The organism is Granulicatella sp. zg-ZJ, from assembly GCF_010892355.1.
GTDB lineage: Bacteria > Bacillota > Bacilli > Lactobacillales > Aerococcaceae > WM01.
This window is the reverse complement of record NZ_WNJY01000001.1, coordinates 1-57,671: the sequence shown is the minus strand read 5'-3', so window position 1 is coordinate 57,671 and position 57,671 is coordinate 1. Positions and strand designations below refer to the sequence as shown.

Here is a 57,671-nt window from a genome sequence, read left to right as displayed (position 1 = left end):
TATCCAGACGTTTATTTAATTGTCTTATTGATTGACGAACGTCCAGAAGAAGTAACTGATTTAGAACGCAGTATTAACGGAGAAGTGGTTTATTCGACATTTGATCAACAACCTGAAAACCATGTACGCTTAGTTGAGTTAGTTCATGAACGAGCATTACGCTTAGTTGAAGAAAAAAAAGATGTTGTCATTTTAATGGATAGCATTACCCGTTTAGCTAGAGCATATAATCTTGTTATTCCTCCGTCTGGTCGAACATTGAGTGGAGGGATTGATCCAGCCGCTTTTTATAAACCAAAACGTTTTTTTGGAGCTGCACGTAATATTGAGGACGGCGGTAGTTTAACAATTCTTGCAACGGCATTGATTGATACAGGTAGTCGCATGGACGATGTGATTTATGAAGAATTTAAAGGAACTGGTAATATGGAATTACATTTATCCAGAGAACTAGCAGAAAGACGTATTTTTCCTGCAATTGATATAAAAAAATCAGGCACACGTCGTGAAGAATTATTGATAGATAAAAAACGTTTAGACTTAATTTTTAAAATGCGTAACAGTATGAAAGGAGATTCACTCGAGTATACAGAGGCTATTTTAAAAGGAATGCGTAGTACAACAAGCAATAAAAAATATTTTGATTTATTAAAATAAGAAGGTAGAGAGAATATGACAAGAAAAGTATATTTAAACCATGACGGTGGTGTAGATGATTTAGTATCTTTATATTTATTATTGAAAATGGACGATGTTGAAGTTGTTGGTGTTGGTGTCATTGAAGCAGATTGTTATTTAGAACCTGCCGTATCTGCAAGTAAAAAAATTATTGAAAAATTCGGATCAGAAAAAGATAAAAAACATATCAAAGTTGCATCTTCTAATTCAAGACCGGTTCATCCATTTCCTAAAGAATGGCGCATGCACGCTTTTACAGTAGATGCCTTACCTATTTTAAATGAACATAAACCAGTAAGTGTTCAAGATAGTTCTTTGAAAGCACATGAAGATTTAGTGCATGTCTTAAAAAATAGTGATGAAAAAATTGATTTAGTTTTTGTTGGTCCATTAACCGATTTGGCAAGAGCGTTAGAAATGGATGCAAGCATTGAAGAAAAAATCAATAAATTATATTGGATGGGTGGAACATTTTTAGAGCATGGTAATATTGAAGAACCGGAGCATGATGGAACAGCAGAGTGGAATGTATTTTGGGATCCATTTGCTGCAAAACGTGTTTGGGATTCTTCAATCAAAATTGAATTAGTTGCTTTAGAAAGTACAAGAAAAGTACCTTTAACATTAGATGTACGTGATATGTGGGCAAGTCAACGTCGTTTTGAGGGAGTTGACTTTTTAGGACAATGTTATGCTATCGTGCCACCATTGACTCATTTTGTAACGAACTCAACATATTTCTTATGGGATGTATTAACGACAGCTTCATTTGGACAAGAAGCTTTAGTCAAACGTGACATTGTATACAGTGATGTGGTCACAACAGGAGCAAGTAAAGGACGCACGATAAAAGTAGAAAATGGACGACCAGTTGACTTAGTATATGATGTCAATCCAACAGCATTTTTTGATTATATTACCGATTTAGCTAAAAAATAGAAAGGAGTAGGGATGATGTTATCAATTATAATTCCTTGTTACAACGAAGAAGGAGCCATTCCTTTGCTATATAAGCACGTGATTGATGTGTTAAAAGAGATTGGTATGTCTTATGAATTGATTTTTGTCAATGACGGCAGTAAAGATAACACGTTATTGCAATTAAAATTATTGGCAAAAAAAGACAATCATGTAAAATACATTAGCTTTAGTCGTAATTTTGGAAAAGAAAGTTCAATGCTTGCAGGATTGAGTTACGCAAGTGGACAAGCTGTGATTATTATGGACGCTGATTTACAACATCCTCCTCTACTTATTAAAGAAATGATCAATGCTTTTCATGCTGGATATGATCAAGTAATTGCCAAAAGAACACGAACGGGAGATTCTGTATCTAAAACGTTTTTTGCCAAGATGTATTATAAAATTGTCAATCATTTAACAGATGTTGAAATGGTTGACGGTGTTGGCGATTTTCGTTTATTAAGCAGAAAAGCAGTCGATGCTTTATTGTCATTAAAAGAGAGCAATCGTTTTTCAAAAGGTCTTTTTTCTTGGATTGGCTTTAAACAAAAAATTATCGAATATGAAAATCAAGAACGTCAAGTTGGAGAAACAAAATGGTCGTTGAAAAAATTATTTAACTATGGTGTGCAAGGTATTTTATCATTTAACGACAAACCTTTACGCATCACCTTTCAATTAGGATTAGTATGTGTGCTCATGTCATTTTTATATATTTTATGGACATTTATCACAATATTAAAAGAGGGTGTGACGGTGGGTGGGTATTTTACGACAATTTCTGCCATTTTAGTGATTGGTGGTGTGCAACTCATCTCGATTGGTGTTTTGGGAGAGTACATTGGTAAAATTTATTACGAAGTAAAAAAACGTCCACCATATCTGATTGATGATACAAATATAAACGTAAAGGAGAACGAGCATGACATCGTTTAAACCAACATGGATGTTAAATAGTGTTTATGGTTTAACGCCAGAAGCATTACAAAAACATGATATTCATACTGTTTTAGTTGATTTAGACAATACGATTGTTGCTTGGTGTGATCCATTAGGGACCCCTGCTTTAAAAGAATGGTTACAAACCTTAAAAGAGGCACATATTCAAGTAGCCATTGTATCGAATAATCGACAAAATCGTGTTGCCAAAGTAGCGAATGCTTTAGATATCCCTTATATTGCCAGTGCTAAAAAGCCACTGTCTAGTGGTCTGAAAAAAGCAATGGAGAATTTACAAAGTACACCAGATAAAACAATTATGGTGGGAGATCAATTATTGACTGATATTGTAGCCGGTACTTTATCAAAAATGAGAACGGTTATGGTAAAACCACTTGTAAACAGTGATTATTTTATGACAAAAATCAATCGTTTTTTTGAAAGACGGATTTTAGCAAAATGGCAAAAAAAATATCATTTAGAATGGAGAGAAACACTTGACTGAAACACTTTTTTGTATAGGTTGTGGATTAGCTATACAAACAGAAAATCCAAAAGAAAAAGGGTATACGCCGAAATCTGCGTATGAAAAAGGTATTGAAACAGGACAACTTTACTGTCAACGTTGTTTTAAATTAAGACACTATAATCAATTAGAAAAAGTATCCGTATCCGATGATGATTTTTTAGCCATGTTGCATGAGATAGGCTCACGTGATGCCTTGATTGTGAATGTGATTGATATTTTTGATGTTTATGGTTCTATGATTTCTGGTTTGCATCGTTTTGCAGGCAAAAACGATATTTTGATTGTTGCTAATAAAGTTGATTTATTGCCAAAATCCGTTAATTTAAATCGTGTGAAACACTGGTTAAAAGAACAATTACACACACAAGGCATTAAGCCTATTGATATTGTCATGGCAAGTGGTAAAAAGAAAAAAGAGATTGATGCCTTATTAGATGTCATTGAACATCGTAGGCAGGGTAAAGATGTCTATGTTGTAGGTGTAACAAATGTTGGAAAATCAACTTTAATCAATGCCATCATTTCTAGTTTAGGTGGTACACAAGAATTGATAACAACATCTCAATTTCCAGGAACAACATTAGATCAAATTCGTATTCCTTTTGAGGATGGTGCCGATTTAATTGATACGCCAGGAATTATTCATCGTCATCAAATGGCACATTATTTAGATGAAAAATCATTGAAACTAGTATCTCCACAAAAAGAATTAAAGCCGGTGACATTCCAATTAAATGAAGAACAAACATTATTTCTTGGAGGATTAGCTCGTTTTGATTATTTATCGGGAGAAAAAAATGCTATGACATTTTATTTTGCTCAAGAATTGTTGTTACATCGCACAAAATTAAATGGAGCAACAGCTTTTTATGACAAACATAAAGGTGGTTTATTATCGCCTGTCCCGCAAGAAGATGTGGCATTTGTACGTAGTGAATTTTTTATCAAAAAACAAATGGATATTGTGATTTCCGGATTGGGTTGGATTACAATGCATCATAAAGGTAAAGTAGCTGTTTATGTTCCAAAAGGTGTGGACGTAACAATAAGGGAGGCAATTATTTAATGTTGACAACAAAACAAGTCAAATTTTTGAAAAAAGAAGCACACCATTTAAAACCAATTTTTCAAATTGGAAAAGGTGGGTTAAACGAAGATATGCTTAGACAAATAGGTGAAGCTATCGAAAAAAGAGAATTGATAAAAATAAATTTATTACAAAATACAATGGAAGATGAAGAACATGTTGCAAGTGTTCTAACAGAAATGTTACACGTTCATATTGTTCAAATTATCGGGCATACACTTGTTTTATACAAAGTATCCTCAAAAGAAAAATATAGACGTATCTCTGTGCGTGTGAAAGAAGTATAAATACCTTATTATCTTCTATGTATTGCAACAATGATTAAGGAAAACAAAAATAGAGAAAAACGAGTCTTTATCGCTTTTCTCTATTTTTAATTCGTCGTTAAATCATGTTGGTGTAAATGGAGCATGATTAAAATACAATGTCTTATGAAAAAGGTATCTAAACAGTTGTAGAGATACTTTTTATATGAATAAAATGTTCATGTTGACACAAAGCTCGTTTTTCTATATGCTAATCGTGTTAAACAAATGTTTTTGAAATGCTATAGGTATATAAGAAAAGGAGGATACTATGAAGTTTGCAATTTTTGGTGCAGGTGCTTTAGGGTGTCGTATTGGTTATCAGTTAATGAAAGCAGGGGAGAATGTCACACTTGTCGATACATGGAAAGACCATGTTGAGAAAATTAAAAAAAGTGGCTTATATGTCGATTATAATGGTATTGAAGAATGTGTACCAATTCCCATTTATTATCCTGAAGAAGTAACCAATACTTTTGATGTCATTATCCCATTAACAAAATCAATGGCATTAGAGAATGTCTTAAAAGATGTAAAAACATATTGTCATCAAAATACCCGTGTTATCTCTTTATTAAATGGGTTAGGACATCATACTATTTTTGAAAAGTATATACCAAAAGAAAATATCGTGTTAGGAACAACCATTTGGACGGCACAATTAAAAGAAGCAGGGCATGTATTGTTACATGGTGTTGGTAATATTACTTTGCAAAATGCTGTACTAGATGACACATTAAAAGAAAGCGTTGAACAGATTGTACACATTTTTAATCAAGCAAATTTAAATGCACAATATAGTGATAATGTGATGCATGCCATTTGGAAAAAAGCATGTGTGAATTGTTGCTCTAATGCAGCTACAGCTCTTTTAGAATGTAATTTAGGAGAATATTTATTACAAGAAAATGGTAAAGAGGTTGTTAGACATCTAACCGAAGAATTTGTCGAAGTCGCTCGCACACAAAATATTGATTTTGATTCAGAAGAATTGCTTGCGTTTGTCTTGCAGGCAACATTAAAAGTAAAAGACCATTATACATCTATGTACCAAGATTTAGTGAAAAACCGTCGCTTAACAGAAATTGATTATTTGAATGGCTATATTGCAAAACTTGGGAAACAAAACAATATTTCTGTTCCATATAATGACTTTATCACAAAACTGATGCATCTAAAAGAGGTTGTTTTAGATGCTAAATAAAAAACTTTGTTAAATTGTATTAGTAAGTTGTCCCAAAAGTCAAAAAGCGAAGTCAACACGGTAATATGTTGACTTCGCTTTTCCTGTTTTTAGGTGTTAGAATGAATTTTATAATAAAAATGAGGTACTTTTATTTATAAACTCATCTTCAAAATGGCAAGTGCATCATCATAGCCTAATGGTTCTAAACGACCAAAAGTACCATAAATCATGCAATGCTCTGTCATTTCTTTTAATTTTGTATCATCAATCTCAACTTGAGCTAAAGTACTTGGTGCATTTAAACTTGTCCAAAAAGCACGAAGTGCATCAATCCCAGCTTTTGCTGTATCAAAGGCTGTTTCTTTTTGAATGCCAAATACATTTTTTGCAAATTTCTCAAAACGATCCACGTGTTTAGGCATGACATATGACATCCAGTTTGGCATGATAATGGCTAAACCTTGTGCATGTGCAATATCATAATAAGCACTAACAGCGTGTTCGATATTATGCGTACTCCAGTCACCACTATATCCCCAACGTAAAGAACCATTTAATGCAACTGTTCCAGCTAGCATAAGTGTTTCTCGTGCATCATAATCTGTTGGATTATCAATCACTTTTGGTGCAGTTTCAATAATGGCACGTAAAACACCTTCAATCATACCGTCTTGAACAGTTGTGTTTGTAGCTTCGTTAAAGTATTGTTCAATTAAGTGACTCATCATGTCTACAATACCATTTACAGTTTGATGTTCAGGTAAAGTGAATGTGTATGTAGGATCTAAAATAGAAAAAGCAGGATAAACAAGAGGATTTCCCCAACCTAATTTTTCATTTGTGTCAATATTTGTAATCACACTACCAGAATTCATTTCTGAACCTGTTGCAGCAAGTGTTAAAATCGTACCAAATGGCACAGCTTGTGTTGGTTTATGTTTACCAATAACAATATCCCAAGCGGGACCGTCATAATAAGCAGCAGCAACAATCAATTTTGTACAATCAATGACACTACCACCACCAACAGCTAAAACCACGTCAATCTTGTGTTCTTTAATCATATCAGCACCTTTTTGAGCTGTTGTAACACGTGGGTTTGGTTCAACACCGCTTAATTCAAAAACATCAAAACCCTCTAATTCTGTCATGATAGAATCGTATAAACCAGTACGTTTAATACTACCACCACCATAGACTAATAATAGACGTTTTCCATATTGTTCAAGTTCTTTTTTTAATTGAGAGATTTTATTTTTTCCAAAAATAAGTTTTGTCGGGTTTTTATAAGCAAATTCAACCATGTGATTACCTTCTTTCATAAATAATGACTATAGTCTACAATATACATATATTACTTTCAACTATTTCGTTTTAAAGGAGGCATTCATGTATTACAGCACAATTTTTTATCGTATGCATACTTATTATATAGTTGTGTCAGAAAAAGGCTTAGTTTCTATTGATATAAGCCCGTTTTATGTACAACTTTATCAAGCTATAAAATGTGATGAAAAAACAAATATATATGTACAACAACTAATGGAATATTTTACAAAGAAACGTACCGTATTTGATGTCGTATTTGATTTACGTGGTACACCATTTCAAATAGAGGTTTGGAAAGCCTTATTATCTGTTCCATTTGGTTCGACGGCAACTTATACGGATATTGCTTGTCTTATCAATAAACCTAAAAGTGTCAGAGCAGTTGCAAATGCGATTGGTAAAAATCCAATTTTAATGATGATTCCTTGTCATCGTATTTTAGGTAAAAACGGTTACTTAGGTGGCTTTCGAGCAGGTATTTCTTTGAAAATAGAATTATTAGAACATGAAAAAGAAAAATATACATACTAAATCGAACATTTTTTTAAAAAATTATATTTTTCTCTGTACTTTTAGAAAAAAGTATGTTACATTAACTATAATGTTTTTTGTTAGACTTTTCGGGTAATTGTAAGTTTAAATCATTTTGTGTTTACGACAGTTGGCACCGGCTACAAAAGATATAATAAACTGTGCACGTGCACAACAGGAGGATTTCCAATGGAAAAAGGAACAGTAAAATGGTTTAATGCAGAAAAAGGATTCGGGTTTATTTCTCGTGAAGGTGGCGAAGATGTATTCGTACACTTTACAGCAATCCAAACAGACGGTTACCGTACATTAGAAGAAGGTCAAGAAGTTGAATTTGAAATCGGTGAAGGCGCTCGTGGCCCTCAAGCAGTAAACGTTGTAAAATTATAATCATAAAAAAGTCACCTTACTTAAAGGTGGCTTTTTTTATTTGATAGAGATAAAATAGAAATATATTTTAAAATAGAAGAGGTTATCTATGAAAATAACAACGTGGAATGTGAACGGTGTTCGTTCCGTTTTAACAAAAGGTGTTTTACAAGACTATTTACAAGAAAGTATGCCAGATATTATGTGCTTACAAGAAGTGAAAGCTCTAATAACAGATGTTGATTATCCATTTTCTGACTTTGGTTATCATGTCTATTGGAATAGTGCTGTAAAAAAAGGTTATTCTGGTACAGCTATTTTAACGAAAATAAAACCATTGTCAGTATTTTATGGTATTGATAAAGAAGAACATGATCAAGAGGGGCGTGTGATTACACTCGAGTTTGATACATATTATCTTGTCACAGTTTATACGCCGAATGCAAAGCGTGATTTGACACGACTAGTTTACCGTCAACAATGGGAAGATGATTTTTTAAATTATATTAACGCACTAAATAAGAAAAAACCTATTGTCTTTTGTGGGGATTTAAATGTGGCGCATCGAGAAATTGATTTGGCAAATCCAAAAACAAATATTGGAAATGCAGGTTTTACAAAAGAAGAACGTGAAAAATTTGATTGTGTACTAAAAGCGAACTATGTTGATAGTTTTCGTGCTTTTTATCCAGGCAAAACAGGTGCTTACACATGGTGGAGCTATATGAATCAAGCTAGAAAAAGAAATATCGGATGGAGAATTGATTATTTTATCGTAGCAAAAGAATTTATGTCACATGTTAAAGATGTGGTGATTCGTGAAGATGTATTAGGCTCGGATCATTGCCCAGTTGAATTATGGCTAGATTGAGTAAATGTATAGAGTGTTCAAAATGATTATGATATAATAGTGCCAATGATTAGGAGGTTATGGAATGACAATAAATTGGACAGAAGAAGTAGCAAAAAGAAAAGATGACTTATTGGCAGATTTAAATGCTTTATTAAGTATTGATAGTGTTCGTAATGACGATTTAGCAACAGAAGATGCACCTGTAGGTCCTGGGCCAAGAAAAGCATTAGAGGCGTTTTTGGCTATTGGTGAACGTGATGGTTTTATCACAAAAAATGTAGATAATTTAGCTGGTCATATTGAGTTTGGACAAGGTGAAGAATTGATGGGTGTTTTTGGACATGTTGATGTAGTACCTGTTGGAACAGGTTGGGATACAGATCCATTTACACCAACAATTAAAGATAATCGTTTATACGCACGTGGTTCAAGTGATGATAAAGGACCAACAGTGGCTGCTTACTATGCTATTAAAATGATTAAAGAATTAGGTTTACCTGTGTCTAAAACATTACGCTTGATTATTGGAACAGATGAAGAGAGTGGTTGGAAATGTATGACCCGCTACTTAGAAGTTGAGAGAACGCCAGATTTTGGTTTTTCTCCTGATGCTGATTTCCCAATTATCAATGGAGAAAAAGGTATTTTAACATTACACGTCAGTGTTAAAAATGCACCAAGCCAAGCGGATACAAAATTAGTGTCTTTTGAAGCAGGTTTACGTGAAAATATGGTACCACAAGATGCTTCAGCTTTATTCGTCACACCTGTATCTATCGAAACATTACAAAAAGATTTAGATGCATTTGTCAACAAATACCCAATTACAGCTACTTTATCTAAAAAAGATAATACAGTAAGAATTGATGTTGTCGGAAAAGCATCTCATGGGATGGCACCGATGAATGGTGTGAATGCAGGTACTTATTTAGCTGTATTCTTAAATCAATATCATTTTGAAGGGCATGATAAAAACTTTTTATCCTTTATTGAACAAACATTACATTTGGAACATTATGGAGAAAAATTAGGTTTAACATATACAGATAAAGTCATGGGTGAATTGACAATGAATCCAGGAGTATTCACATATAATGAAAATGGTGGAAAAGTATTGTTAAACTTCCGTTATCCACAAGGTATTACAGCTGAAGAAATTAAAGCTGGAGCTGAAAAAGCATTGGTTGACTTTAATGTTGTTGTGACAGCCGGTAAATCTCAAATACCTCACTATGTTCCTGCAAGTGATCCACTTGTGAAAACATTACTTGATGTATATGAAAAACATACAGGGCATAAAGGTGTTGAGAAAACAATCGGTGGTGGAACATATGGACGTTTACTAAAACGTGGTGTTGCATATGGAGCGATGTTCCCACACAGCATTGATACAATGCACCAAGCGAATGAATTTATTGATTTAGATGATTTATTCAGAGCATGTGCGATTTATGCAGAAGCAATCTATGAATTAGTAAAATAATCTAAACAACCACTTTGCACGGTGCAAAGTGGTTGTTCAAATTAAAATAAACACGATTATTTCTTGTATTGATTTTATGAGCTTACAAGAAACAAAGTGTTTTAAACGGGAGAATAAAGTTGAAAATAAAAGATAGTTATTTTAGTTACTTCACCATGTATTTTTTCTACTATGCCTCGTATGCATTATTCACAGCGTTTACATCTATTTATGTATTGAATAAAGGCTATACAAGTGTGGATGTATCCATTATTGTGTCATCAGGTTTAATCGCAGGTATGGCAACACAACCTATTATTGGCTATTTAAGTGACCGTTTTAATATTAAATTGTTAAATACGATTTTGTTGAGTTTATCGGCTTTATTTGGATTAGTATTTTCTTTTTTAAATGATGTTTTCTTTATGGCGATAATGTATGCCATTGTTTTTTTATTGATGAATGGTGTGAACCCAGCTATTGAGAAAACAGCCACAACAAGTCGTTTTAGATATGGAACACTACGTATTTGGGGGACGATTGGTTTTGCGATTGGTGCACAATTAGCAGGTTTGGTTAATCAATACATAGGAGCATCGTTTATTTATTTTTTATTCTGTTTAACGATGCTTCTATCAGTATGTGGTATGTTATTTACAAAAAATAATGTAGATACATTAAGTATACAGACAAATCAATCTAATTATAAAGCGACGCTATTTGGTAATAAGCAATATACGATGTATTTGATTATTGCATCTATTTTTTATGGCACATTAAGTGTATCTGGAACGCATATTCCAGCAATGTTACAGCAAAGTGGATTAAATGAAACGGTAAGTATGACTGTTGTTTCATTTGCTGTTCTTTGTGAAATGCCGCTCGTTTTCTTTTCACATTTATTTATGGATAAAATGAAAAATAAACATTTACTTACTTTATTGTATATTTCTCTTATGGTACAGTTTTTAGCTTATGGCTTATTGGCGATTTTACCCATTAAAATTATCGCTACTTTATTGTTTAAACATACCGTTGGAATGACGTTTATTATGACCAATTTAAAAGTAGTACGTACAATTATACCAAATGAATATCAATTTAGTGCTTTATCAATTGTTGCAACATTAGGTAGTTTATCGGCTGTATTATGGCAATTTATTGGTGGATTTCTTATTACATATTATGGATATAGTAGCTTTTATTTAGTGATGTTAGCTTCACTATGTATTGGATTTTTATTATTAGTGAATTTTAAAGTGCAAGATAATAAAGATTTAATTTTGTTTCGATAATAGTCGTCATCTTAGAGCAAGATGACGACTTTATTTTTTGTAAAAATAAATAAAAAACAGTTTACGAAATAAAGATTTCGTATTACAATACGTTCATGGAAAATCAACTATTATTGCATAGCATTCAAATTTTACTTATCTGTTTAATTTTTTGGTTTTTGTTTATTATGTTTTCTTATACAAAAAAACATAAAATATCATTAACAAAAAAGTTTTGGACAGGATTTGGTATTGGTTATTTAACGGATTTATTGGATACATTAGGAATAGGAACTTTTGCAACGACAACAACACTTTTTAAACTAACAAAATTAGTAGAAGATGACCGTAAAATACCAGCCACTATGACAACAGCTCATGTTATTCCTGTTTTAACAGAAGCACTTTTATTTATTACAATTGTTAAAGTCGATTTATGGACACTCATTGTCATGGCTTTATCTGCTTTTTTAGGAGCATTTGTTGGAGTACGCGTAACACAGCATTGGAATACGTCTAAAGTCCAACGCATTTTAGGTTCTTTATTGCTTTTAGCTGCTTTTTTTATGGTATATCGTATGATAACCAATCCGGGTGCCGATTTAAACGATGATATAAGAGGATTGTACGGTATCAATTTATTGATAGGTGCCATTTTTGACTTTGGTATTGGTATGCTCATGAGTATGGGCTTAGGAAATTACGCTCCAGAATTGATTTTCTTCTCACTCATGGGAATTAGTCCTGCCGTTGCTTTACCTGTTATGATGTTAAATGCAGCTATGATTATGACAGCAGGAGCCAAACAATTTATTTTATCAGGACGTGTCAATTGGCCTGGCGTTCCTGGCATTATTATTGGTGGTGTACTCGGGGTATTAACAGCAGGGTTCTTTTTAACGAATATTGATGTAAATCAATTAAAAGTACTCGTTGTGTTTATCGCCTCTTATACAGGTATTACGCTTTTATACGCGTCATATAAAAAACGTGTTGACGGATAAATCCGGAAACACGTTTTATTCTATAAATAAAACTAATTTTATTATTAAATCAATAAAGTCAGAAATTAGTGAGTTTTATAGATGATGAATTTTAGCATGATATAGAATAAAAAGAGGGTTATTTTCATAAGAAAGACCAATGATTTTATTTGACAAATGATATTTCATTACGTAAAATGATAGTGTGTATCTACACGAACCTTATACTTGGTAAATGCGTATCACCAACGATTTACTCGGCATAGGGCAATTTTAAAGAAAGAGGTGTTAGAAATGGCAATTTCTAAAGAACAAAAAACTGAAATCATCAAAGCATACGCAACACACGAAGGAGATACAGGTTCTCCAGAAGTACAAATCGCAGTGTTAACAGCTGAAATTAACGCTTTAAACGAACATGCACGTGTTCACAAAAAAGACTTCCATTCAGCTCGTGGTATGATGAAAAAAATCGGTCATCGTCGTCACTTGTTAGCGTACTTACGTAACAAAGATATTCAACGTTACCGTGAATTGATTCAACGTTTAGGCTTACGTCGTTAATCAGTATTGTTTAGGCGGTATTCCATTTTGGAGTACCGCCTATCCTATGTAAGCTCATTTTAAGTAGCCACTAGACTACTATGCAAAGAAGAGTGAATGATAATTGATTGACTGTTCTTTGTTTAGTAGCGTGGCAGAAAGATAGAGGAATAAATATGACAAAACAAGTTTTTGAAACGATGTGGGCAAATCGTCCATTAAAAGTTGAAGTAGGGCAATTAGCCAAACAAGCAAATGGTGCTGTTTTAGTTCGTTATGGAGATACAGTTGTGTTGACAGCGGTTGTTTGTTCAAAATCAGCCACAACAGGAGATTTTTTCCCGCTAACTGTAAACTATAATGAAAAAATGTATGCCGTTGGTAAAATGCCAGGAGGCTTTATTAAACGTGAAGGTCGTCCAAGTGAGAGTGCAACTTTAACAGCACGTTTAATTGATAGACCGATCCGTCCAATGTTTGCAGACGGATTTAGAAATGAAGTACAAATTACTAATACAGTATTATCTGTAGAACAAGATTGTTCTCCAGAAATGGCAGCAATGTTTGGTTCTTCTTTAGCTTTATGTATTTCTGATATTCCATTTGACGGGCCAATTGCAGGAGTTGATGTTGGACGTGTCAATGGTGAATATGTTATTAACCCAACAGTTGCTCAAAAAGAAAATAGTGATATTGAACTATCTGTTGCAGGAACAAAGACGGCTATCAATATGGTAGAGAGTAGTGCAAAAGAAGTTTCAGAAGAAGACATGTTACATGCCTTACTGTATGGACATGAAGCTATTAAAGCACTTGTTCAATTCCAAGAAGAAATCACACAAGCTGTTGGTAAAGAAAAAATGGATATTGACTTGTTGACATTAGATGAAGACCTTGTTAAAGAAGCACAAGACTTATTTAAAGATAAAATGTTAACAGCTATTCAAACCGAAGAAAAATTAGCACGTGAAGCAAATATTGAAGCAGTTAAAGAAGAAGCTATTTTATTCTTTGAAGAAAAATATGCAGAACATGAAGAAATTGAGCGTATTGCTAAAGAAATTCGTCAAATTGTTTATGATTTAGAAAAAGATGAAGTACGTCGCTTAATTACAGAAGATAAAGTAAGACCAGACGGTCGTAAAATTGATGAAATTCGTCCACTATCTTCAGAAGTTGCTTTATTACCACGTGTCCATGGTTCAGGTTTATTTACACGTGGACAAACACAAGCATTAACGGCAGCAACTTTAGCACCATTAGGCGAGCATCAAGTCATTGATGGATTGGGTATTGAAGAAGGAAAAAGATTTATTCATCATTATAATTTCCCACAATTTTCTGTTGGTTCAACAGGACGTGCAGGAAGTCCAGGACGCCGTGAAATAGGACATGGTGCATTAGGAGAACGAGCATTAAAACAAATTATTCCAACACCAGAGGAATTTCCATATACGATTCGTTTAGTATCTGAAGTACTAGAATCAAATGGATCAAGTTCACAAGCAAGTATTTGTGCCGGTACATTGGCGTTAATGGATGCAGGTGTTCCTATTAAAGCACCAGTTGCCGGAATTGCTATGGGATTGGTGATGAATGAGGATAATGGACAGTATACCGTTTTAACAGATATTCAAGGTTTAGAAGATCACTTAGGTGATATGGACTTTAAAGTAGCTGGAACAAGTGAAGGTATCACAGCTTTACAAATGGATATTAAAATTAAAGGTATTACTGAACAAATTTTAACAGAAGCATTAACACAAGCCAAAAAAGCACGTTTGGAAATTTTAGAAGAATTAACAAGCACGATTGCACAACCTAGACCAGAATTAAGCCCATATGCACCGAAAATCGAAATGATACAAATTCATCCAGATCAAATCAAGGTTGTCATTGGGCGTGGTGGAGAAACCATTAATGCCATTATTGATGAAACAGGAGTTAAAATAGATATTGACCAAGAGGGTAATGTGAGTATTGCTTCTTCTGATACGGATATGATTAAGCGTGCTATCCAAATTATTGAAGAATTAACACATGTTGTTGAAGTAGGCAATATTTATGAAGGTACAGTTAAACGTATTGAAAAATTCGGGGCCTTTGTTGAAATTGTAAAAGGAAAAGACGGTCTAGTTCATATTTCTGAAATATCTCATGAAAGAACGAAATCCGTTGAAGATGTTTTAAAAATAGGACAAATGGTACGTGTCAAAGTTATTGAAATTGATAAACAAGGTAGAATTAACTTATCAATGAAAGCTCTTATTGAAAAACCAGTTTTAGACCAAGAATAAATAAAAAACGAAGTAACGCAATACGGTTACTTCGTTTTTTATTGTCGGTTTAAAAGTGACATTTACTTTTATTGAATTGAATAAAAAATAAATTTTATTCTTATGATTTTACCAACTAACACTAAAAAATTAACTATACCTAATTTTTTATATAAGTTAACTTGATTTATTGGAAATATCCTGATACAATAAATCGTAAACATAACTTTTTAAAAAGGAGAGAGATATGAGAAAAAAACATTTCTTAGGAGCAATGGCATTAAGTGCCATATTATGTATATGTTCGAGTAATCATATATTGCACGCAGAAGAGCCATTTGGTACATCAATGATATCAAGTGATGCCGTCAATCATTTATCTAGAGTGATTGTTTCTTTCGATGAAGAAAATAGAAAGAAAATTATCGAACAGATTCATGCCATATCTGGTGCTGAGATAAAGTATCAATATAAAAAAATATTTAGTGGTTTATCATTAGATATTCCAAAAGATAAAATCACATTATTATCAGAAATAGCTGATATTCACAAAATCGAAGATTGTGCGCCGGTTATTCCAAATATGATAACAGCAGGACAACTTACACAAGCATTACAAGCCAATGCACGCTATCGTGTGGATGGTAGGGGAATGGTTATTGCAACGATTGATTCGGGTATCGACACAAAACATAAAGATATGCGATTAGATGAGGGGGTTGTCCCTAAAATTTTAGATATAAAAAAATCTGATAATAATGAATATTCTGCAAAAATTCCTTATGGATATAATTATGTGGACGGAAATGATAATTTATTAGATGATGTTGATGAACCACATGGCATGCATATTGCCGGAATATTGGCGGCAAATGCAACAGATGAAGATGTGAAAGCTAAAAGAGGGATTGACGGGATTGCACCAAATGCTCAATTACTTGTTTATAAAGTATTTACAGGAAAACATAGAGCTGTTCGTGAAGATGCTGCGTATGCGGCTATGGAAGATGCCATAGACAAAGGTGCAGATGTGATTAGTTTAAGTATTGGTTTGAGAGGAACTGGAAAAAAAGGAGATACGTTTTATACAGCAATTGAAAATGCTAAAAAACATGGCGTCATTGTTGTAGCAGCATTAGGAAATTCTGGTGCTTCAGCAGCAACAACGACTTATGACGAGAAAACAAATAATGATTTAAATGCAGTAGATACAGCATCCACTGTATCAGTTGCTGCTAATATAGATGTGATAGGTGTTGGATCTAGCAAAAATACACATTTAACATATAGTGCAATGACGATTGGTGATAAACCATATCCATATATACAAATTGGTAAAACAAAAGTTGTTGATAATACCTATGATTTTGTTGATGTTGGATTTGCGACAGAGGAAGAATTAAGAGGAAAGGAACTAGAGAATAAAGTAGTTATTGTAAGAAGAGGAAAATATTCCATTCGTGAAAAAATGAGTTTATTATCTAGCAAAAAACCAGCAGGTATTATTTTAATTAGTTATAATGTTGGGCATAATCGAGATAATTATATGGATAAAGTGCCAGTAGAATTAGCACCATTTGAATTAGCAAGCGGCTGTTGGGCGATTGGGGTATCTGGTTCAGACGGTGCTGATTTACAAGAACGTATTAAAACATCACCTAATATGGCATTAAAACTATCAACGGATGTCTTTCATAAAAAATATCGTGATGTTTCAATTCCTTCAGGATTCTCAAGTTGGGGACCAACAGTTGATTTAGAATTAAAACCAGATGTACTTGCACCGGGAGAAGATATTTATTCCACAGCAAATAAAAATAGCTATATGCTAATGTCGGGGACATCAATGGCAGCACCTCATGTTGCGGGTGCGACAACATTGTTACTACAGTACTTAAAAGAAAAAACATTACCAGAAAACTGGTCTAAAATGGATTTGGTAAAAGTATTGTTCATGAATACAGCACGTGTCTTAATGGACGATAATGCTATTGGTGAACGATTAGAGTTTTCACCTAGACAACAAGGTGCAGGCATTATTCAAATTCAAAATGCTTTAGAAACAAATGTCATTGTATCATCAAATGGTAAAGGGGCAGCAGCACTAAAAGAAATAGGAAAAACGACAACTTTTACGGTTAAACTAGAAAATATAGGGAAAACACCTCAAACATTCCATGTTCAAAAAGGAAATGTCTTAACAAGTGGAACTGTATCAGTTGATAAAATGCAAGAAGAAACACCAGTTAAAATCAATGAAGTACATGCTAAAAAAGTAGACGGAGCATCTATTCAAACAAGTGTACAGAGCATTACTTTACAACCAGGAGAAACAAAAGAAATTACAGCGACATTAAATACAGGAAATGCAAAAGATCAATTTGTTGAAGGGTATTTATATTTCATCTCTGAAACTGAAGAACAACCATCATTAAGTATTCCTTATATGGGATTTGTTGGTGATTGGGGGAAAGAGCCTTTAATTGATGCTCCTGCTTGGGAAGCCAATTCAAAAGTAAAATTAACCACTGTTATGGGAAATACTAATTTGAATTCAGAAGAATATGAAGAAATTGGCAAATCTGATTTTGAAGAAGGTATCAATCCTAAAAATATTGCTTTCACAACAAATTCAGATGCAGATACAGTGAAACAAATCGCACCACGTGTTGCTGTTTTGCGTGATATTTTAGATTATGAAGTAGCTATCGTGACAAGTAAAGATGATCAAGCAGAGCCTTTAAGACAAATAAAAGTTGGGAAATATTTACAAAGACTTATTTATGCAGATTATTTATTTGAAGATTGGTATAAAAAAGAAATGCAGTCACCGTTGCTTCAATTTAAATGGGACGGAAAAATTTATAATACTAAAACAGGTGAATTTGAACGTGCTCCAGAGGGACAATATTATTATCGCCTAAGAGCTAGAAATAAAGAAAACGGAAATTGGCAAACGACATATTTACCAGTAAAAATTGACAATACAAAACCAACGATGGACGTTGATATTGTTGATAAAGAAGATGATAAAAAAGATATTGTGATTCGTCTAAAAGACAATGTGGCTATTGGAAAAATAAAAGCAAGTATTGATTATGCAGATGTAGATGTTACAAAAATAAGTGAAGCGGAATATATGATTAAAGATATATCCATGAATTTAGAAACAGTGAATTTATTGCAAATACATGCCACAGATACAGCAGGAAATGCGGCAGATTATGAAAAAGAATTGCACGTTAAAGACGTTCACTTAGATAATATTAAAGATTTATCATTGAAAAAAGGAAATACAACATTAACGGGTCGCATCTCTGAACATGTGAAAGACATTAGTATGACTTTAAATGAACAAGCAGTAGAATTAACAAAAAATGACAAACAATTTTCTGCTGAATTAAAAGAACAGTTAAAAGACGGAGAAAATACATTGAAAGTCACGATTACTATGACTGACGGTAAACAACGTACATCAACATTATCAATTTTGCGTGACTTTGAAAAACCAACTTTAGACATCCGACCAGAATGGGAAGATGAAGATGAACAACTAATTAAAACAGCTGAAGATGGTACCATTACACTTTCAGGAAAAGTGAGTGATAATTTAACAGCTGCTAAAGATATTAAAGTGTATTACTATACAGGCGATAACTTTAGTAAACCTGAAAATAAAAAAGAAGCAAAAGTTGATGAAAAAGGGAATTTTACAATTACAGCAAACAAACGTGATTTCCCAGAAGATATTTATGTGGAAGCTGTCGATAAAGCCGGAAGAAAAGCGCAGCAATTTTTCTACACTTCTTTAACAGATGCAGATGATGATGAAAAATTATTCTATGTGTCCATGCACGACTATTTGATTTTAAATGTTGAATCTATTGTCCATGCAAAACTATACAGCTTATCAGACGGTACATATACATATGAAATTCCTATCAAAACAAATGAAGGTTTTTCCGCAAGTATCAATGGTGGTGAACGTGTTTATGCAAAAGGATCAGATATTTTGGCAAAAGCTATTGTAAAAGACGGATATAATACTATTAATATCAAAGGGTATGATGCAGAAGGTAATCTCATTTTTGACAGAGGTTATTCAATGTTCATTGATAAAACTGCACCAAATGTCATGTTTAAAGACTTGCATTTTGTCGAAGAAAAAGATTCAGAAAAAGATATTGAAGGTGTGTTATACGTCAAAGAACCTATTTTAAAATTACAAGGAACAATACAAGACAATGGTACAGGGTGGAGTTTATATGTAAACGGACATTCAGTTGCATCAACGTCTATTGAAGGAGAATTAGGAAATAATAAAAGTACTTTCTCTTATCAAGTACCTGTTCAAGACGGAGATATTGTAAACATTAAAGCTGTCGATGTAAACAATAATTCAAACGATGAACATGGCTTGAATTATTTAGTGAAACTAGATGACCAAGCACCTGTGATTGAATCAACTGTCCAATCAGGTGATGTCTTTGAGCATTCAGTCACACCAATGATTAACACAACAGATAATATAAAAGTGACACGTACCACTATAACATTGGACGGTAAACCATATACACTAAATACAGAAATTTCTGATAAAGGTAGACACGTATTAGATATTGAAGTAGAGGATATTGCTGGAAATATTACTAAGAAAAAAATAACTTTTAGAATTGGTAAAGATGATGAAAAACCAGCAGAACCAACACCGATACCTGATGTCACAACAAGTACATTGACTACCTTACCAACACCGACACACAGTGCCACAGATACGACAACAACGGTATCACAAATTTTTGAAGCACATACAGATAATCGTTTGTTTAGTGTTATGTTTAAAGAGCATGTTGATGCTGATATGCTCCATGTTGAAAAAGTAGATCATTCTGTTATAGCAGAAAAATTAAAACCAAAACATGCAACAGTTTACGATATTTATTTAACAAAAAATGGACAAAAAGTTGACATTAAAGAAAACCGCATTGTGTCTATTGATTTACATAAACATGAAAAAAATGCTGTACTATACCATGTACTATCGAATGGGCAATTAGAAAAAATACAGACGAAAGTTGAAAATGGTAAACTTATTTTTGAAACAAATCATTTTAGTCATTTTGTTTTAGGTGTAGATGTTGAGGTATCAAATACATTACCAAATACGGGAACACAAGAAATACATCTCTTTATTTATTTCGGAATTTTATTTTGCGGAATGGCAATATTTGTATACAAGAGAAGAGAACGTAAATAAATGATGTTTAAACAAGCACTCTAGATATTAAGGGTGCTTGTTTTTTGAATTAGAATTTAAAAATATTTATAAAATAGTAGACGTATCTTTTTTTTTTTGATATGATGATGTATATTCAATGAAAAAGAGAGTACATATTGCAAGATTTAATCTAGCGAGTCGGGAGGGTGAAAGCCGACGTAAACGCAATGTGGAAGCGCACTTTGGAGAAGACGTAAATGTCCGTTTATCAAACGTTACATGATAAAAGAGTGGGAATATATATTCCAACTAGAGTGGTACCACGGATTTAATTCGTCTCTATTAAACAGTAATGTTTAATAGAGATTTTTTGTTTATGTACTCAGTTTAACAGTAAAGGAGAAAAATATGTTAGATTATAAATTAATTATTGCACAAGTATTACAAACAGCATTAAATGAACAATTATCTCAAGATGATATTTATCAATTATTAGAAACCCCTAAATATGCACATTTAGGAGATATTGCTTTTCCGTGTTTTACTTTGGCAAAAGTATTAAGAAAAGCACCTCAACAAATTGCACAAGATATTGCAGGAAATGTAAAAAATGATTACATTGAAAAATGTGAAGCCGTGGGGCCTTATGTTAATATCTTCTTATCGAAAAGTTTAGTGTCTAAAGAAATTTTAAGTGATATTCAAGAAAAGAAAGAACACTTTGGCGATTTGAATTTAGGACACAAAGAAAATGTTATAGTAGATATGTCTTCACCAAATATTGCAAAACCAATGTCTATGGGACATTTACGTTCTACGGTAATTGGAGCATCTTTATCCAATATTTATAAAAAAATTGGTTATAATGTTATTAATATCAATCACTTAGGTGACTGGGGAACACAATTTGGAAAATTGATTGTAGCCTATAAATTATGGGGGAACGAAGAAACAGTTAAAAAAGATCCTGTAAATGAATTAGTAAAATTATATGTAGAGTTTCACACTCAAGCAGAGGAGCATCCTGAATTAGAAGATGAAGCACGTGCGGTCTTTAAAAAACTTGAAGATGGCGATGCAGAAATGATTGCATTATGGCAATGGTTCAAAGATGAGTCCATTAAAGAATTTGAAAAAGTATATGATATGTTAGGTGTTCATTTTGATCATTATATGGGTGAGGCTTTTTATAATGATAAAATGGATGAACATATTGCATTTTTAGAAAATAATGGTATTTCTGAAACAGATAATGGTGCAACAATCGTTCGTTTAGATGATGAAGAGCTGCCGCCAGCTTTAATCAAAAAATCAGACGGTGCAACATTGTACTTAACACGTGATATTGCCACAGCATACTACCGTAAACGTACATTTGATTTTGTAAAAAATATTTATGTTGTAGGAAATGAACAATCAAATCACTTCAAACAATTAAAAGCTGTTTTGAAAAAAATGGGTAATGAGTGGTCTGATGATATGATTCACGTTGCATTTGGATTGATTACGATAAATGGACGTAAAATGTCAACGCGTAAAGGTGAAATTATCTTATTAGAAGATGTATTAAAAGATGCTTCAGCATTAGCTTTAGAACAAATTAAATTAAAAAATCCAAACTTAGAAAATAAAGAAAAAGTTGCTACTCAAGTAGGTGTGGGTGCAGTTGTATTCCATGACTTGAAAGCTGACCGTATGAATAGTTTTAATTTTAATCTTGATGAAATTGTTCAATTTGAAGGTGAAACAGGTCCTTATGTACAATATTCTCGTGTACGTGCATTAAGTATTTTGAGAAAATCGAAAATGGAAACTGTGGATAAAACAGATATTTCACTAACAGACGATTATGCATGGGATGTCATTAAAATATTAAGAGAATTTCCAAATGTTATCGAGCGTGCTGCAAAAGTATTCGAACCATCTGTCATTTCAAAATATGTCATTCATTTAGCGCAAAGCTTTAATAAATACTATGCAAATAGTACTGTATTAGCTAATGATGCACAAAAATATTCAAGATTAGTTTTAGTACAAGCTGTTGCAGATGTTTTAAAAGAAGGTTTAAGACTATTAGGTATTGAATCTCCTGATGAAATGTAATTTTTACTTGCTATATCACACGCAAATCGTTATGATAAGCGTGTGATATTTTGTTTGATGATATAACGGAAAAGGAGATAAAAAATGACAACAATTCAAATTGCAAATGGAAAACAAGCGCCATTGATGCATTTATCTATGTTAAATCGTCATGGACTAATTGCAGGAGCGACAGGTACAGGGAAAACGGTTACATTAAAAGTGTTGGCAGAACAACTTAGTTTATCAGGTGTTCCAGTCTTTTTAGCAGATATAAAAGGTGATTTATCTAGCTTAGCACAAGCAGGAGAAGTCACAGAAAAATTACAGAAACGATTAGAATTATTAGGCATTACAGATTATGAACCATCTGCATTTCCAGTACGATTATGGGATGTATTTGGCGAACAAGGACATCCAGTACGTGCTACGATTTCTGAAATGGGACCATTGATGCTTGCTCGTTTGTTAAGTTTAAATGATACACAAACAGGTATTTTAAATATCGTTTTTAAAATTGCTGATGATAATGGTTTATTATTAGTTGATTTAAAAGATTTACAAGCGATGTTGAAAGATGTTGCAGATCATGCGTCGGACTACACATCACAATATGGAAATATTACAAAACAATCCGTTGGAGCTATCCAAAGAAGTTTACTTGTTTTAGAACAGCAGGGTGGTAATTTATTTTTTGGTGAACCTGCTCTATCCTTATCTGATTTTATGCAAACAGATGAGCAAGGTAGAGGTATTATCAATATATTATCAGCTAATAAATTATTCCAATCACCAACTCTATATGCCACATTTTTATTATGGTTATTATCTGAATTATATGAAACATTGCCAGAAGTTGGTGACTTAGAAAAACCTAAATTTGTCTTTTTCTTTGATGAAGCGCATTTATTATTTGAAGATGCACCAAAAGTATTTGTTGATAAAATTGAACAAGTAGTTAGACTTATTCGTTCAAAAGGTGTGGGTATTTATTTTATTACACAAAATCCTATTGATTTGCCAGAAACAGTACTAGCACAATTAGGAAATAGAGTACAGCATGCATTGCGTGCCTATACACCAAAAGAATTAAAAGCTGTTAAAGTTGCAGCAGATACATTTAGACAAAATCCTGAACTAAATGTGTCAGAAGTCATTACACAACTCGAAGTTGGGGAAGCACTTGTGTCATTTTTAAATGAAAATGCACAACCAAGTATTGTCGAAAGAGCGTATATTTGTCCACCGAAAAGTAGTTTTCAAACACTTGATCCAATGAAACAGCAAGCCATTATCAATCAATCACCAATGGAGTATAGATATAGAGATGCTGTTGATAGAGAATCTGCCTATGAAGTACTTGCTGCTAAATATGAACAAGAACAAGCTGAACAAGAACGACTAGAACAAGAAAAACAAGCAGAAAAAGAAAGAATAGCTGCTGAAAAAGAGCGAATTGCTTATGAAAAAGAACAGGCAAAACTGGCGAAAAGTCAACCTAAATCTGTTTTTGATAAAGCAACAGATTCTTTCATCAATACAGCAGTTAGAACAGTTGGTCGTGAATTGGCAAGAGGTATTTTTGGTAGCTTGCTTGGTGGTAGTGGTAAAGGAAAACGTCGATAAATTTATGCTGTCATAAAAGATAAAAAGAGAGAGCGAGGACGTTCTCTCTTTTTTGTAATGATATTGGTAGAAAGAATATTCCAACCTTAAGAAATATTATTATATGTTTAAAGACATTATCTAAAGAAAACTTTTCATATTTTATTGTAATAAAATATGGTAAACACAATTAAAAAGATATCGAGATTTTCTCTACCAACAAACGCAAATCATTTTTTAAGTAAATAAATAAGCAAAAAAAAAAAAAATATTGTATAATGTACTGTAATTGGGGTGAAAAAAATGAAAAAAATTGGAAAAATACTAGCTGCTTTACAAGTTGTTGCAGTTGCATTACCTATTATGGCATGGCTTGCACAATTTATCGCAGATGGTTTAGAGGAGACGGAAAGTGATGAATAAGCAACCAATAGGTTTCATTGATTCAGGTGTTGGTGGATTAACCGTTGTAAAAGAATCTTTAAATCAACTACCTAATGAAACCATTTATTATTTAGGTGATTCTGCTAGATGTCCATACGGTCCTCGTACTCCAGAGGAAGTACGCCAATTCACTTGGGAAATGGTTCATTTTTTACTAGAAAAAAATATTAAATTGCTTGTCATTGCCTGTAATACAGCGACAGCAGCCGTATTGCCAGAGATAAAACAGAAGCTCTCCATTCCGGTTATTGGCGTGATTGACCCAGGCAGCCGTGCAGCTATTTCTAAAAGTAAAAATAAACGAATTGGGGTTATTGGAACAACAGGTACTATTCAATCCGGTGTGTATGAACGCACATTAAAAAATAAAAAACAATCTATTCATGTGTTTAATTTACCCTGTCCAAAATTTGTTGGATTAGTTGAAGAGAACAAAATGAACACAACAGATGCACAAGAAACGGTTTTGGAGACATTAAGCACTTTAAAGGAGCATCATTTGGACACACTTATTTTAGGTTGTACCCATTACCCGCTTTTAAAAGAGCATATACAAAATGCTATGGGTGAGCACGTCACACTCATTGATTCTGGTGTTGAAACAATTACGGATGTGAGTATGTTGTTGGATTATTTTGATATTGCTTCTACACATGAAGGTGAAAAGCATCATCGTTTCTTTACAACCGGAAATAAAGAACAATTTGAAAAAGTAGCAAAACAATGGCTAAATATGCCCGAATTAGATGTAGAGGTTATCTCTTTAGAAAAGTATCAGAAGGTGACACAAATGGAAAAAGTTTTACTGATTGCCACTAAAAATAAAGGAAAGGCTAGAGAGTTTGAACAAATTTTTGGTGAAAAAGGTTATTCTGTCAAAACGCTTTTAGACTATCCAGATATTGAGGATATTGAAGAAACGGGGACAACCTTTGAAGAAAATGCACGTTTAAAAGCAGAAAGTATTGCACAACGTCTAAATGTTATGGTCATTGCAGATGATTCTGGACTAATGGTGGATGCTTTGCATGGTGAACCAGGGGTTTATTCAGCAAGATATGCCGGAGAGCCAAAAAGTGATACAGCCAATAATGCAAAATTATTGTCAGAATTAGCAGGTGTTCCTAAAGAACAAAGAACAGCAACATTTCACTGCACCTTGGTTCTTGCAAGACCGAATGAACAATCTATTGTCGCATCAGGAAATGTGCGAGGAGAAATTTTAACAGTGCCAAAAGGCGAAAATGGGTTTGGATACGATCCATTATTTTATATAGAAGAATATGGCAAAACAACAGCTGAGATGACACCAGAAGAAAAAAATAAAATTAGTCATCGTAAAAAAGCCATTCAACACTTATTATCAATATTACCTCAGGAGGTTTTATCATGAAAATTTTAGTGATTAGTGATAGTCATGGTATCGAAGAAGAAATGTTAGAATTATTACGTTATTATAGAGATAAAGTAGATTATATCATTCATTGTGGCGATTCAGAGTTAAATGAAAATCATGAAGTATGGTCTTTATGTGATAGTGTTGTGAAAGGAAATAATGATTTTTATGCACCATTCGATAACTATCAAATTGTCAAAGCAGGAGATGAAAATATTTTTGTGGCACATGGTCACATGCATGTTGTTAGCTTTACACGTGCTCAATTAGCCAATGCTGCTTATGAAAATAAATGTCGCATTGCCTTATATGGTCATACTCATATCTTGAAAGTAGAAGATGAAGAAGGGGTTGCATGTATTAACCCAGGTAGTTTTAATCATTCAAGAGGTCCAATTAAAGAAAGAACGTATGCGATTGTATCTGTGGACGGAAACATTGTTGATGTTGAGTTTTACAAACATGATCGTACACGCTTAGAAGGTTTAGAAGATAGAGTAGTCTTGTAAACGATAGAAAGGATACTATGAAACAATATTTAGATTTTTTACAAAAAATAGTAGATGAAGGTGTCGAAAAATCTGATAGAACAGGAACAGGCACAAAAAGTATTTTTGGTTATCAAATGCGTTTTAATTTACAAGAAGGCTTTCCAATAGTCACGACTAAATCTGTTCCATTTGGTTTAATTAAAAGTGAATTGTTATGGTTTTTACATGGCGATAATAATTTGAAGTATTTATTAGAAAATAATAATCATATTTGGGATGAGTGGGGCTTTAAACGTTATGTGGAAAGTCCAGATTACACAGGACCTGATATGACCGATTTTGGTAGACGTTGTTTAGTAGACGAGGCATTTAATGCTCTCTATCAACAAGAAATGCAAAAGTACTGTCAACAAATTTTAGAAGACGATATATTTGCACAAAAACATGGTAGTTTAGGAAATATTTATGGTGTTCAATGGCGACATTGGAAAACAACAGACGGTAATGAAATTGATCAAATTCAGCAAGTAATCGATACTTTGAAAACAAATCCAGATTCAAGACGTATCATCGTATCTGCTTGGAATCCAGAAGAAGTACCTAGTATGGCTTTACCACCATGTCATACGATGTTCCAATTTTATGTTGTTAACAATCAATTAAGTTGTCAGTTATACCAACGTAGTGGAGATGCTTTTTTAGGTATTCCATTTAATATTGCCAGCTATGCCTTATTGACACATTTAATTGCGAATGAAGTAGGATTAGAAGTTGGTGAATTTGTGCATACAATTGGAGATGCACATATTTATTTAAACCATTTAGAACAAGTAAAAGAGCAATTAACTCGCACACCATATTCTTTACCTAAATTATTATTGCATAAACCAGATCTTTCTTTATTTGATATTCAAAAAGAAGATATTACATTGATAAATTATCAAAAACATGCAAAAATAACAGCACCAATTGCTGTTTAATGACTTATTTTACAAAATACAAAGAAGGAGTGTACATAACATGAATATTGCAGTTGTTACAGATAGTGTTGCCTATTTGACGAAAGATGAAATAGAAGCGTTAAATATCTATGTTTTACCTCTATCCATTGCATTTAAAGACAAAACGTATATGGAAGGAGAAGAGATTACACCAAGTGAATTTTATGATTTAGTACGTGGTGCAAAAGAATTACCAAAATCTTCTCAACCATCTGTTGGACAAACAATGGCACTATTTGAAAAATTGTCCAAAGATTATGATGCAGTCATTTCCATTCATTTATCTTCAGAAATTAGCGGTACGTATCAAACAGTAGCAAGTTTAAATGGAGAATTTGATAACTTCACTGTTTATGCGGTAGACTCAAGACGTGCTTGTGGTGCTCAAGCGCAATTAGTTAAAGAAGCGGTTCGTTTAGCACGAGAAAATGTTTCTCCAGAAAATATTATTGAAAAATTAAATATGATGATTGCAGCACAAAACGCATTTTTCTTAGTGGACGATTTAATGCATTTACAAAAAGGCGGACGCTTGTCAACAGGTTCAGCTGTTATTGGTTCGATGTTAAACATTAAGCCTATTTTAACGATTGACGGTAAAATCGTTCCAACAGAAAAAATAAGAACATTTAAAAAAGGTATTTCTCGTATTACAGAATTATTTCAAGATCACGTCAATCAATACGATGTACCTTTTACAGCAACCATTCATCATGCTAATCGTTTAGATGTTGCCCAAGAATGGAAAGAAGAACTAGAAAAACAATTCCCGAAAGTGACGTTCAATATTGTAGAATTTGGTGCAGTTATTGGTACACATCTAGGTGAAAAATCAATGGGTATGATTTTTGGACCAACAACAAGCGAAAAATTATAAAAATTTAGTAAAAAGACTTTATATCAACATTTGCAATAAGTTGATATAAAGTCTTTTTTAGTTCTATCTCAAAAGGTGTCTGTGGATTATTTCTATCAATATCTTTTATTATTGAGTTAATGACATTTACAATATTTTATTTAATTTTTTCATTTCTTTTTTAGTTTTATACTAAATATTTACAAATTTCATCATAGAATAAACAAAATTGATTTAAAAAGTCTTTTATGAAGGAATATACCGTTTTTTGTCTGTATATAATATAAAAATTATTGATAATAAATCATTTTGTCAGCTATAAAAAGAAATATGGCTTTTTTTATAGACAGAGAATAAAAACTTTGTAGAATGGAGCATGAAGACAGAAAGGAGGGAAATTATGGAGGAAAATCAATTAGAAGAATTATTTTATGAATTGAATGATGAAGTTTTAAAAAGATTAAATGTTTATTTTAGAGGATGGCATCATGCTCCTGAACATGAAACTGATGGAGATTAGCATGAGAATTAGTAAATATATAGATCAATTAAATCAGAAAAATATACCTATTTATTTAAAAGAAAGAATAAGTCTTGCTAAACTTATTGTGTTACATAATGATATATCATTCATGCCACGTCGATCTGTACCTTATTATTTAAATGATTTAGGTGTTAGAGAATTTAAAAGTATTCAAAAAATGATGTTAACAGTATGTCACGATAATTGTATTAAGATACCTACTACTCATGAACTTGTAGAAGAATTAGCATGCATTCCAATACAAAAATATGCGTATTGGATTGATATGGTTATTTTTTTAACAGGTGATTATCAAGCTGTTGAGATAAGTGTGTTAAATAGATTTGATGAGATAGTAGCATACGCTGATTACACATTATGTATTTTTTCTGGAACAGTGTTAGTCGCAAGAAATAATAAAAAAGGTCTTCAATTATTTGAGCTAGCATCTAATATAAATGTATCAAAATCAACGCTAAACCGTTTGACAGCATTACATCGAATGGCTGTTTCAGAATTAAAAAGATTTAGAAATTTTAAAAAAGTTGAAAGTATTTTAAATGAAATTGTACTTGAAAATCACTCAAATATTCAAGATGATTTGATGATGACCGTACTTGTTAATAATTTATATGCTTTTTTCTTACTCGAATCACATCGAGAGATGTGGGGAAGTTTATATATTGAATTAATCATGAAAAATGCACAATTATTATCAAAAGCACTTCTTTATTCCAAAGATATATCTGATAATAAAAAACATCAAGTAGCTCGATATTTAAGTCAAATAAATATAAATCTTGCACAAATTTTTCTAAAAAAAGAGCAGTTAAAAAGAGCCATTTATCTTTTAGAGTTAAATGTTGATATGGTATCTAAATATGCTACCGTTTATATCTCAGAAGCATTAGGTACATTAGGCTATTTTTATTTTTTAAATAAAGATTTTAAAAGAGCCATTCCCATTTTAGAACAAGCTTTAGTTTATCATGTAAACGAGGGAGAATTTTATTCAATTGTATTTGACTATCAATTATTGATTGTATTATATTATAAAACAGATAATATGATGAAAGTAAGAGAGTTAGAGAAAGAACTAGTAAAGTTAGAACAAAGTGATAGTAAGAGGGGAATATATGACTAAAATTAATATTCAACATTTAAGGAAAGAATTTATAACTAAAAAGGAGACATTTGTAGCTGTAGAAGATATTTCTTTTACATTAGAATCTGGAAAAGTGGTTGCACTTTTAGGACCTAATGGAGCAGGAAAAACAACACTGGTACAAATGATAGCTGGATATTTAGAACAAACAAGTGGTTCTATTTTGATTGATGGTACAACATTAACGAAAAAAACACGAAAATACTTTCCTATGGGAGTTGTATTAGGTGGAGAATTAGGATTTTATGGTCATGCATCGGCAAGAGAAAATTTAATATTTTTTGCACATCTGAAGAAAGTTGCTAGAAAACAAGTACAAGATGAAATCAATAGAGTATTAACATTAGTAGAATTAAAAGATGTTGAACATAAAAAAGTAAGGGAATTTTCAAGAGGAATGAAGCAACGATTGCATATTGCAAGAGCGCTTTTAAACAAACCTAAAATTATTCTTTTAGATGAACCAACAACGGGATTGGACGTGGAAATTGCCCGTACAATAAGAGAAATGATTAAACATCTTGCTAAAACAGAGAAAATTGCTATTCTATTAACAAGTCATACAATGTCTGAAATTGAATTTTTATCAGATCGTATTTTATTGATTGGTGCAGGTAAAATTTATCATGAAGGAACAGTGGAGAGCATCATTCGCTTATCTAATCTCACTAAGATTGATAGACCGGCAACATTAGAAGAATCTTATTTAGCTATTGCTGAACAGTTAAAAAGGAGATAGAGTATGCGTTTTTTATCATTAGTTATGTTTCATTTAAAACTGTATAGCAAAAATAGTTATTTTTTAATGACGGTTTTATCCAGCACAACAACATTGATTTTATTTCAATATTTAGCAGCATATTCTCAACATGAAACAGTTAACCAAGTTGCTTGGCTAAGAGCAGGAATTTTTGGATTATGGGCATCTGGAACAACAGCAGCAGGAGTTGTAGGTATGCAAAAATGGCAAGGAACATTCGTGTATTTAATCAATAATCCACTAGATGACTATATTTCCTTAGTTGCACTGGTTATGCCAGCAGCTTTATTTGGATTATTAAGTTTTCCTATTGCTTTTTTATTATCTATTTTTTTAGGATTTTTGCCAGTTATTACTTTAATTGATATATTATTCATAATCTTACTTTGGTTTGGTGCAACTGTTTTAGATTTATGCATTGCTTCTGTATTTGTTTTAACAAAGAATGCCATTATTTATGAAGAATTGATTTCTTTACCGATACTATTACTATCAGGTTTATTCACTGTTCCTACATTATTTATGCCCTTAAAACAAATTATGCAGTGGATTATACCAATTTCAATGCCTATTGGTTGGTTATTAAAAGAAGAAGTATTAACAGGGATCAATTTATTAAAATGCCTTGTCAGTATTGTCATTATGCTTGGTATTAGCTTTTATACAACTCATTATTTAATCAAAAAAGCAAAACAATTCGGTCAATTTGGGGGAAGCTTATGAAAATTGTACTTACATCACTTTCTTATTTTAATCATTTACGAACATTTTTGCTTCACTTCATTATTATACCAATGTTCCAAGCCTTTTTAATGGTACTGATTATGCAAGACTATAATTATCAATTATCATCTAAAATCATGACGGTTTCCATTGTGTTATCAAGTGGGACGATGGCTGTATATATGGTATCCAAACTCTTTATTGGAAATATGAATAGAGGGATTGATAAATATGTCATTGTACATCACCCGTTTTCTTTTTATTATTGGGGAAATCAATTTCTGATTTGTTTTTTTGGAGCATATTTATTAGCAGTGATAAATGGTGTATTATTTGCTAGTTTAAATATTGTTTCTCTATACTATATTTTAATATTGGCACCTTTTTGTATTGTTTCGGGTATTGTGCTTGGTTTATTTGCAAGCTGTTTATCTTGGACATATCACAATCCATATTTTTGGACAAATATAGTTGCGAGTATGATTGTGCTTTTAGGAGGATCTGTTGGTGCTGTATCGACTTATCCACCTTTATGGCAATTATGTAGTAATGTACTTCCTTTTAGTACTATTACAAATATGATTTATACCAATCAGTTAGATGTAATAAGTATTGTTATCAATCTATCTATTTGGATAATATTAACACTCTGTCTTTATATATATCAATGTAATAGAAGAATAGCTAGACAACGTTATTCTATTTTTTAATAAATGCTATCGGTAAAACAGGTAGTGAATGACTAATACCATTCACTACCTGTTTTTTCTACTATTGATAATGATAAAATACATAAAAGTATCGACTTTTTTTATTGTAGAACAAAGATTTTGTCATAAATGGCATATATTATCAATAGGTGATAAATATGAAAGAAAATGCTTATGGACGTGAGATAGTTATAAAAAAGAAAGATTTATCTCAATTCAAGTCTTTTATTTGTATACCAGCTGTGTCTAATCGAAAATGCTGTCGCTGTGATATGCCTATTAAGTATCAAACACCTTGTTCAACATGTCTGCAATTTTGTGGTTATTGTGTTTCTTGTATAAATTTAGGTCTATTAAAAGAGTGCGACTATCTTGTTTCTTATCCAGAACCAAAAAATAAACATAGACATGTTGTCTTTGATTTTAAGGGTACCTTGTCCAATGAACAAGAAAAACTATCTAAACGTATTGAGCAAGCAGCACTATCCAATGAACAATTACTCGTCTATGCTGTAACAGGTGCGGGAAAAACAGAAATGATTTATAACAGTATTCATCGTATTCTTGAGGAGGGTGGGAGAGTTTGTTTATCTGCACCCAGAGTAGATGTATGTATTGAATTATCTCTTCGTTTAAAAAAAGTTTTTCCTGATGAAAATATTGCTGTTTTATACGGAGAAAATACCGAATCTTATCGTTATACCAAATTGGTGATTTGTACCACACATCAATTATTGCGATTTAAACATGCGTTTGATTTATTGTTTATTGATGAAGTAGATTCATTTCCTTTTAGCAATAATCCTATATTAACCAATCGTATTGAGAAAGTATTAAAAGAAAAAAGTAGTTTAATTTTGTTAACAGCAACACCTAGTAAAGAACAACTTAAAAAAATAAAAAAAGGAACCTTATCTTGCGTGACATTACCCGCAAGGTATCATAAGCACCCACTTGTTGTGCCAAAAAGTATGTATATTGGATTTTGGAAGAAAAAACCTAAAGTATTGTTTTCTATTTTGCATCAATTTATAAATAAAAATCAACCATTTCTCGTCTTTTTGCCCAATATTGACGATATGCATGTTTTAGAAAAACAGTTAAAAAAAGCATATCCCAATTTAGCTATTGCATCCGTACATGCACAAGACAGTCATCGCTATGAAAAAATCCAATCCATGCGTGACAATCAATACGACTGTTTGTTGACCACAACCATTTTAGAACGAGGTGTGACCTTTAAACATATTCATGTCATTGTTGTAGATGCACACCAACCAATATTCACAACAGCTAGTCTTGTGCAAATTGCCGGTAGAGTTGGACGAACAGTTGATGCACCAAGTGGTCTTGTATATTTTTTACATAATGGTGCATCACGATATTTAAAAAAAGCGATAAAAGAGATAAAACATATGAATAAACTCGCAAAGAAGAGAGGATTGATTTTATAATGTTGTGTCTTATATGTCAAAAAAGAATATACGAGAAAATAGATATCTTTTCTTTTTCACAAAATAAAAAACAATGGCTATGTACGGAATGTACCAATAAAGATAAGATAGATGACTTTCATGAACACTACATTGTACAAAACGATTATAGATATCGTTTTGCATTTGCCAGTGTGTACGAAAAAATATTTATTATTTATCGTAAACATCTTGTTTTAACCTTTTATGATAATCAAAGTGTGGTAGACTATACAGCTGGTATTGTTAAAGAAAAGTTACCACAGTGTTTTTCTTTACAAAAGCATGCTGTTAGTATTGTGCCTTATTTTAAATATTGTCTAAGAAAATACAAAAAAATACTCGTTATTGATTATCATGGATTAAGCGAAGAAATGTATCAATATATACAACATCATAATCATACTATAATAGAGCGTTTAACACTATGGAGGAAATTAGATGGCTACTTTTAAAATAACTGAAAAACAAAATCGAGTATATCTAACACTAATATTAGAACCTCTTGAAGAATATGTTTTCTTTTCAACAGCTGCCCCAGTTTTATCTATGAACCAACTGTCACAAAAAGAATATACTGGAGAATATGTAAACTGTATTTCATTAAAAACATATTTATCTCAAGGTGTTTCTACATATATGTTTTTTGATGTTCTTTTTCAAGTAGTGACTATATTAAAACAATTAGAACATGACTATATAGATACTCATTTTATTTTATGGAATATCAATCAATTTGTGTATCATCAAGATAAAGAATGTATTGCCTTTATTGGTATCAGATTGATTGGAAAAGAGAATACATACAATTTTAAAAAATTAATTTTAGATTGTTTAAAAAATAGTCAATTTTTTAAAGAGGAACCATTAAACAATTTTATTAATATGATTCAAGACATCATACAAGCAGAAGATTGTCAGCAACGAGTACTTGACTATAAAAAGGAAATGGAAGATAGAAGATGATATTTATAGGATTAGTCATTTTTTGTATATATGTATTTCTTTTATATAAAAGAAATAAAAAGAGCATATTTCATCAAAAAGTGTGTATAAAATGTTATACTATTTATACGACAAGGTATAGAACATGCCCCATTTGTAAAAAGAGAAAGTATTGGAGGATTTATAATGGAATTTGTAAAAAAAGGAAATAGTTTTGTTTATGAAGTTGACGGACAGTTATTAGGAGAAATAACATATGCTTTTGTGAAAGATAATGTGATTGATGTTAATCATACATATGTATCAGAAACATTAAGAGGACAAGGCATTGCTAAAAAATTGGTAGATACAGTTGTTGCATACGCTAAGGAAGAACAGTTAAAAATTATTCCAACATGCCCGTATGTTGTGGCACTTTTTGAAAAAGATGATGTCTATCAAGAAATAATGTTTAAACAATAGATATATCTTACTTTACAAATAATGAAATTGTTATAAAATATTCATTATAATTTATATAAAAGAGGTGATACGAATGAAAATGGAACACATAAATGAAAATACAATAAAAGTGATGATTGCTAAGTCTGATTTAGAAGAACGAGGTATTACATTTTTTGACTTATTAGGAAGTCAAAAGAAAGTTGAAACATTCTTTTATAGCATTTTGGATGAAGTTGGTATGCGTCATGAATTTGAAGGTATTGATTCTGTGACATTTCAAGTAGTGCCTAAAAGAGACGGTTTTGACTTATATATTACAAAAGGAATGGTCGATAATTTTAAAGAGCACTTAAAAGCATCTATTCAAGATATTGATTTTGATAGTAATAACCCGCTTGATAAAATGATTCAATATTTAGAACAAGAATCAAATGAAGAGAAAAAAGAAAAAGCAATATCTCAAAAACAACTATTTGAAAAAGAAGAATTAAAAAAAGAATCTACTAAATCACTTGTTTTTGTATTTGAAAAAATTGCTGATTTTGTTTCTTTTGCCAAATATATAAAAGTGGAACATTTAGAAAATCATTTATATGATTATAATGGAGAATATTATTGGGCTATAACATGTTCAACAGCAAATGAGCGTCAACATGTGTTGCACATAGCATTAGAATATGGAGAAATGGCAAAAGTATCACAAGTATTTTTAAATGAACACGCAAATCTTATTATTGAATCAAACGCTTTAGATGTGACAAAAAAATATTTTATCAATTAATATTGTGAGGGATAATATAAATGAAACAACAAATGGTACATACGTGCTATCGCGTCAAAAATTTAGAAGAATCTATTAAATTTTATACAGAAGCATTTGATTTTAAAGTGTCTCGATTAAGAGATTTTCCAGAAAATCAATTTACACTAGCTTATTTAACATTGCCTGAAAGTGATTATGAATTAGAATTAACTTATAATTATGGACATGGTGCGTATGAGTTGGGGACAGGATATGGTCATATTGCGATTGCTGTAGAAGATCTTGAAGCACTACATGAACAACAAAAAAATGCTGGCTATAATGTAACAGATTTAAAAGGATTACCAGGTATACCACCATCTTATTATTTTATTATTGATCCAGACGGATACAAAGTAGAAGTCGTTAGAATGAAATAACAAATAACTATAAATAGGTCCCCCTATTTATAGTTATTTGTGTTTATTTTTGTGTCTAAAAGTAGAAAACTTGATATATTAAGGGTTTTCTCATATAATGTAATTTGGGTACATGTTGTATTCATATTTTATAAAGGTTAGGGTAATGATATGGATTTAAATACATTTATAAAGCAACTTAAATATTTTGCAAGTCATCCAGTTATAAAATTGTTTATTATGCCATTAACATTGATTTTATTTGGAACATCATTTGGTTCTAAAGGTAATCCTTTGAATTTAGTGGGAGCTATTGTTTTTTATTTCTTTATGTTAATGATGCAATTTATTGAGCAATATTTATTTATCAATGTATCTAAGCGTGGCTATGTAAAATGGCAACCCTTATATATGTTTGAGCTAATTATTCTTATTTTTTTAGTATTACTGTATTATATAACGAATATTATTTTTACAATACTTGCATTTTTATACGTTGTAAGTACGCATTTGATGTATGCACCGTTCAAGTTAAAAGGTACGATTTATTACATCATATTACAAGTCTTTTTAAAAGGATTGGTCGTAACGATTTTAGCTTCATTTATTCAAGTAAATTTAATTACTATGAATTTATTTGTAGCCATTTTACCTCTTGTGAGTGGACTTTTAGTATATTACGCAGAATCAGAGAAACTAGACATTGTTAAATATGGAATGGTTGCTTTACCAAAAAATTTATTACGTTATTTATCTATTGCAGGGCTTATTGGTATGGCTGTATTTCCTTTTGCAATAGGAAGAGTAGCATTAACGAATATATTATTTGATGTTTTACTAGTTGGTATTGTTGGATTATTTATACAATTTATGTTTAAAAATAAACATTATTTAAATACTGGAAAAAGTAAAAATTATTTATCAAGTTTATATACATTATATGTGCTTTTGTTAAGTCTATTTTAGGAGGTTGCTATGAAATTAACCATTTTAGGTTGTATGGGAGCCTATCCAACACCGACACAAGCAACATCGTCTTATTTATTAGAGGCAGACGGATTTAAATTACTTGTCGACATTGGAAGTGGCGCTTTTCAACATCTTGCTTCTATTATGGAACCGACAGATATTGATGCATTGCTGATTACGCATTACCATGCAGATCATATTGCAGACTTAGGTGTGTTGCAATATGCTTATCAGTTAAAGCCTGCACTAGAACGTTTGCCCAAAAAAATATTAAAAATTTATGGACATCAGCATTCAGAAGAATTTTCTAAATTGACGATGCAAAATGTGAGTGAGGGAATTGTTTATAATCCAGAGGAAATTTTAAGAGTAGGTCCTTTTAAAATAACATTTTTAAAAACCATTCATCCAGTTGTGTGTTATGGGATAAGGGTTGAAGATAAAAACACTAAAAAAGTATTTGTTTTTACAGCAGATTCTGGGTATTTAGCAGACTTTATTACTTTTGCAAAAGATGCAGATTTATTACTTGCAGATGCAATGTTTATGAATGGTTCAGAAAATAGTACCGTGCATATGACAGCAGGAGAAGTCGGAAAGATTGCAGATTTAGCGAATGTTAAGCAATTAGTTTTAACGCATTTACCTGTGAATTATCAAAGCGTTTTAAAACAACAAGCAGAAGAAATGGTTGAACATATTCCGGTTTATTTAGCAAAAGATTTTGATACATACGAAATTTAAAGGAGGATATGTCATGTATTTTGTAGATAATAAAGAGATTACAGATCCACGTGTCAATATTGCTTTAGAAACATATTTAGTAGAAAATAAGTTAGTAGATGAACCGATTTTATTATTTTATATCAATGAACCGTCTATTATTATTGGGCGTAATCAAAATACAGCTGAAGAAGTTAATCAGTCGTATATTGATGAAAAAGGTATTCACGTCGTTCGTCGTATGTCCGGTGGAGGAGCTGTTTATCATGATTTAGGTAATTTTTCTTTTTGTTTTATTAAAGATGATGATGGCTCTTTTAGAGATTTTGGCAAATTTACAAAACCTGTTATTGACGCCCTTCATAAAATGGGTGTTGCAGGTGCAGAGTTACAAGGTAGAAATGATTTATTGATTGACGGAAAGAAATTTTCTGGAAATGCTATGTACGCTAAAAATGGCCGTATGACAGCTCATGGTACAATTTTGTTTGATGCTGATTTAGATGCTGTCACAAAAGCATTAAAACCAAGAAAAGAAAAAATTGAATCTAAAGGTATTAAATCTGTTCGTTCACGTGTTACAAACATTAAACCTTATGTATCAGCACAATATCAAAATATGACAACTCAAGAATTTCGTGACAGTTTATTATTAGAAATTTTTGGGGTATCATCACGTGACGACGTAAAAGAATACCATCTAACAGATAAAGACTGGGAAGGTGTTTATAAAATTCGTGATGAACGATTTGGAAATTGGGACTGGAATTATGGACATTCTCCACAATTTTCAATGGCTTGTCATCATAAATTCCCATTTGGATTAGTCGAATTTAAATTAAATGTATCAAATGGACACATTGATGACATTAAAATTTTTGGTGATTTCTTTGGTTTAGGTGACATTGTAGATGTAGAAGCAGCATTACGTGGAACTAAATTTGATAAGGAACATGTTCAAAATGTATTTGATACGATTGACGTGAAAAAATACTTTGGAAATATATCATCAGAAGAATTAACCCAATTACTTGTTTTCGGAACAGTTGAATAAGATTGAAAGGAAGATGTTTCTTGGCATCTTCTTTTTTGTGTGATGTACATGTCGTCCCTCCAGGTGATTGGATGTCATATAATATCACACTTTACGTTATTAACAGATTGATATATCAATTTTAAAGATTTATTTTATGAACATAAACAGTGATTATTCACTTTGTGTTAGTTGAGAATAAGGATTATCATATAGGAGGAAAATTTATGAATACAAAAGATGATATATTGACTAGTAAAAAAATATGAATAGAAAATGAATGGTATTTGTCAAATAAAGAATACAAAATTTTGTCTCAAAAAATGTTGGAATTACAACATAAGTATTCAAAATATATATCTATAGCTTTATGGGAAGAAAATAGTTCTAAAAAAATATTGAAAAATCTTTCTGAAACAGGCTTAAGTTGTGGAGCAGGTTTAACAGAATGGACAATTACTGAACAAGGTTTTATCAAGCCATGTTCATTTTTTCCTGATAAGTATTTTACTCAATATTCTTATAAAAATTTTCAGGATATTCTTTTAAAGAAAAAGACTAATTCTGATGTAGAATGTATCATATCATGGGAAAAAGAATTAAATAGTGTAGGTTTAAGCACAAAAAATATTTGTGAGGTGATATATCGTGCCATTCAAAAATAAGTATTTTTATCTTAGTTTAGTGTGTCTATTCTTCGTAGCATTGATGAATATTTGTTTTAGTGTATTAACCAAATTTATTGTAGATACACTGCTCGAACACAATATATCTCAATTTTATCATTTCGTGATTTTATTGGTTGGAGCTACGTTAATTTTATTGATAGCAGAATATGGGCAACAGCTCTTTCGTCAAAAATACATCAATAGTATGGGAGAATACTTACACGAAAAAGCCATTTATCAATTATTACATTTACCACATGACACTTTAGGAAGTGACTATATATCAACCATTTCTAACGATATTGAAATGATCAAAGAACTGTATTATGAGGCTCAAATATCGTTGTGGCATGGTTTAATGTCGTTTTTATTTGCGGTTATTGCTATTTTTTCATTAGATTTTATGACGGCATTATTTATACTAACATTATCGCTTTTACCGATTATTATTCCGTATGTATTGAAAAGTCATTTATCAAGATTGCAAAGTGTTATTTCTAAAACAAAGTCGGAGTATACAGTGCAATTATCAGATATTATTGAAGGAGTCGTTATTATAAAGAATAGTTTTTCTCTAGCTCATTTTAAAGAAAAGTTATTCAAAAAATATCATGCGATTAGTCAAGATATTGATGCCAAAACACGTATTGGTAGTATGGGAAATGTGCTGATTGGTTTTTCTTTTTATGCAACAACAATCATGATTTTATGGATAGGAGGGTACCAAGTTTTAAGTGGTGCCATTACTGTTGGTACTATTGTGGCAATTTATTCCATTTCAACAGAGTTAGTACATCCTATCAATTTAATCGCATCTTCATTATCTGATATTAAATCTTCACAAGATATTCAACAAACATTTCTGAAAACAGAGATATATGAAGATAACTTAAATATACAATCAGATTTTCATCATATCATTTGTCATGATTTACAGTATCAACTAAATGATACAAAACTTCTTGATTTTTCTAAACAAATACTTCAATTTGATAAAGGAAAACACTATCTTATAACTGGAAAAAATGGTAGTGGTAAGACGACATTGATAGAGTTATTAACGAAAAATAAAGAGTATACACAAGGAGATATTTTGATAGATAATATTTCAATCCAAAATATGAGTTATCAAAAAGTACAATCTTTCTTTGCTTATGTACCACAAAAACCAATGATGTTTCACGATACCATTTTACATAATATCACTTTATATCAATGTTATGACAGTGAATACGTGCTTTCTTTACTAGACATTTTTAGATTAAAAGACCGTTTTCCAACACTAGATAGTTTAGATGAACGTTTCGACCAAAAGAGTACATTGTCTGGGGGTCAACAACAAAAAATCGCATTGATAAGAGCACTCTGTCAAAAGAAACCTATTTTAATTTTAGATGAATCATTAAGTGCAATGGATGAGCAATCTTCCAAAGAGATAGAACAGTATTTACTGTCTTTATCTCATCAAACAATTATTCATATTTCACATAGAAGTCAACCTGAACAGTATGATAACTGTATTCACTTATATTAGTATTATAGAGTGAAAATGACGAGGCGAACCACACTATCAAATTGGTGGTTTGCCTCGTTTTAGTATAATATGTCAGAATTGTACAAAAAAATGCAACAATTTTGAAAATTCTAACTAATTAAGATATAATGGTCTTTGGAGGCGATTTAATGGAGCAGTATATTGTGGATTTTTTAGACATGTTACAGCGTGAAAAAAGATATTCCCTTGCGACAATTCAAGCATATAGACGTGATATTGAAAAATTTGTTTCTTTTTTAAAGCAAGTCAAAGAGTCAGATATACTAAATGTAACGATTAGAGATGCTAAGTACTATTTAGCGTATTTGACTGAGCAAGAGTATAGTAAAAATAGTATTTCTCGCTTATTATCGAGTTTACGTGTTTTTTATCAATATCTATTAAGTTTAGACTATGTTGAAGAAAATCCATTTGTATATGTTACCTATAAAAAAAGAGAAAAACGCTTGCCAAAATTTTATTATGAACCTGAAATGGAAAAAATTATCGAGGCGACAAAAGGAACTGAACCACTTGATTATCGTAATATGGCATTGGTAGAACTATTATATAGTTGTGGATTACGTGTGAGTGAATGTGTTTCTGTTACATTAAAAGATGTCGATTTTCGTGCAAAACTTATTTTTATTCTTGGTAAAGGTGGAAAAATGCGTTACGTTCCTTTTGGAGAGTGGGCAGAAGATACATTGCAAGATTATTTGGAAAAAGGACGTCCTGCACTGATGCAAAGACAAAAACATGATGTGTTATTTGTAAATCATTTAGGAGAACCTTTGACACCTGCTGGTGTATCTTATATTTTAAATCAAATCATTAAAAAAGGTAGCTTGACTTTTAATATACATCCTCATATGTTACGGCATACATTTGCAACACATTTATTAAATAATGGGGCAGATATACGTACTATTCAAGAGTTATTAGGACATGATAGTTTAAAAGCAACAGAAGTTTATACACATGTTACAAAAGAAAGTTTGTATCGAAATTATCAACAATTTCATCCTCGTGCAAAAAGAAAAGATAAAGGAGAATAATATGACAACAATTTGTGCAGTAAGTAAAAATGGACAATTTGCAATGGCTGGAGATGGTCAAGTGACAATGGGTCAAAGTGTCATCATGAAAGGCAGTGCAAAAAAAATTCGTCGTTTGTATCAAGATAAAGTTGTTGTAGGATTTGCTGGCTCTGTTGCAGATGCTATTACATTAGAAGAAAAATTTGAAGAAAAATTAGAACAATATAAAGGAAATTTACAAAGAGCAGCTATTGAGCTAGCAAAATCATGGCGTAGTGATCGTATGCTTCAAAAATTAGAAGCGTTATTGATTGTGATGAATGATAAACAAATGTTATTGGTATCTGGTACAGGTGAAGTCATTGAACCTGATGACGGTATTTTAACGATTGGGTCTGGAGGAAATTATGCACTTGCTGCAGCAAGAGGTCTTATGAGAACGGACAATACACTTTCAGCTGGGCAAATCGCTTATGAAAGTTTGAAAATTGCATCAGAAATTGATGTATTTACAAATGACAATATTATTGTAGAGGAGTTGAATGCTTAATGGTAAAAGCATTGGGAAAAACACCCCGTGAAATTGTTAAAGAATTAGACAAATATATTATTGGACAAGATAATGCTAAAAAAGCGGTTGCTGTTGCATTAAGAAATAGATATAGACGTTTGCAATTATCTGCGGATATGCAACGTGATGTGACACCCAAAAATTTAATGATGATTGGTTCTACTGGTGTTGGAAAAACAGAAATTGCAAGACGATTAGCAACATTGGTAAAAGCACCATTTATTAAAGTAGAAGCAACAAAGTTTACAGAAGTAGGTTATGTTGGACGTGATGTAGAGTCAATGGTTCGTGACTTAGTAGATGCGGCTATTCAATTAGTTGATAAAGAAAAGAAAAAAGGTATTTACCAAAAAGCAGAAAAAGAAGCCATTAAACGTATTGCTGCTGCGTTAAAACCAGGAATTTTCAAAAAGAAACAACAATCTTCTGATTTAAGTGCTCTTCAAAATATGTTCCAAGGATTAGGAATACCGAACCATGAAGAAGTGGAAGAAGTGACACCAGAAATTGCAGCAGATAGACGTGTGTTAGAAAAACAAATCCAAGATGGTTTATTGGATAGTAAAGAAGTGACTATAAAATTATTAGAACGTGAAAAAGAAGTTTATGGTGGCGGGCCTGCTATGGAACAACTATCTGCAATGCAGTCGATGATTGGTTCTATGACACCGCGTAAGAAAATCACACGTACCGTAACGGTTTTAGAAGCAAAAGAATTGCTTATTCAAGAAGTTAGTGAAGAGTTGGTCAATAAAGATGATATTCAGTCAGAAGCATTAAAATTAGCGGAGTCTTCAGGTATTATTTTTATTGATGAGATCGATAAAATTACATCAAAATCAGATAATGGTGGACAAGTATCAAGAGAAGGTGTTCAAAGAGATATTTTACCAATCGTTGAAGGAAGTCAGGTGATGACTAAATATGGTCCTATCAAAACAGATCATATTTTATTCATTGCATCTGGAGCTTTTCATGTGGCAAAACCAACGGATTTAATTCCGGAGTTACAAGGACGTTTTCCTATACGTGTTGAGCTTGTTGACTTAACACAGGAAGATTTTGAACGTATTTTAAAAGAACCAAACAATTCATTGTTGAAACAATATACAGCATTATTAGAAACAGAAAATATTGAATTGATTTTTACGCAAGAAGCGATTGCTAAAATGGCAGAGATTGCGTATCAATTAAATGATGAAACGGATAATATTGGTGCTAGACGTTTACATACTATTTTAGAAAAATTATTAGAAGATTTACTATTTGAAGCACCAGATATGCCTGGAGGTACGATTACCATTACACAAGCATACGTTGAAGAAAAAGTTGGCGTTATTTCACATGATGATAAATTAAAACATTATATTTTATAATGAATGGTTGGGGGAATGATAGTGGAACAAGTTTTAAGTAAATTAAGAGAATTGATGACATTACTTCAAACAGACCGTGATTTCAGTGACATCGAAAATATAGCACAAACGTATAAAGATTTACCTTTCAAACGAGTGGCTAAAATTTTATCAGGTATTACAGACTCAAATATTTATATCGTGGATAATAACGGTATTATATTAGGTTATGATGAACTTTATACAATGGATAGCCCACGTTTTACAGCTTATTTAGAACAAAGACAGTTTCCTGATTTTTACATTCAAGAATTAAATAAGATTACAAAAACATATGAAAATATCACAGTTGACGAGTCGTATACAGCTTTTCCCGTTGAGAATAAGGATATTTTTGGTAATGGTGTGACGACCATTATTCCAATTTTTGTATCAGGAAAAAGACTTGGAAATCTTAGTTTGGCACGAATTGGAAAATTGTTTGAAACGAGTGATCTAATTTTAGCAGAGTACAGTGCAACGGTAGTTGGATTAGAATTGTTATACTATATTAACCACAAAGAACAAGAAGAAATTAGAGAGAAAGAGAGAATTTCTTTAGCGATAAGCAGTCTTTCGTATAGTGAAAAGGAAGCAATTCGTTGTATATTCAGTACCATTTCAACTTTAGAAGTACGCATCACAGCATCTAAAATTGCAACTGATTATAATATTACGAGATCTGTTATCGTAAACGCGTTAAGAAAATTAGAATCAGCAGGTTTATTAGAAGCTCAGTCTTTAGGGATGAAAGGAACACATATCAAATTAAAAAATAATACTATTTTGGAAGAATTAAAATATATGATGTAAACAAAAACAAAGACAGACAAAGAAACTAATTTACTTTAACGCTATTTTAGTGTAATATAAAAAAGTATTGAAATATTTTGTGGAGGAAGAAACATGACAGCAAAATGGGAAAAAACAGGCACAAATAATGGTGTGCTAACATTTGAGATTTCTCAAGATAAAATCAAAGAAGGATTGGATAAAGCGTTCAAACGTGTTCAACCAAAATTAAACGTTGCAGGATTCCGTAAAGGTAAAGTGCCACGTACAATTTTCAACAAACAATTTGGTGAAGAAGCATTATATGAAGATGCATTAAATATTTTATTACCAGATGCATATGATAATGCTATTGAAGAATTAGCATTATTCCCAGTAGCTCAACCAAAAATCAATGTAAAATCTATTGAAAAAGGACAAGATTGGGTTATTGAAGCAGAAGTTGTTGTAAAACCTGAAGTAAAATTAGGTGATTACAAAGGCTTAACAGTTGAAAAACAAGATCGTACAGTAACTGTTGAAGATGTTGAAAATGAATTAGCTAAAAAACAAGAACAATTTGCTGAATTATCTGTTAAAGAAGGTAAAGCAGAAAATGGCGATACAGTTGTGATTGACTTTGAAGGCTTTAAAGACGGTGTTGCATTTGCAGGTGGAAAAGGTGAAAACCATTCATTAGAATTAGGTTCAAACTCATTCATTCCAGGTTTTGAAGATCAATTAGTTGGTACATCAGCAGGAGATGACGTAGAAGTTAATGTGACATTCCCAGAAGAATATCACGCAGAAGACTTAAAAGGTCAACCAGCAACATTTAAAGTAACTGTAAAAGAAGTAAAATCAAAAGAATTACCAGCTTTAGATGATGAGTTTGCTAAAGATGTTGATGATTCTGTTGAAACATTAGCAGAATTAAAAGATAAATTACAAGAATCATTACAAAAAGCAAAAGATGAAGCAGCACAAACAGCTGTAGAAGATGCAGCATTACGTCAAGCTGTTGACAATGCAGAAATCGTTGAATTACCTGAAGAAATGGTACACGCAGAAGTGCATCGTCAAATGGACTTCTTCTTAAACAATATGAAACGTCAAGGTATTTCAGAAGAATTATACTATCAATTAACTGGAACAACTCGTGCAGATTTACATAAACAAATGGAAAAAGATGCGGATGTTCAAGTGAAAACAAACTTAGTATTAGAAAAAGTAGCAGAAGTTGAAAACTTAGATGCAACTGAAGATGATATGAACAAAGAAATCGAAGAATTAGCAGCAACATACGGTATGGAAATTGATGCTGTTCGTAACGTGTTAAATGCAGAAATGTTAACACACGACATTAAAATGAAAAAAGCAATGGCTGTTATCGTGGATAGTGCTATTGAAAAATAATCAATAAAACCAAGCGATAATTGTTTCGCTTGGCTTTATTTTATAAATAAAAGGAGAAATAGTATATGAATGTTATTGTTGATAAAGAATTTTTTAATCTTTTCCCTAATGGAAGTTTATTTGTATTAAGTCTAAAAGGCATTGACAATCATGCTAAAGAAGATAAATATGACTTTTTCAAAAATAAATTAGATAGTGCAACTGTTTCAGCAAAACAATTTTTAACAGAAGATACATTTACACAAAATGAGGTTATAAAAGAATGGCGTGAAGCATTTGCCACTTTTAAAACAAAAAAAGGTGCAAGAAGTTCTATTGAGGCTCTTTTAAAACGTGTTAGTCAAGATAGAGAATTTACACCAATTAACCCACTAGTTGATTTATATAATAGTGTATCTTTATCTTATGGTGTCCCTTGTGGCGGAGAAGATATTGCCCGTATTCAAGGTGATTTACATTTAGGACAAGCAAAAGGTGGCGAACCATTCTTTCCTTTAGGTGCCGAAGAAGACTCTCCTGCTTTACCAGAAGAATTGATTTACTATGACAATGAGGGTGCCGTATGCCGTAGTTTAAACTGGCGTGAAGCACAAAGAACGATGTTAACAGAAGAAACAAAAGACGCTGTTTTTGTGATGGAAGCAATCAATGAACATCAAGCAAAACGTTGTCACGAAGCTATTCATACTTTAAACGATTTATTGCAAGAATATTTTGGTAAACAAGGCGATATTGCTGTTTTAACAAATGAGCAACCTGAAGTAGCTATTTAAGATATCATGTTTAAAAAGGCTTGAAAGTCACATTCTTATGACTTTCAAGCCTTTTATATTAACGCTTTTGTATCGCAATAAGCTGTGGTGGGTTGTTTTGTTGGTTTAAAAAGTGATAGTGTAATACGTGATATTCTTTTTGTGGGAGTGAAGAAGTATAATTTATCACACTTTCTTTTTCTTCTAGTCCTCCTGTATGTCCATCGTATAAAACTAAAATGATAAGTCCATTTTTTTGTAAATGTGGAAGTATCTGTTTGATAGATTGAAGTGTTGTATCTCCATTTGTAATAATAGTTTTATCAGCATTTGGTAAATAGCCTAGATTAAAAATAGCGGCTGAAATAGACATATTATTGTTTAAAACTTGATAGATATTTGCGTGATTTAATAAATGTAATTCGCATTGATCTAAGGCACTATGTTCTTGTAGTAATTGTGTTGTATTTTGTAATGCTTGTTCTTGAATATCTAAAGCAATCACTTTTCCTTGTTTACCCACAAGTTGCGCTAAAAATAATGTATCATGTCCATTTCCCATAGTGGCATCAATCACAAAGTCATTTGGTTTAACATATTGAGTTAGTAGGGTATGGCTAAAACGTTGTGCCGAGTCTAACAAAATAATCACTCCTTTTTATTTATATAATATATTTCCGTTTCATTCATATTATTACACAAAGATTACATATTTTAAATCAAAACAACACTGTGTCATGCCCTCTTTTAAAACTGGTTTTTATACTCTATAATCAAAAGTAATCAGATTTGGAGAGGGAATTATTCATGAAATTATTAAGAAGACAAACAAAGCGTTTATATGAACAACAAAAGTTGAAAAATAGTAAATTAAAACAAGCATCTGCAACTGTAGGGGCAACACTTGCGGTATCAAGTATTGCCATTACGAGTGTACAGACAGCACATGCAGAATCAGCACAACAAAATTTTATCAATGCTATTGGACAATACGCCCAACAAATTGCTAGAGAAAATGATTTATATGCTTCTGTGATGATTGCTCAAGCGATTTTAGAAAGTAATTGGGGAACAAGTCGATTAGCTACGGCACCAAATTATAATTTATTTGGTATTAAAGGTCACTATAATGGACAATCTGTTGTAATGAAGACAATGGAAGATAATGGAAAAGGTGAATTGTACCAAATCAATGCTGGTTTTAGAAAATACCCATCTTATTACGAATCTTTACAAAATTACGCTCAATTATTAAGAACAGGTGCAATGGGCAATAGTCAATTTTATGCTGGTGCATGGAAAAGCCGTACAAATTCTTATCAAGATGCAACAAAATGGTTAACTGGACGATATGCAACAGATACAAAATACGCGGCAAAACTAAATAGTATTATCGCAACATACGGATTAACACGATACGATAGTCAAATAACTGTACCAGTGTCTACATCAAATTCTGTTAATGTATTGGCAAATATTTCAGCAAACGGTCAATATGTGGTTCAAAAAGGCGATACATTATTGGCGATTTGTCGTCGATATGGTATGGACCTAGCAACATTAAAAGCAATAAACAATTTAACGTCAGACACTATTTATGTGGGACAAATATTAAAAGTGGCAGGTCAAGTATCTGAACCAACTACTCCAGTTGTAAAAGAAGTTGTCAAACAAGAAAATACAGTAACAAAACCAGAGGTTGTAACAACAGTAAATAGTGGAACATATACAGTTAAAGCAGGTGATACATTATACCGCATTGCAAAAAATAATGGTACAACTGTTGAAGCACTTAAAGAGGCAAATGGATTATCAAGTCATTTAATTTATGTAAACCAAGTGTTACGCTTATCCGCATCACAAGCACCAAAACAAGTTGTTGAAAGCCAACCAAAAGTGTCCCAGCCAGAAACAGTTAAACCTGTTGTTGAGAGTGCACCACAACAAGTAGAAACTAAAGTAGAACAATCTGTAAAATCTGTGTCATCACAATCTACACATACTGTACAAAAAGGTGATACATTATATCGTATTGCGAAAAATAATGGATTAACAGTATCAGAACTAATGCGTTTAAATGGCTTAAATTCTGCGTTAATTCGTGTAGGACAAGTGTTGACATTATCTGGTCAATCTACAACAACACATGTGACTCAAGAAATAGGTGTTACACATAAAGTCAAAGCAGGTGACACATTGTACCGTATTGCAAAAAATAATGGGACAACTGTTGAAGCTTTAAAAGCATTAAATCATTTGACATCTGATTTAATTTATGTAAATCAAACATTAAAAGTGAAATAATTGACATTTTTTGTAATTCATCTTAAAATGTAACAAAATGATTGATAAACGATGATTAGGAGTAGTAGAACGTCGTCTTTGATAGAGAGTGTTCGGTTGGTGGAAGAGCACAAAGAAACGGTTTGAACTCGCCTATAAGTTACTTTTTTGATATGTAGAAAAAGTCGGATCGCTACCGTTATCGGCATGATGAGTATAAATAGGTGGTACCGTAATTATAGATAATTACCCTATATGGCTATATTAGTCATATAGGGCTTTTTATTGTCAATCAAATCACTAATAAAGGAGATATGTATGAATTTTAATCACAAAGATATTGAAAAAAAATGGCAAGATTATTGGCAGGAGCATCAAACATTTAAAACAACAGAAGATGATAATAAACCATATTTCTATGTACTTGATATGTTTCCATATCCGTCTGGACAAGGATTGCATGTTGGGCATACAGAAGGGTATACAGCAACAGATATTTTAGCTCGCTTTAAGCGTGCACAAGGCTATAATGTTTTGCATCCAATCGGTTGGGATGCCTTTGGATTGCCTGCAGAGCAATATGCCATTGATACAGGAAATGACCCTGCTGAGTTTACTTATAAAAATATTGCGAATTTTAGACGTCAATTAAAAGAGCTAGGATTTAGTTATGATTGGGAACGTGAAGTAGACACAACAGATCCAAACTATTATAAATGGACACAATGGATTTTTGAAAAATTATGTGAAAAAGATTTAGCATATGAAGATGAAATTCTTGTAAACTGGTGCCCTGCTTTAGGAACAGTATTAGCTAATGAAGAAGTTATCGACGGAAAAAGTGAACGTGGTGGACATCCGGTATATCGTGTACCAATGAAGCAGTGGGTATTGCGTATTACTGCTTATGCAGATCGTTTAATTGATGATTTAGATTTAATTGATTGGCCTGAAAATTTAAAAGAAATGCAACGTAATTGGATTGGACGTTCACACGGTGCACAAGTGACGTTTAGTGTAGCAAACACAAAACATACCTTTGACGTATTTACAACTCGTCCAGATACATTATTTGGTGCAACATATGTTGTATTAGCTCCTGAACATCCACTTGTTAAACAGATAACAACATCTGAACAACAAGAAATAGTAGATGCTTATTTACAAGACGTTTCTTTAAAATCTGATTTAGAAAGAACAGACTTAGCAAAAGATAAAACAGGTGTCTTTACAGGAGCTTACGCTATCAATCCAATGACACAACAAGAAATTCCAATTTGGGTTGGGGACTATGTTTTGATTGGTTATGGAACAGGTGCAATTATGGCGTGTCCTGCTCATGATCAACGTGACTTTGATTTTGCTACAAAATTTGAATTACCAATTATCCCAGTATTAACAAGTGGACAAGAAGATACATTGCCATTTTTACAAGACGGTATTCATATCAATTCTGATTTCTTAAATGGATTGAATACACAAGATGGTATTGATAAAGCGATTAAGTGGTTAGAAGAACATCAAGTTGGAAAACAAGTGACATCCTTTAGACTAAGAGACTGGATATTCTCAAGACAACGTTATTGGGGTGAACCAATTCCTGTTATTCATTGGGAAGATGGCACATCAACATTGGTTAAAGAAGATGAGTTACCACTGTTATTACCAAAAACGGATAATATTAAACCAAGTGGTACTGGAGAATCTCCACTAGCAAATATAACAGAATGGGTAAATATTGTTGATGAAAACGGACGTAAAGGACGTCGTGAAACAAATACAATGCCTCAATGGGCAGGTAGCTCATGGTATTTCTTACGTTATGTAGATCCAACCAATACAGAGCAACTTGCTGACCCAGAAAAATTGAAAAAATGGTTCCCAGTAGATATGTATATTGGTGGAGCAGAGCACGCTGTATTACATTTATTGTATGCACGATTCTGGCATAAATTCTTATACGATATTGGTGTTGTCCCAACACCAGAGCCATTCCAACGTGTGTTTAATCAAGGGATGATTTTAGGACCTGACGGCAATAAAATGTCAAAATCTAAAGGGAATGTCATAAATCCTGACGATGTTGTCAAAACATTTGGTGCAGATACATTACGATTATACGAAATGTTTATGGGGCCTTTAGATGCGTCAAAACCATGGAGTGAAACAGGTCTTGAAGGCTCTCGTCGTTTCTTAGATAGAGTATGGCGTTTGATGATTGATGACAATGGTAAATTAAGAGATCGTGTGACAACGTTTAATGACGGTAAATTAACAAAAGTATATCATCAAACAGTGAAAAAAGTGACAGAAGATTATGCTGTAATGCATTATAATACAGCCATTTCACAAATGATGGTCTTTGTCAATGAAGCTAATAAAATGGATGCTCTTCCAGTAGACTATATGAGAGGCCTTGTTCAATTATTAGCACCAATTACACCACATATTGCTGAAGAATTATGGGAAAAACTTGGCGGTAAAGAGTCTATTTCTCATGTTGCATGGCCGCTTTATGATGAAAAAGAACTTGTTGAAAATACTGTTGAAGTGATTTTCCAAGTAAATGGTAAAATTAAAGCACGTCAATTTGTTGAAGTTGATTTAGATAAAACAATATTGGAAACATTGGCAAAAGAAAATGAAGACGTGAAGCAAGCCATTTCTGGTAAGGAAATTGTAAAAGTTATAGCTGTACCAAATAAACTTGTTAATTTGGTGATTAAATAATGTACCATTTATGGCTATTCTTTTTCTACAATTTATTTGTATTTCTGTTAATGGGAATAGATAAATATAAAGCGGTGTACAAAAAATATAGAATTTCTGAAAAAATATTGTTACTATTATTCCTTTTTGGTGGCGGTATAGGTGGTTTGTCAGGAATGATTATGTTTCATCATAAAATTAGAAAATGGTATTTTTATCTTTGTGCTAGCATTGGTGTTTGTACAGTATTCCTTTTGTAAAATAATCGAGGTTTTTGAACCTCGATTATTTTTATTGTATAATGTAGAAGATGAAGAAAAGAGGTGTGCTATGGATGAAATTGCTAAAGTGATTGTCGATGTGTCAAGTAGTCAAACAGATCAAGCGTATGACTATCTTATTCCAGACAATTTAAAAAATCAGCTTTCGATTGGTTATCGTGTCAAAGTACCATTTGGTACTCGATTTGTACAAGGATTTGTTGTCGATATAACGTATACCACTGGAGTAGATTATGCACTAAAATACATATCTGATATTTTAGATGCCGAACCTGTGTTAACACCTGAATTAGTCGCTTTAGGAGATTATTTATCTCAAACCGTTTTTTCGTTTAAAATGAGTTGCTATAAAACCATGCTACCTAATTTTTTAAAAGCAAATTATCATAAAGAAGTGGAATGGATAGACAACACAAGTTGTCCTCCTTTATTTGAGAAACAAAAAAGAATTTCTTGGAAAATGATTGAATCTTTAGGCATGACACACGCTGTTTTAAAATGGAAAAAAGAAGAAAAGGTGATTGTTCATTATCTTGTTGAGGATAAAATTACACATAAAACACAGCGTTTTGTTTCCTTAGTAAAACCGATAGAAAGCATTCCAATTAGGGCCAATGCACATCAACAAAAAGCGTTGCTTGACTATTTAAGTCAATCTTCAAAAGTATCTACTAAAACATTAGCAGAGGCAAATATTTCATTAAAAACACTCCAATCAGCAAAACAAAAAGGATGGATTGAGATAACAGAAGAAGTGATTGAAAGAAATCCTTATGAGCATATCACATTTGAAAAAACAATGCCTTTGACGTTAAATGAAGAACAAAAAACTGTGTACACTCAAGTAAAAGAAAGTATTTTAAAACGTGAACCAAAGACATTTTTATTAGAAGGTGTTACAGGGAGTGGTAAGACGGAAGTATACTTGCAGTTAATCTCTGATGTTATTCAAAATGGGCGAACCGCTTTATTACTTGTTCCAGAAATAGCTTTAACACCACAAATGGTAAAACATTTTAAAGGTCGTTTTGGTCAGAGAGTGGCTGTGTTGCATTCTGGATTATCTGAGGGAGAGCGTTATGACGAATGGCTAAAAGCAAAAGAAAAAAAAGCAGATATTGTTGTTGGAGCTAGATCATCTATTTTTGCACCGCTTGATAATATTGGACTTATTATTATAGACGAGGAGCATGAAACGACCTATAAACAAATGGATACGGTAAAATATCATGCAAGAGATGTGGCGATATGGCGAGGGCAATATCACCAATGTCCTGTTGTTTTAGGCAGTGCCACACCGTCACTGGAGTCACGCGCTAGAGCACAAAAAGGAAATTATACCTTTTTAACGTTAACAAAACGTGCCAATGATAAACCATTGCCCCACGTGCAAATTGTCGACATGACTACAGAGAAAAAAGTCGGTAATTTTGACTTGTTTTCAGATGTCTTAAAATTAGCAATCGAAGATAGATTGCAAAAAAAGGAACAAGTCGCTTTATTATTAAATCGAAGAGGCTATGCCTCATTTTTAATGTGTCGAGATTGTGGACACGTCATGCAATGTCCAAATTGTGATATTTCTTTAACACTTCATAAAGATACACATAAAATGAAATGTCATTATTGTGGATTTGATACATCTATTCCAACAGAGTGTCCAAATTGTTTTAGTGATAAAGTGCGTTCATACGGTGTAGGTACACAGCGTGTGGAAGAAGCTTTATACCAATTATTCCCACAAGCTAAAGTTGTACGTATGGATGTTGATACAACAAGTAAAAAAGGGCAACATGAACGTTTATTAAATATATTTGGCTCAGGAGAAGCAGATATTTTATTAGGAACACAAATGATTGCCAAAGGATTAGACTTTCCAAATATTACTCTAGTTGGTGTAATTAATGCTGATACATCACTTTATCTACCCGATTTTAGAGCCTCTGAAAAAACATATCAGTTATTAACGCAAGTTGCTGGACGTGCTGGTCGAGGAACTCTATCAGGTGAAGTCATTATTCAAACATATAATCCAGAACATTATGTGTTACAACTTGCTCAAACGCAACAATACGAAGAATTTTATAAACGTGAAATGTACAGTCGTTATATGGGACATTACCCACCTTATGTATATACGACAACCATTACCATTACACATCACTTTGAATCCACCGCTTTGAAAAGTGCCTATCAAATTAAACAAATTTTAGAACAATCACTTGGAAAAGATGTCGTGCTACTTGGACCAAGCGCAAAGTCCATTGCACGTATCAATAATAAATTTTATTTCCAAATATTATTAAAATATAAAAATATAAAAGCTGTTGAAAAAGTGTTATACCAAATTACAAATGATAGTCAAGAACTTGCAAAAGAAAAAATATATGTGTCAATTGATGTCAACCCGGTGAATTTTATTTAATCACTTTAAAAAGGCAAAATGTTTGTACTTATTGTGAGAATATGCTATCTTTCAGTATGCGATATTTAAAATTATAGGAGAAGGAAATAGAAATGATGGATAAAACAATAGAACCACGTTGTTCGTTTTGCGGAAAAAATCATGATGAAGTAAATCAGATTATTTCAGGACCAGATGTTTATATTTGTAATGAATGTGTTGCACTATGTGATGCCATTCTAGGAGAAGAACAAAATGACTCTTTAGAACATTTTATTGGAGAAATCCCAACACCTACAGATATTTTTAAACATTTAAATGAATACGTGATTGGTCAAGATTACGCCAAGAAAAATTTAGCTGTTGCTGTATATAATCACTATAAACGTATTTCTTCTCAAGTGAAAGAAGATGTTGAATTACAAAAAAGTAATATTTGTTTAGTTGGTCCAACTGGTTCAGGAAAAACATTTTTAGTACAAACATTAGCTAAAATGCTAAATGTACCATTTGCGATTGCTGATGCAACAACATTAACAGAAGCAGGATACGTTGGAGAAGATGTTGAAAATGTTTTAGTTAAATTGGTTCAGGCTGCCGATTATGATATTGATCTTGCAAGTCGAGGGATTATTTACATTGATGAAATTGATAAGATTGCTCGTAAAAGTGAAAATGTATCTATTACAAGAGATGTCAGTGGCGAAGGTGTTCAACAAGCACTTTTAAAAATTTTAGAAGGAACAGTATCTAATATTCCACCTCAAGGAGGGCGCAAACATCCTCATCAAGAATTTTTACAAATTGACACAACCAATATTTTATTTATTGTAGGTGGTGCTTTTGACGGTATTGAAAATATTGTTAAAGAACGATTGGGAGCTAAAATTATTGGTTTTGGAAGTTCGACAAAAGTTTTAGATGAAAAAGAAAGTTTAATGAAACATATTATTCCAGAAGATTTATTAAAATTTGGTCTAATTCCAGAATTTATTGGTCGTTTACCAATTATTGCCACATTAGATAAATTAACTGTTGATGATTTAGTACGTATTTTAACGGAACCAAAAAATGCACTAGTTAAACAGTATGCGTATTTATTTGGCTTAGATAATGTAGAACTAGATTTTTCAACAGAAGCATTGGAAACAGTTGCTAAACAAGCAATTGAGCGTAAAACGGGAGCTAGAGGATTACGTGCAATTATTGAAACAGTGATGTTGGATGTGATGTTTGATATACCAACCAACAAACAGATTAAAAAATGCGTTATTTCTGTTGAACAAGATACACTTGTTCCTAAATTATATAACGCAAAAGGGAAAGAAATTGTGTTAAAATCAGCTGTATAAGGCCAAATGAATGAGAGGGAGAGGGAAAAGATGAGAAAAACAATTTTTTTGGTGGGAAGTGCCTGTCTTTTACTTGTAGGATGCACAGCATCAGAACAAAAAATGACAGAAGAAAGTGTGACGACAACTGTCGAAAATATTTCTAAATTTACTATGTCAAATATGGCAGATACAAATAGTCAAGAAGAAGTAAACAAAGCATTAGTACAATATTTAGATGCACAAGATGTGAATACATTTATGTCTTTTGTGAAAGATTATAATGAAACCATTGAACATATATCATTAGCAACAGGTTTTCAAAAAGAAATGCCTATTTACGATCAAGAAAAAATAGATACATTATGGGCACAAAAGAAAAATACTTTTCCTGGTACAAATTGTCGTATTAACACATTTGCTCTACTAAAAAAACAACTATCTTTTTCTGATAATATTAAAGAAGACTCTCAATTATTGTTTATAGACAATGATTCTATTGATATGGAAAATCTATTCACAACAGAAGAAAAAGCATATTTCAATCAACTTTTTTCAAGAGTACAAACAACACCGTCAAAAGACGTACATGTTCATGCTAAAAAAATGGAAGAGCATTTAAGTCATGTGCAATTTACACAAAACAATGCGACAATGCTTTCTGTTATTTTTCATGATAATTTAGACGGCGATTACCTGTTCATTGGACATGTGGGCGTTCTAGTCCCACATGATAATGGTTATTTGTTTGTTGAAAAATTATCATTCCAAGAACCTTATCAAGCACTTAAATTTAAAGAAAAAACAGATGTGTATGATTATTTAATGAAAAAATATAACACAAGTTATGATCAAGATACAGCACCTGCATTTTTAATGGAAAATCAAACATTTATTAATTATCAATAGTCTTATAAAAACGGCTCTTTGTTAAATGTGTTGGTGGTGAATGGCTAATGCCATTCACCACCTCAGATTGTTGACAATACCGATAAAACATCCAACATATTTTTTAAAAATTGAAAAATATGTTGGATTTTGCATTTAAAAATGATAAATAAAAAACTATATTGTAAAAAATGGCTATCTCTCGTGAGTAGGATTGCCATTTTTTTCATGTTTTGGGCAGCACAAGATAACCAAGTGTACTGCTGCATCTTGGCTACTCCTCTATATTGTGCAAACCGATACCCATGATTTTGTTTAGAGTCTGCAAAGCTACGCTCAATCGTTTCTTTCCGTCGTTTATATAGTGCTTTCCCAAACGTAGATAATCGACGCTCACGACATCTATCGTATACATCAGCATCTATCGCTCGACGTAGTATCCGTTTATTACTGTTATCGCTTATACGATACTGCTTATATCCTTGTCTATCAATGTTTCTGTAGGTGTAAATTTCTCCCGTACGTGTATCCGTAAAACAATCTCTAGATGAATCATATCGAAAAAACTTATGGTCAGGATTGCGATGAAAACGTCTATACC

At 32.1% G+C, this 57,671-nt stretch carries 52 protein-coding genes and 2 other annotated features (1 of these 54 running past the window's edge); of the genes, 49 read left to right on the top strand and 3 right to left on the bottom strand.

All coding sequences use genetic code 11. The features are described 5' to 3' along the window. The 7 genes from rho to GMA11_RS00230 all read left to right on the top strand — a co-directional run. Positions 1-657: the 3' portion of a transcription termination factor Rho gene (gene rho, locus GMA11_RS00260; RefSeq protein WP_163545200.1), read on the top strand. It extends 600 nt beyond the left edge of the window; the window shows 657 of its 1,257 coding nt (coding positions 601-1,257); its start codon lies beyond the left edge, outside the window; it ends in the stop codon at positions 655-657. Between the two features lie 15 nt (positions 658-672). Further along, positions 673-1,617 (top strand): nucleoside hydrolase, encoded by a 945-nt coding sequence (locus tag GMA11_RS00255; RefSeq protein ID WP_163545199.1) that lies wholly within the window; start codon positions 673-675, stop codon positions 1,615-1,617. Between the two features lie 12 nt (positions 1,618-1,629). Next, on the top strand, positions 1,630-2,577 hold the full coding sequence (locus GMA11_RS00250; RefSeq protein ID WP_163545198.1) for a glycosyltransferase family 2 protein: 948 nt from the start codon (positions 1,630-1,632) through the stop codon (positions 2,575-2,577). Next, positions 2,564-3,085, top strand: a complete 522-nt coding sequence (locus GMA11_RS00245) for a YqeG family HAD IIIA-type phosphatase (RefSeq protein ID WP_163545197.1) — start codon at positions 2,564-2,566, stop codon at positions 3,083-3,085. Before GMA11_RS00250 ends, GMA11_RS00245 begins: the two co-directional genes overlap by 14 nt. Then, the gene (yqeH, locus tag GMA11_RS00240) at positions 3,078-4,175 is read left to right on the top strand and encodes a ribosome biogenesis GTPase YqeH (protein WP_163545196.1); all 1,098 of its coding nucleotides are present in this window, start codon (positions 3,078-3,080) and stop codon (positions 4,173-4,175) included. Before GMA11_RS00245 ends, yqeH begins: the two co-directional genes overlap by 8 nt. Continuing rightward, entirely contained in the window at positions 4,175-4,483 is a 309-nt protein-coding gene (gene yhbY, locus GMA11_RS00235; protein WP_163545195.1) for a ribosome assembly RNA-binding protein YhbY, read from the top strand. Before yqeH ends, yhbY begins: the two co-directional genes overlap by 1 nt. Before the next feature lie 289 nt (positions 4,484-4,772). Continuing rightward, positions 4,773-5,705, top strand: coding sequence for a ketopantoate reductase family protein (locus GMA11_RS00230; protein WP_163545194.1), 933 nt, complete (start codon positions 4,773-4,775; stop codon positions 5,703-5,705). 134 nt (positions 5,706-5,839) lie between these two features. On the opposite strand, the gene GMA11_RS00225 is transcribed toward GMA11_RS00230, so the two are convergent. After that, complete coding sequence (locus tag GMA11_RS00225; protein ID WP_205422832.1) at positions 5,840-7,009, bottom strand: iron-containing alcohol dehydrogenase; 1,170 nt, start codon at positions 7,007-7,009, stop codon at positions 5,840-5,842. Between the two features lie 67 nt (positions 7,010-7,076). Here GMA11_RS00225 and GMA11_RS00220 point away from each other — a divergent pair, with 67 nt between their 5' ends. The 36 genes from GMA11_RS00220 (at position 7,077) to GMA11_RS00045 (ending at position 47,195) form a co-directional block, all read left to right on the top strand. Beyond that, on the top strand, positions 7,077-7,547 hold the full coding sequence (locus tag GMA11_RS00220; RefSeq protein WP_163545193.1) for a methylated-DNA--[protein]-cysteine S-methyltransferase: 471 nt from the start codon (positions 7,077-7,079) through the stop codon (positions 7,545-7,547). A gap of 189 nt (positions 7,548-7,736) precedes the next feature. Then, entirely contained in the window at positions 7,737-7,937 is a 201-nt protein-coding gene (locus tag GMA11_RS00215; protein WP_163545192.1) for a cold-shock protein, read from the top strand. Between the two features lie 88 nt (positions 7,938-8,025). Further along, on the top strand, positions 8,026-8,787 hold the full coding sequence (locus GMA11_RS00210) for an exodeoxyribonuclease III (protein WP_163545191.1): 762 nt from the start codon (positions 8,026-8,028) through the stop codon (positions 8,785-8,787). Between the two features lie 64 nt (positions 8,788-8,851). Beyond that, positions 8,852-10,252, top strand: a complete 1,401-nt coding sequence (gene pepV, locus GMA11_RS00205) for a dipeptidase PepV (RefSeq protein WP_163545190.1) — start codon at positions 8,852-8,854, stop codon at positions 10,250-10,252. Positions 10,253-10,371: 119 nt separating this feature from the next. Beyond that, complete coding sequence (locus GMA11_RS00200; RefSeq protein WP_163545189.1) at positions 10,372-11,526, top strand: MFS transporter; 1,155 nt, start codon at positions 10,372-10,374, stop codon at positions 11,524-11,526. Positions 11,527-11,621: 95 nt separating this feature from the next. Next, entirely contained in the window at positions 11,622-12,509 is an 888-nt protein-coding gene (locus GMA11_RS00195; protein WP_163545188.1) for a sulfite exporter TauE/SafE family protein, read from the top strand. A gap of 273 nt (positions 12,510-12,782) precedes the next feature. Beyond that, positions 12,783-13,052, top strand: a complete 270-nt coding sequence (rpsO, locus tag GMA11_RS00190; protein ID WP_135125869.1) for a 30S ribosomal protein S15 — start codon at positions 12,783-12,785, stop codon at positions 13,050-13,052. Between the two features lie 155 nt (positions 13,053-13,207). Further along, positions 13,208-15,328: a polyribonucleotide nucleotidyltransferase gene (pnp, locus tag GMA11_RS00185; protein WP_163545187.1), complete on the top strand. Its 2,121-nt coding sequence runs from the start codon at positions 13,208-13,210 to the stop codon at positions 15,326-15,328. Positions 15,329-15,554: 226 nt separating this feature from the next. Beyond that, positions 15,555-20,564 carry a S8 family serine peptidase gene (locus GMA11_RS00180; protein ID WP_163545186.1) on the top strand — a complete coding sequence of 1,670 codons (5,010 nt, stop codon included), beginning with the start codon at positions 15,555-15,557 and terminating at the stop codon, positions 20,562-20,564. Positions 20,565-20,673: 109 nt separating this feature from the next. Beyond that, positions 20,674-20,869 (top strand) — a binding site (T-box leader). A gap of 64 nt (positions 20,870-20,933) precedes the next feature. After that, the gene (argS, locus tag GMA11_RS00175; RefSeq protein ID WP_163545185.1) at positions 20,934-22,628 is read left to right on the top strand and encodes an arginine--tRNA ligase; all 1,695 of its coding nucleotides are present in this window, start codon (positions 20,934-20,936) and stop codon (positions 22,626-22,628) included. An 84-nt stretch (positions 22,629-22,712) separates the two neighbouring features. Beyond that, the gene (locus GMA11_RS00170; RefSeq protein ID WP_163545184.1) at positions 22,713-24,233 is read left to right on the top strand and encodes a helicase HerA-like domain-containing protein; all 1,521 of its coding nucleotides are present in this window, start codon (positions 22,713-22,715) and stop codon (positions 24,231-24,233) included. A gap of 394 nt (positions 24,234-24,627) precedes the next feature. Further along, a complete protein-coding gene (racE, locus tag GMA11_RS00165) occupies positions 24,628-26,049 on the top strand; it encodes a glutamate racemase (protein ID WP_163545183.1) in 1,422 nt (473 codons plus the stop codon). Beyond that, on the top strand, positions 26,046-26,561 hold the full coding sequence (locus GMA11_RS00160) for a YfcE family phosphodiesterase (RefSeq protein ID WP_163545182.1): 516 nt from the start codon (positions 26,046-26,048) through the stop codon (positions 26,559-26,561). The genes racE and GMA11_RS00160 overlap by 4 nt, the downstream gene beginning before the upstream one ends. A 17-nt stretch (positions 26,562-26,578) precedes the next feature. Beyond that, on the top strand, positions 26,579-27,523 hold the full coding sequence (locus GMA11_RS00155; RefSeq protein ID WP_163545181.1) for a thymidylate synthase: 945 nt from the start codon (positions 26,579-26,581) through the stop codon (positions 27,521-27,523). A 40-nt stretch (positions 27,524-27,563) separates the two neighbouring features. Further along, positions 27,564-28,421: a DegV family protein gene (locus GMA11_RS00150; RefSeq protein WP_163545180.1), complete on the top strand. Its 858-nt coding sequence runs from the start codon at positions 27,564-27,566 to the stop codon at positions 28,419-28,421. 500 nt (positions 28,422-28,921) lie between these two features. Further along, positions 28,922-30,067, top strand: coding sequence for a hypothetical protein (locus tag GMA11_RS00145; protein WP_163545179.1), 1,146 nt, complete (start codon positions 28,922-28,924; stop codon positions 30,065-30,067). After that, on the top strand, positions 30,060-30,827 hold the full coding sequence (locus GMA11_RS00140) for an ABC transporter ATP-binding protein (protein WP_163545178.1): 768 nt from the start codon (positions 30,060-30,062) through the stop codon (positions 30,825-30,827). The genes GMA11_RS00145 and GMA11_RS00140 overlap by 8 nt, the downstream gene beginning before the upstream one ends. 3 nt (positions 30,828-30,830) lie before the next feature. Beyond that, positions 30,831-31,571 carry a multidrug ABC transporter permease gene (locus GMA11_RS00135; protein WP_163545177.1) on the top strand — a complete coding sequence of 247 codons (741 nt, stop codon included), beginning with the start codon at positions 30,831-30,833 and terminating at the stop codon, positions 31,569-31,571. Continuing rightward, a complete protein-coding gene (locus GMA11_RS00130) occupies positions 31,568-32,281 on the top strand; it encodes a hypothetical protein (protein WP_163545176.1) in 714 nt (237 codons plus the stop codon). The genes GMA11_RS00135 and GMA11_RS00130 overlap by 4 nt, the downstream gene beginning before the upstream one ends. Before the next feature lie 158 nt (positions 32,282-32,439). Next, complete coding sequence (locus GMA11_RS00125; RefSeq protein ID WP_163545175.1) at positions 32,440-33,735, top strand: DEAD/DEAH box helicase; 1,296 nt, start codon at positions 32,440-32,442, stop codon at positions 33,733-33,735. A gap of 173 nt (positions 33,736-33,908) precedes the next feature. Next, positions 33,909-34,208 (top strand): hypothetical protein, encoded by a 300-nt coding sequence (locus tag GMA11_RS00120; RefSeq protein WP_163545174.1) that lies wholly within the window; start codon positions 33,909-33,911, stop codon positions 34,206-34,208. Beyond that, positions 34,195-34,719: a hypothetical protein gene (locus tag GMA11_RS00115; RefSeq protein ID WP_163545173.1), complete on the top strand. Its 525-nt coding sequence runs from the start codon at positions 34,195-34,197 to the stop codon at positions 34,717-34,719. The genes GMA11_RS00120 and GMA11_RS00115 overlap by 14 nt, the downstream gene beginning before the upstream one ends. A 96-nt stretch (positions 34,720-34,815) precedes the next feature. Further along, a complete protein-coding gene (locus GMA11_RS00110) occupies positions 34,816-35,160 on the top strand; it encodes a GNAT family N-acetyltransferase (RefSeq protein ID WP_370516555.1) in 345 nt (114 codons plus the stop codon). 73 nt (positions 35,161-35,233) lie between these two features. Then, positions 35,234-35,923: an adaptor protein MecA gene (locus GMA11_RS00105; RefSeq protein ID WP_163545171.1), complete on the top strand. Its 690-nt coding sequence runs from the start codon at positions 35,234-35,236 to the stop codon at positions 35,921-35,923. A gap of 20 nt (positions 35,924-35,943) precedes the next feature. Then, on the top strand, positions 35,944-36,324 hold the full coding sequence (locus tag GMA11_RS00100) for a VOC family protein (protein ID WP_163545170.1): 381 nt from the start codon (positions 35,944-35,946) through the stop codon (positions 36,322-36,324). Between the two features lie 150 nt (positions 36,325-36,474). Beyond that, positions 36,475-37,269, top strand: a complete 795-nt coding sequence (locus tag GMA11_RS00095) for a hypothetical protein (protein ID WP_163545169.1) — start codon at positions 36,475-36,477, stop codon at positions 37,267-37,269. A gap of 9 nt (positions 37,270-37,278) precedes the next feature. After that, complete coding sequence (locus GMA11_RS00090; protein ID WP_163545168.1) at positions 37,279-38,016, top strand: MBL fold metallo-hydrolase; 738 nt, start codon at positions 37,279-37,281, stop codon at positions 38,014-38,016. Between the two features lie 13 nt (positions 38,017-38,029). Further along, the gene (locus GMA11_RS00085) at positions 38,030-39,049 is read left to right on the top strand and encodes a lipoate--protein ligase (protein WP_163545167.1); all 1,020 of its coding nucleotides are present in this window, start codon (positions 38,030-38,032) and stop codon (positions 39,047-39,049) included. A gap of 266 nt (positions 39,050-39,315) precedes the next feature. Then, the gene (locus tag GMA11_RS00080) at positions 39,316-39,693 is read left to right on the top strand and encodes a hypothetical protein (protein ID WP_163545166.1); all 378 of its coding nucleotides are present in this window, start codon (positions 39,316-39,318) and stop codon (positions 39,691-39,693) included. Beyond that, positions 39,677-41,230, top strand: coding sequence for an ABC transporter ATP-binding protein (locus GMA11_RS09475; protein ID WP_163545165.1), 1,554 nt, complete (start codon positions 39,677-39,679; stop codon positions 41,228-41,230). Before GMA11_RS00080 ends, GMA11_RS09475 begins: the two co-directional genes overlap by 17 nt. 149 nt (positions 41,231-41,379) lie before the next feature. Next, positions 41,380-42,288: a tyrosine recombinase XerC gene (xerC, locus tag GMA11_RS00070; protein WP_163545164.1), complete on the top strand. Its 909-nt coding sequence runs from the start codon at positions 41,380-41,382 to the stop codon at positions 42,286-42,288. Between the two features lies 1 nt (position 42,289). Continuing rightward, the gene (gene hslV, locus GMA11_RS00065) at positions 42,290-42,820 is read left to right on the top strand and encodes an HslVU peptidase proteolytic subunit (protein WP_163545163.1); all 531 of its coding nucleotides are present in this window, start codon (positions 42,290-42,292) and stop codon (positions 42,818-42,820) included. Then, positions 42,820-44,217 (top strand): ATP-dependent protease ATPase subunit HslU, encoded by a 1,398-nt coding sequence (gene hslU, locus GMA11_RS00060; protein ID WP_163545162.1) that lies wholly within the window; start codon positions 42,820-42,822, stop codon positions 44,215-44,217. The genes hslV and hslU overlap by 1 nt, the downstream gene beginning before the upstream one ends. Before the next feature lie 21 nt (positions 44,218-44,238). Continuing rightward, positions 44,239-45,048 carry a GTP-sensing pleiotropic transcriptional regulator CodY gene (gene codY / locus GMA11_RS00055; RefSeq protein ID WP_345940874.1) on the top strand — a complete coding sequence of 270 codons (810 nt, stop codon included), beginning with the start codon at positions 44,239-44,241 and terminating at the stop codon, positions 45,046-45,048. A 93-nt stretch (positions 45,049-45,141) separates the two neighbouring features. Beyond that, positions 45,142-46,422, top strand: coding sequence for a trigger factor (tig, locus tag GMA11_RS00050; protein WP_163545160.1), 1,281 nt, complete (start codon positions 45,142-45,144; stop codon positions 46,420-46,422). A 65-nt stretch (positions 46,423-46,487) separates the two neighbouring features. After that, positions 46,488-47,195 (top strand): B3/4 domain-containing protein, encoded by a 708-nt coding sequence (locus GMA11_RS00045; RefSeq protein ID WP_163545159.1) that lies wholly within the window; start codon positions 46,488-46,490, stop codon positions 47,193-47,195. Between the two features lie 58 nt (positions 47,196-47,253). Here the strand turns inward: GMA11_RS00045 and GMA11_RS00040 are convergent, their stop codons facing one another. Further along, positions 47,254-47,817 carry a class I SAM-dependent methyltransferase gene (locus GMA11_RS00040; protein WP_163545158.1) on the bottom strand — a complete coding sequence of 188 codons (564 nt, stop codon included), beginning with the start codon at positions 47,815-47,817 and terminating at the stop codon, positions 47,254-47,256. A 164-nt stretch (positions 47,818-47,981) separates the two neighbouring features. Between GMA11_RS00040 and GMA11_RS00035 the strand changes: the two genes are divergently transcribed. The 6 genes from GMA11_RS00035 to GMA11_RS00010 all read left to right on the top strand — a co-directional run bounded on the left by GMA11_RS00035 (position 47,982) and on the right by GMA11_RS00010 (position 57,091). Then, a complete protein-coding gene (locus tag GMA11_RS00035; protein ID WP_163545157.1) occupies positions 47,982-49,478 on the top strand; it encodes a LysM peptidoglycan-binding domain-containing protein in 1,497 nt (498 codons plus the stop codon). A gap of 42 nt (positions 49,479-49,520) precedes the next feature. Next, positions 49,521-49,714 (top strand) — a binding site (T-box leader). Positions 49,715-49,775: 61 nt separating this feature from the next. Then, positions 49,776-52,187 carry a leucine--tRNA ligase gene (gene leuS, locus GMA11_RS00030; protein ID WP_163545156.1) on the top strand — a complete coding sequence of 804 codons (2,412 nt, stop codon included), beginning with the start codon at positions 49,776-49,778 and terminating at the stop codon, positions 52,185-52,187. Continuing rightward, positions 52,187-52,426 (top strand): DUF1294 domain-containing protein, encoded by a 240-nt coding sequence (locus GMA11_RS00025; RefSeq protein ID WP_163545155.1) that lies wholly within the window; start codon positions 52,187-52,189, stop codon positions 52,424-52,426. Before leuS ends, GMA11_RS00025 begins: the two co-directional genes overlap by 1 nt. Positions 52,427-52,496: 70 nt before the next feature. After that, positions 52,497-54,872: a primosomal protein N' gene (gene priA / locus GMA11_RS00020; RefSeq protein WP_163545154.1), complete on the top strand. Its 2,376-nt coding sequence runs from the start codon at positions 52,497-52,499 to the stop codon at positions 54,870-54,872. A 92-nt stretch (positions 54,873-54,964) separates the two neighbouring features. Next, a complete protein-coding gene (clpX, locus tag GMA11_RS00015; RefSeq protein WP_240332437.1) occupies positions 54,965-56,203 on the top strand; it encodes an ATP-dependent Clp protease ATP-binding subunit ClpX in 1,239 nt (412 codons plus the stop codon). A 30-nt stretch (positions 56,204-56,233) separates the two neighbouring features. Continuing rightward, complete coding sequence (locus GMA11_RS00010) at positions 56,234-57,091, top strand: DUF4300 family protein (RefSeq protein ID WP_163545153.1); 858 nt, start codon at positions 56,234-56,236, stop codon at positions 57,089-57,091. Positions 57,092-57,153: 62 nt separating this feature from the next. Here the strand turns inward: GMA11_RS00010 and GMA11_RS00005 are convergent. Next, on the bottom strand, positions 57,154-57,671 hold a 518-nt coding region (locus tag GMA11_RS00005; protein ID WP_205422831.1), incomplete at its 5' end, for a transposase.

Bases quoted from the DNA above. Each gene is read 5' to 3' on its own strand.
- GMA11_RS00255 (WP_163545199.1), top strand. From the start codon at position 673: ATGACAAGAAAAGTATATTTAAACCATGACGGTGGTGTAGATGATTTA.
- GMA11_RS00250 (WP_163545198.1), top strand. From the start codon at position 1,630: ATGATGTTATCAATTATAATTCCTTGTTACAACGAAGAAGGAGCCATT.
- GMA11_RS00245 (WP_163545197.1), top strand. From the start codon at position 2,564: ATGACATCGTTTAAACCAACATGGATGTTAAATAGTGTTTATGGTTTA.
- yhbY (WP_163545195.1), top strand. From the start codon at position 4,175: ATGTTGACAACAAAACAAGTCAAATTTTTGAAAAAAGAAGCACACCAT.
- GMA11_RS00230 (WP_163545194.1), top strand. From the start codon at position 4,773: ATGAAGTTTGCAATTTTTGGTGCAGGTGCTTTAGGGTGTCGTATTGGT.
- GMA11_RS00225 (WP_205422832.1), bottom strand. From the start codon at position 7,009: ATGAAAGAAGGTAATCACATGGTTGAATTTGCTTATAAAAACCCGACA.
- GMA11_RS00220 (WP_163545193.1), top strand. From the start codon at position 7,077: ATGTATTACAGCACAATTTTTTATCGTATGCATACTTATTATATAGTT.
- GMA11_RS00215 (WP_163545192.1), top strand. From the start codon at position 7,737: ATGGAAAAAGGAACAGTAAAATGGTTTAATGCAGAAAAAGGATTCGGG.
- GMA11_RS00210 (WP_163545191.1), top strand. From the start codon at position 8,026: ATGAAAATAACAACGTGGAATGTGAACGGTGTTCGTTCCGTTTTAACA.
- pepV (WP_163545190.1), top strand. From the start codon at position 8,852: ATGACAATAAATTGGACAGAAGAAGTAGCAAAAAGAAAAGATGACTTA.
- GMA11_RS00195 (WP_163545188.1), top strand. From the start codon at position 11,622: ATGGAAAATCAACTATTATTGCATAGCATTCAAATTTTACTTATCTGT.
- rpsO (WP_135125869.1), top strand. From the start codon at position 12,783: ATGGCAATTTCTAAAGAACAAAAAACTGAAATCATCAAAGCATACGCA.
- pnp (WP_163545187.1), top strand. From the start codon at position 13,208: ATGACAAAACAAGTTTTTGAAACGATGTGGGCAAATCGTCCATTAAAA.
- GMA11_RS00180 (WP_163545186.1), top strand. From the start codon at position 15,555: ATGAGAAAAAAACATTTCTTAGGAGCAATGGCATTAAGTGCCATATTA.
- argS (WP_163545185.1), top strand. From the start codon at position 20,934: ATGTTAGATTATAAATTAATTATTGCACAAGTATTACAAACAGCATTA.
- GMA11_RS00170 (WP_163545184.1), top strand. From the start codon at position 22,713: ATGACAACAATTCAAATTGCAAATGGAAAACAAGCGCCATTGATGCAT.
- racE (WP_163545183.1), top strand. From the start codon at position 24,628: ATGAATAAGCAACCAATAGGTTTCATTGATTCAGGTGTTGGTGGATTA.
- GMA11_RS00160 (WP_163545182.1), top strand. From the start codon at position 26,046: ATGAAAATTTTAGTGATTAGTGATAGTCATGGTATCGAAGAAGAAATG.
- GMA11_RS00155 (WP_163545181.1), top strand. From the start codon at position 26,579: ATGAAACAATATTTAGATTTTTTACAAAAAATAGTAGATGAAGGTGTC.
- GMA11_RS00150 (WP_163545180.1), top strand. From the start codon at position 27,564: ATGAATATTGCAGTTGTTACAGATAGTGTTGCCTATTTGACGAAAGAT.
- GMA11_RS00145 (WP_163545179.1), top strand. From the start codon at position 28,922: ATGAGAATTAGTAAATATATAGATCAATTAAATCAGAAAAATATACCT.
- GMA11_RS00140 (WP_163545178.1), top strand. From the start codon at position 30,060: ATGACTAAAATTAATATTCAACATTTAAGGAAAGAATTTATAACTAAA.
- GMA11_RS00135 (WP_163545177.1), top strand. From the start codon at position 30,831: ATGCGTTTTTTATCATTAGTTATGTTTCATTTAAAACTGTATAGCAAA.
- GMA11_RS00130 (WP_163545176.1), top strand. From the start codon at position 31,568: ATGAAAATTGTACTTACATCACTTTCTTATTTTAATCATTTACGAACA.
- GMA11_RS00125 (WP_163545175.1), top strand. From the start codon at position 32,440: ATGAAAGAAAATGCTTATGGACGTGAGATAGTTATAAAAAAGAAAGAT.
- GMA11_RS00115 (WP_163545173.1), top strand. From the start codon at position 34,195: ATGGCTACTTTTAAAATAACTGAAAAACAAAATCGAGTATATCTAACA.
- GMA11_RS00105 (WP_163545171.1), top strand. From the start codon at position 35,234: ATGAAAATGGAACACATAAATGAAAATACAATAAAAGTGATGATTGCT.
- GMA11_RS00100 (WP_163545170.1), top strand. From the start codon at position 35,944: ATGAAACAACAAATGGTACATACGTGCTATCGCGTCAAAAATTTAGAA.
- GMA11_RS00095 (WP_163545169.1), top strand. From the start codon at position 36,475: ATGGATTTAAATACATTTATAAAGCAACTTAAATATTTTGCAAGTCAT.
- GMA11_RS00090 (WP_163545168.1), top strand. From the start codon at position 37,279: ATGAAATTAACCATTTTAGGTTGTATGGGAGCCTATCCAACACCGACA.
- GMA11_RS00085 (WP_163545167.1), top strand. From the start codon at position 38,030: ATGTATTTTGTAGATAATAAAGAGATTACAGATCCACGTGTCAATATT.
- xerC (WP_163545164.1), top strand. From the start codon at position 41,380: ATGGAGCAGTATATTGTGGATTTTTTAGACATGTTACAGCGTGAAAAA.
- hslV (WP_163545163.1), top strand. From the start codon at position 42,290: ATGACAACAATTTGTGCAGTAAGTAAAAATGGACAATTTGCAATGGCT.
- hslU (WP_163545162.1), top strand. From the start codon at position 42,820: ATGGTAAAAGCATTGGGAAAAACACCCCGTGAAATTGTTAAAGAATTA.
- tig (WP_163545160.1), top strand. From the start codon at position 45,142: ATGACAGCAAAATGGGAAAAAACAGGCACAAATAATGGTGTGCTAACA.
- GMA11_RS00045 (WP_163545159.1), top strand. From the start codon at position 46,488: ATGAATGTTATTGTTGATAAAGAATTTTTTAATCTTTTCCCTAATGGA.
- GMA11_RS00035 (WP_163545157.1), top strand. From the start codon at position 47,982: ATGAAATTATTAAGAAGACAAACAAAGCGTTTATATGAACAACAAAAG.
- leuS (WP_163545156.1), top strand. From the start codon at position 49,776: ATGAATTTTAATCACAAAGATATTGAAAAAAAATGGCAAGATTATTGG.
- GMA11_RS00025 (WP_163545155.1), top strand. From the start codon at position 52,187: ATGTACCATTTATGGCTATTCTTTTTCTACAATTTATTTGTATTTCTG.
- priA (WP_163545154.1), top strand. From the start codon at position 52,497: ATGGATGAAATTGCTAAAGTGATTGTCGATGTGTCAAGTAGTCAAACA.
- clpX (WP_240332437.1), top strand. From the start codon at position 54,965: ATGATGGATAAAACAATAGAACCACGTTGTTCGTTTTGCGGAAAAAAT.
- GMA11_RS00010 (WP_163545153.1), top strand. From the start codon at position 56,234: ATGAGAAAAACAATTTTTTTGGTGGGAAGTGCCTGTCTTTTACTTGTA.